The 48,303-nt window shown below is 44.7% G+C and carries 44 protein-coding genes and 5 tRNA genes (1 of these 49 cut by a window edge); 39 read left to right on the top strand and 10 right to left on the bottom strand.

Annotated features, from left to right (window positions below; genetic code table 11):
* The first annotated feature begins 130 nt into the window (after positions 1-130).
* From DSOL_RS10855 to DSOL_RS10810, 10 genes are all read left to right on the top strand, one after another.
* A complete protein-coding gene (locus tag DSOL_RS10855; RefSeq protein ID WP_075364873.1) occupies positions 131-2,137 on the top strand; it encodes a hydantoinase/oxoprolinase family protein in 2,007 nt (668 codons plus the stop codon).
* A 47-nt stretch (positions 2,138-2,184) separates the two neighbouring features.
* Complete coding sequence (locus tag DSOL_RS10850; protein WP_075364872.1) at positions 2,185-2,868, top strand: vitamin B12 dependent methionine synthase; 684 nt, start codon at positions 2,185-2,187, stop codon at positions 2,866-2,868.
* 709 nt (positions 2,869-3,577) lie between these two features.
* The gene (locus tag DSOL_RS10845) at positions 3,578-5,083 is read left to right on the top strand and encodes a glycine betaine uptake BCCT transporter (protein ID WP_075364871.1); all 1,506 of its coding nucleotides are present in this window, start codon (positions 3,578-3,580) and stop codon (positions 5,081-5,083) included.
* A gap of 421 nt (positions 5,084-5,504) precedes the next feature.
* Positions 5,505-6,425, top strand: coding sequence for a [methyl-Co(III) glycine betaine-specific corrinoid protein]--tetrahydrofolate methyltransferase MtgA (gene mtgA / locus DSOL_RS10840; RefSeq protein WP_075364870.1), 921 nt, complete (start codon positions 5,505-5,507; stop codon positions 6,423-6,425).
* A gap of 51 nt (positions 6,426-6,476) precedes the next feature.
* The gene (mtgB, locus tag DSOL_RS10835; protein ID WP_170871489.1) at positions 6,477-7,898 is read left to right on the top strand and encodes a glycine betaine--corrinoid protein methyltransferase; all 1,422 of its coding nucleotides are present in this window, start codon (positions 6,477-6,479) and stop codon (positions 7,896-7,898) included.
* A gap of 51 nt (positions 7,899-7,949) precedes the next feature.
* Complete coding sequence (mtgC, locus tag DSOL_RS10830) at positions 7,950-8,597, top strand: glycine betaine-specific corrinoid protein MtgC (RefSeq protein WP_075364868.1); 648 nt, start codon at positions 7,950-7,952, stop codon at positions 8,595-8,597.
* 189 nt (positions 8,598-8,786) lie between these two features.
* A complete protein-coding gene (locus tag DSOL_RS10825; protein ID WP_427854394.1) occupies positions 8,787-10,310 on the top strand; it encodes a glycine betaine uptake BCCT transporter in 1,524 nt (507 codons plus the stop codon).
* 131 nt (positions 10,311-10,441) lie between these two features.
* Entirely contained in the window at positions 10,442-11,140 is a 699-nt protein-coding gene (locus DSOL_RS10820; RefSeq protein WP_075364866.1) for a DUF1638 domain-containing protein, read from the top strand.
* A 37-nt stretch (positions 11,141-11,177) separates the two neighbouring features.
* Entirely contained in the window at positions 11,178-11,867 is a 690-nt protein-coding gene (locus DSOL_RS10815) for a DUF1638 domain-containing protein (RefSeq protein ID WP_235838771.1), read from the top strand.
* On the top strand, positions 11,845-13,683 hold the full coding sequence (locus DSOL_RS10810) for an ASKHA domain-containing protein (protein WP_075364864.1): 1,839 nt from the start codon (positions 11,845-11,847) through the stop codon (positions 13,681-13,683). The genes DSOL_RS10815 and DSOL_RS10810 overlap by 23 nt, the downstream gene beginning before the upstream one ends.
* Positions 13,684-13,820: 137 nt before the next feature.
* Here the strand turns inward: DSOL_RS10810 and DSOL_RS10805 are convergent, their stop codons facing one another.
* Both DSOL_RS10805 and DSOL_RS10800 read right to left on the bottom strand, forming a co-directional pair.
* A complete protein-coding gene (locus DSOL_RS10805) occupies positions 13,821-14,480 on the bottom strand; it encodes a corrinoid protein (protein ID WP_075364863.1) in 660 nt (219 codons plus the stop codon).
* Positions 14,481-14,493: 13 nt separating this feature from the next.
* Positions 14,494-15,771 (bottom strand): PocR ligand-binding domain-containing protein, encoded by a 1,278-nt coding sequence (locus DSOL_RS10800; protein ID WP_075364862.1) that lies wholly within the window; start codon positions 15,769-15,771, stop codon positions 14,494-14,496.
* A gap of 385 nt (positions 15,772-16,156) precedes the next feature.
* Here DSOL_RS10800 and DSOL_RS10795 point away from each other — a divergent pair, with 385 nt between their 5' ends.
* The 15 genes from DSOL_RS10795 (at position 16,157) to DSOL_RS10725 (ending at position 26,701) form a co-directional block, all read left to right on the top strand.
* Complete coding sequence (locus tag DSOL_RS10795) at positions 16,157-16,828, top strand: O-methyltransferase (RefSeq protein ID WP_075364861.1); 672 nt, start codon at positions 16,157-16,159, stop codon at positions 16,826-16,828.
* Positions 16,815-17,522: a heparan-alpha-glucosaminide N-acetyltransferase gene (locus DSOL_RS10790; protein ID WP_075364860.1), complete on the top strand. Its 708-nt coding sequence runs from the start codon at positions 16,815-16,817 to the stop codon at positions 17,520-17,522. The genes DSOL_RS10795 and DSOL_RS10790 overlap by 14 nt, the downstream gene beginning before the upstream one ends.
* 155 nt (positions 17,523-17,677) lie before the next feature.
* A complete protein-coding gene (locus DSOL_RS10785) occupies positions 17,678-18,610 on the top strand; it encodes a lantibiotic ABC transporter (protein ID WP_075364859.1) in 933 nt (310 codons plus the stop codon).
* A 98-nt stretch (positions 18,611-18,708) separates the two neighbouring features.
* Positions 18,709-19,434 carry a ribonuclease PH gene (gene rph / locus DSOL_RS10780; RefSeq protein ID WP_075364858.1) on the top strand — a complete coding sequence of 242 codons (726 nt, stop codon included), beginning with the start codon at positions 18,709-18,711 and terminating at the stop codon, positions 19,432-19,434.
* Positions 19,431-20,048, top strand: a complete 618-nt coding sequence (locus DSOL_RS10775; RefSeq protein WP_075364857.1) for an XTP/dITP diphosphatase — start codon at positions 19,431-19,433, stop codon at positions 20,046-20,048. Before rph ends, DSOL_RS10775 begins: the two co-directional genes overlap by 4 nt.
* Positions 20,049-20,120: 72 nt before the next feature.
* Positions 20,121-20,198, top strand: a tRNA-Pro gene (locus tag DSOL_RS10770).
* 62 nt (positions 20,199-20,260) lie between these two features.
* Positions 20,261-20,337, top strand: a tRNA-Arg gene (locus DSOL_RS10765).
* 17 nt (positions 20,338-20,354) lie between these two features.
* Positions 20,355-20,430: transfer RNA gene (locus tag DSOL_RS10760), tRNA-His, on the top strand.
* Between the two features lie 567 nt (positions 20,431-20,997).
* Entirely contained in the window at positions 20,998-21,693 is a 696-nt protein-coding gene (gene pxpB, locus DSOL_RS10755) for a 5-oxoprolinase subunit PxpB (RefSeq protein ID WP_075364856.1), read from the top strand.
* Positions 21,690-22,634, top strand: a complete 945-nt coding sequence (locus DSOL_RS10750) for a 5-oxoprolinase subunit C family protein (RefSeq protein WP_170871488.1) — start codon at positions 21,690-21,692, stop codon at positions 22,632-22,634. The genes pxpB and DSOL_RS10750 overlap by 4 nt, the downstream gene beginning before the upstream one ends.
* A gap of 46 nt (positions 22,635-22,680) precedes the next feature.
* On the top strand, positions 22,681-23,412 hold the full coding sequence (locus tag DSOL_RS10745; protein WP_207649624.1) for a DUF969 domain-containing protein: 732 nt from the start codon (positions 22,681-22,683) through the stop codon (positions 23,410-23,412).
* On the top strand, positions 23,412-24,374 hold the full coding sequence (locus tag DSOL_RS10740) for a DUF979 domain-containing protein (RefSeq protein ID WP_075364855.1): 963 nt from the start codon (positions 23,412-23,414) through the stop codon (positions 24,372-24,374). Before DSOL_RS10745 ends, DSOL_RS10740 begins: the two co-directional genes overlap by 1 nt.
* 2 nt (positions 24,375-24,376) lie before the next feature.
* Positions 24,377-25,135, top strand: a complete 759-nt coding sequence (locus tag DSOL_RS10735) for a 5-oxoprolinase subunit PxpA (RefSeq protein WP_075364854.1) — start codon at positions 24,377-24,379, stop codon at positions 25,133-25,135.
* A 47-nt stretch (positions 25,136-25,182) separates the two neighbouring features.
* Positions 25,183-25,803, top strand: coding sequence for a pyroglutamyl-peptidase I (gene pcp, locus DSOL_RS10730; RefSeq protein ID WP_075364853.1), 621 nt, complete (start codon positions 25,183-25,185; stop codon positions 25,801-25,803).
* A gap of 208 nt (positions 25,804-26,011) precedes the next feature.
* A complete protein-coding gene (locus DSOL_RS10725; RefSeq protein ID WP_427854393.1) occupies positions 26,012-26,701 on the top strand; it encodes a TVP38/TMEM64 family protein in 690 nt (229 codons plus the stop codon).
* A gap of 73 nt (positions 26,702-26,774) precedes the next feature.
* Here DSOL_RS10725 and DSOL_RS10720 read toward each other — a convergent pair whose 3' ends face one another.
* The gene (locus DSOL_RS10720; protein WP_075364852.1) at positions 26,775-27,725 is read right to left on the bottom strand and encodes a polysaccharide deacetylase family protein; all 951 of its coding nucleotides are present in this window, start codon (positions 27,723-27,725) and stop codon (positions 26,775-26,777) included.
* Positions 27,726-27,949: 224 nt separating this feature from the next.
* Here DSOL_RS10720 and DSOL_RS10715 point away from each other — a divergent pair, with 224 nt between their 5' ends.
* The 3 genes from DSOL_RS10715 (at position 27,950) to DSOL_RS10705 (ending at position 30,134) form a co-directional block, all read left to right on the top strand.
* On the top strand, positions 27,950-29,080 hold the full coding sequence (locus tag DSOL_RS10715; protein ID WP_075364851.1) for a DUF5667 domain-containing protein: 1,131 nt from the start codon (positions 27,950-27,952) through the stop codon (positions 29,078-29,080).
* Positions 29,081-29,654: 574 nt separating this feature from the next.
* Positions 29,655-29,957 (top strand): hypothetical protein, encoded by a 303-nt coding sequence (locus tag DSOL_RS10710; protein WP_235838773.1) that lies wholly within the window; start codon positions 29,655-29,657, stop codon positions 29,955-29,957.
* Between the two features lie 102 nt (positions 29,958-30,059).
* Positions 30,060-30,134, top strand: a tRNA-Gln gene (locus DSOL_RS10705).
* A gap of 151 nt (positions 30,135-30,285) precedes the next feature.
* Here DSOL_RS10705 and DSOL_RS10700 read toward each other — a convergent pair.
* From DSOL_RS10700 to DSOL_RS10690, 3 genes are all read right to left on the bottom strand, one after another.
* Positions 30,286-30,368 (bottom strand) — tRNA-Leu (locus DSOL_RS10700).
* 172 nt (positions 30,369-30,540) lie between these two features.
* The gene (locus DSOL_RS10695; protein ID WP_075364849.1) at positions 30,541-30,921 is read right to left on the bottom strand and encodes a DUF4363 family protein; all 381 of its coding nucleotides are present in this window, start codon (positions 30,919-30,921) and stop codon (positions 30,541-30,543) included.
* Between the two features lie 11 nt (positions 30,922-30,932).
* Positions 30,933-31,622: a DUF421 domain-containing protein gene (locus tag DSOL_RS10690; RefSeq protein WP_075364848.1), complete on the bottom strand. Its 690-nt coding sequence runs from the start codon at positions 31,620-31,622 to the stop codon at positions 30,933-30,935.
* A gap of 289 nt (positions 31,623-31,911) precedes the next feature.
* Here DSOL_RS10690 and DSOL_RS10685 point away from each other — a divergent pair, with 289 nt between their 5' ends.
* The 8 genes from DSOL_RS10685 (at position 31,912) to DSOL_RS10650 (ending at position 42,663) form a co-directional block, all read left to right on the top strand.
* Positions 31,912-33,063 (top strand): MGDG synthase family glycosyltransferase, encoded by a 1,152-nt coding sequence (locus tag DSOL_RS10685; RefSeq protein WP_075364847.1) that lies wholly within the window; start codon positions 31,912-31,914, stop codon positions 33,061-33,063.
* A 17-nt stretch (positions 33,064-33,080) separates the two neighbouring features.
* Complete coding sequence (locus DSOL_RS10680; protein WP_075364846.1) at positions 33,081-34,325, top strand: polysaccharide deacetylase family protein; 1,245 nt, start codon at positions 33,081-33,083, stop codon at positions 34,323-34,325.
* Positions 34,326-34,624: 299 nt separating this feature from the next.
* A complete protein-coding gene (tig, locus tag DSOL_RS10675) occupies positions 34,625-35,908 on the top strand; it encodes a trigger factor (protein WP_075364845.1) in 1,284 nt (427 codons plus the stop codon).
* A gap of 42 nt (positions 35,909-35,950) precedes the next feature.
* The gene (gene clpX, locus DSOL_RS10670) at positions 35,951-37,216 is read left to right on the top strand and encodes an ATP-dependent Clp protease ATP-binding subunit ClpX (RefSeq protein ID WP_075364844.1); all 1,266 of its coding nucleotides are present in this window, start codon (positions 35,951-35,953) and stop codon (positions 37,214-37,216) included.
* Between the two features lie 217 nt (positions 37,217-37,433).
* Positions 37,434-39,179, top strand: coding sequence for an ATP-dependent protease LonB (lonB, locus tag DSOL_RS10665; protein WP_075364843.1), 1,746 nt, complete (start codon positions 37,434-37,436; stop codon positions 39,177-39,179).
* Positions 39,180-39,266: 87 nt separating this feature from the next.
* Positions 39,267-41,687, top strand: coding sequence for an endopeptidase La (gene lon, locus DSOL_RS10660; protein WP_075364842.1), 2,421 nt, complete (start codon positions 39,267-39,269; stop codon positions 41,685-41,687).
* A gap of 27 nt (positions 41,688-41,714) precedes the next feature.
* Positions 41,715-42,308 carry a ribosome biogenesis GTP-binding protein YihA/YsxC gene (gene yihA / locus DSOL_RS10655; RefSeq protein ID WP_075364841.1) on the top strand — a complete coding sequence of 198 codons (594 nt, stop codon included), beginning with the start codon at positions 41,715-41,717 and terminating at the stop codon, positions 42,306-42,308.
* Positions 42,301-42,663, top strand: a complete 363-nt coding sequence (locus DSOL_RS10650) for a hypothetical protein (RefSeq protein WP_075364840.1) — start codon at positions 42,301-42,303, stop codon at positions 42,661-42,663. Before yihA ends, DSOL_RS10650 begins: the two co-directional genes overlap by 8 nt.
* A 69-nt stretch (positions 42,664-42,732) precedes the next feature.
* Here DSOL_RS10650 and DSOL_RS10645 read toward each other — a convergent pair whose 3' ends face one another.
* Entirely contained in the window at positions 42,733-43,275 is a 543-nt protein-coding gene (locus tag DSOL_RS10645; protein WP_075364839.1) for a DoxX family membrane protein, read from the bottom strand.
* A 234-nt stretch (positions 43,276-43,509) separates the two neighbouring features.
* On the opposite strand from DSOL_RS10645, the gene DSOL_RS10640 reads away from it, so the two are divergent.
* Positions 43,510-44,508: a sodium:calcium antiporter gene (locus DSOL_RS10640; protein ID WP_075364838.1), complete on the top strand. Its 999-nt coding sequence runs from the start codon at positions 43,510-43,512 to the stop codon at positions 44,506-44,508.
* Here DSOL_RS10640 and DSOL_RS10635 read toward each other — a convergent pair.
* Positions 44,474-45,352, bottom strand: coding sequence for a DMT family transporter (locus DSOL_RS10635; RefSeq protein ID WP_075364837.1), 879 nt, complete (start codon positions 45,350-45,352; stop codon positions 44,474-44,476). The two genes, DSOL_RS10640 and DSOL_RS10635, sit on opposite strands and share 35 nt — an antisense overlap.
* A gap of 162 nt (positions 45,353-45,514) precedes the next feature.
* Positions 45,515-46,261: a LysM peptidoglycan-binding domain-containing protein gene (locus DSOL_RS10630; protein WP_075364836.1), complete on the bottom strand. Its 747-nt coding sequence runs from the start codon at positions 46,259-46,261 to the stop codon at positions 45,515-45,517.
* A gap of 191 nt (positions 46,262-46,452) precedes the next feature.
* Here DSOL_RS10630 and DSOL_RS10625 point away from each other — a divergent pair, with 191 nt between their 5' ends.
* A complete protein-coding gene (locus tag DSOL_RS10625; protein WP_075364835.1) occupies positions 46,453-47,208 on the top strand; it encodes a TIGR04086 family membrane protein in 756 nt (251 codons plus the stop codon).
* 52 nt (positions 47,209-47,260) lie between these two features.
* Here DSOL_RS10625 and DSOL_RS27235 read toward each other — a convergent pair whose 3' ends face one another.
* On the bottom strand, positions 47,261-47,473 hold the full coding sequence (locus DSOL_RS27235; protein ID WP_139314442.1) for a hypothetical protein: 213 nt from the start codon (positions 47,471-47,473) through the stop codon (positions 47,261-47,263).
* Between the two features lie 308 nt (positions 47,474-47,781).
* Here DSOL_RS27235 and DSOL_RS10620 point away from each other — a divergent pair, with 308 nt between their 5' ends.
* Positions 47,782-48,303: the 5' end (the start) of an acetyl-CoA C-acetyltransferase gene (locus tag DSOL_RS10620; RefSeq protein ID WP_207649623.1), read on the top strand. The gene runs 666 nt beyond the window's last position; the window shows 522 of its 1,188 coding nt (coding positions 1-522); its start codon is at positions 47,782-47,784; its stop codon lies beyond the right edge, outside the window.

Genomic DNA, 48,303 nt, shown 5'->3' with positions numbered 1-48,303 from the left:
GGATGTAGCGGAAAAGATCCGAGGTATTGTAGAAAACGCTGTTGGTCATATGCCAGGAGAAGAGTAATAAAAATTTGGTAGGCTGCCTGCTTTAAGCAGGTAGCCACTAGTTATATAAGGAGGGAGAAAAATGTCACTGGTATTGGGAATCGATACCGGAGGGACATATACCGATGGTGTGGTCGTGGAGCTCAGGAGCAAGCAGATATTGAAGAAGGCCAAAGCCTTGACTACCCGCGAGGATCTATCAATTGGCATTCGGAATTGTATCTTGAATTTGGACTTTGAAGATTTTGAGAACATTAGTGCGGTTTCACTATCAACCACATTGGCAACTAATGCAATTGTGGAAGGGCGCGGCTGTGAGGTTGGCCTTTTGATGATTGGCTATACTCCCATAGATCCATTACCAGTCAAGCACTACTATGTTCTGCCGGGAGGACACAATCTTAAAGGGCTTCCTAACGAAGAACTTGATCTAGAAAAGACCCGTCGGGTTATTACAGACCTAAGAGGCAAAGTAGATGCTGTAGCAATTTCTGGATTTCTCAGTGTCAGGAATCCAGAACATGAGAATGCTGTAATGGGTATGGTAAAGGAAATCTTAGATCTTCCAGTGGTGTGTGCTCACCAGTTAACGACTTCATTAGGATTTCATGAAAGAACAGTCACAGCAGTTCTCAATGCTCGTTTGATTCCAATCATTACCGACTTAGTTGAATCTGTGAAGAAAGTACTCGATGAAAAGAAAATAAAAGCTCCAATCATGATTGTTAAAGGTGATGGGTGTATGATGGGCGAAGCTTTAGCACGTGAAAAACCCATCGAGACTATCCTCTCTGGACCAGCTTCTAGTATCATAGGAGGAACTTTCCTTACTAAAACCTCCAATGCTCTTGTACTCGATATGGGTGGAACTACGACTGATATTGCCATTCTCAAAAACGGAATACCCAGGATCAATCAAGAAGGGGCTACAGTTGGTGGCTGGCTTACACGTGTCCAGGCCGCACAAATCTATACTTATGGTCTAGGGGGAGATAGTTATATCCAAATCCACAAAGATGGCGAAATACAGGTAGGTCCTCAAAGGGTATGGCCGTTGTCCGTGGTTGCGTATAATCATCCCCATTTAGTTGATGAATTGAAGGTTAACTTTGAAAAAAACTACGATCTTATGTTTTCCCAGGCGGTGGATTGTTTTATGTTCCTCAAGCAAACTACCTCTGAGGTGTTAAATGACCTAGAAAATAAAGTCGTTGAAATTCTTCAGACTGGCCCAAGAAGTTTATATTATCTTACCCAAAGATTGAATATCGATCCTAATCTTCTAAATTTGCAACATCTCGTCAATGTAGGAGTTTTAGCCAGAATCTCTCTCACTCCCACAGATATCCTGCATGCCCAAGGGACTTATAATCAATGGAACAGGGAAGCGGCGGAAGTAGGAGTAGGGGTCTTAGCAAGTCGGGCGAGAATAAGCCCGGATGTGTTTATTCGACGTGCTTCAGAAAAAATAATTAATGATCTTTGTATTACCTGTCTTCAGAGCCTTGTAGGTTGTGATGAACAAAACATTAAGATAAAAAACACACCAGAAGTCATGTATTTCATCAAAAAAGCCTTATCGCCGGCTCAAGGTCAAGGATTTGACTGTTCTTTTAGATTGAATATGCCCATTGTTGGTATAGGAGCTCCGGTTAGGGCTTGGTTGCCAGAGGTCGCTGAGAAGTTGAATACTAGCTTGGTCATTCCAGAGCATGCTGAAGTAGCCAACGCTGTTGGGGCAGCAACCGGCAAGATCATGGAAATGGTAAAGGTATTAATTAAGCCAGGAGAAACAGATGGAACCTATTTGATGCATGCCCCTTGGGAACGCAAGATGTTCGAGAACCTGGAAGAAGCAGTATCCTATGCACTGAGCGAAGCAAAGAAACAGGCAGAACTAGCAGCAAGTAAAGCTGGAGCAAAAGAGTTTGAGTTAGTAGTAAACCATAAGGATCGCTATGCACATCCTGGTATGCTAGAAAACGATATCTACGTAGAATCACTAATCGAAGTAACTGCCGTAGAGCGTCCTGAGTGGGAAAGAGAAGAATTAAAAGAAAAATTCTTTGTCGACACTATTGGATGCTAGGGTTTGCTGGTATTTGCAATTCCTTTTCCAAAGGAAGGAGATGCTTGATGGATACGGTTGTCCTAAACAATATCCCGTGTGAAATAAAAATTGAAGAACTCCAAAAGAAGCTACACATTGGAGAAGATAGTATTTATTTTACTGAAATAGAAAAGTTGGCAGTTGAGGCTCAGTTACTTGCCAAACCTAAAATAGCATATAAGAAAGCAATTATTGATGCTAAAGGAGATAACTTTGTTGTTATCGACGGAATCCAATTTACTAGTCATGTTCTACGAGTTAACCTAGAAGAAAATTCAAATGTCTTTCCATATGTTATTACTTGTGGAACTGAGTTAGAGGTCTGGTCTAAGCAATTTAACGATTTTTTTATTAGTTTTTGTGCAGATACAATATTAGAAATAATACTACGTTCGGCTATTCAAATGTTTGAAGAGCATCTTGAAAAAGAGTTTGGACTAGGGCATGCCGTCAACATGAATCCTGGATCATTGGCTGACTGGCCTATCAACGAGCAAAGGCATCTATTTGAGCTAATAGGTAATGTACAAGAGTTGATTGGAGTTCAAATTTTAGATAGTTACCTCATGCTTCCGATGAAGACTGTTTCAGGTATTCGATTTGCAAAAGAAGGAACTTTTGAAAACTGCCAATTGTGTCCCCGTGAGAAGTGTCCTAGCAGAAAAGCACCCTATGATAAGGAGCATGCTGAAGGTTTTATAAAGCATTAACGTTTATTGAAATGACGTCTTAAATAAGTTCTAGAAATCACCGTTTTTGATTTATGGAAGGGACGTTTTAACTATTCACAGCATCCATGAAAATTTAATATTCTTCCCATGTTATCAAGATCGTAATAGAAGACAAATAATGCATACATTTGTTATCGATGCGCTTTGGGTCCATCGAAATAAAAAAGATTGAACCGACAACCTCTACTGATCTAAAACGGTAGAGGTTGTTTTTTGGCTAAAAAGAAAAAGAACTAACACAAATCGGACTACGAAGATAATTGAATCAGAATATGGAATAATATTAGGTGTTAAATCCAGTAAATTGTTTTGCTAAATTGGACGACTGCCCTACAGGAATTAACAACTAAGGGTGAAGGGAAAGCCTTCAATTTTAACATAAACTATTAGTTGGAATCCCAACCATTAAAAGTGTGATAAATGTACTGTAATGGACGGAGACATTGTAGATCCTCTAAGGAGGAAGTTCTAAGGAGAAATTACAGGATCAGGAGTAGTTAGAATCTTTGGAAAACATCATAAACGTAGCAAAACGAGCACTATTGTGGCATTTTTAGGATAATGAAAAGATGTTATGATGAAAAGGGTCTTCGATTGGGAAGATCATATACTACCCTGATGTATCTCTAAGTTATTGGAATCAGTTACTTACTTCGATTTAGGAGGATGATTAAGGAGGAGACTAAGAATGAGTACAAAAGGAAGTTTATTCGGCAAAATTGATCGTCCTATCTTTTCAATTTCTGCGATCATCATGGTTTTGTTTGTTCTCTGGGCACTACTTCAGCCTCAAGAAGCGGGTGACACGTTCAGTGCAGTGCAGAAATTTATTACGGACAATTTCGGCTGGAGTTATTTAATCGGCGTGACGTCTTTTTTATTTTTTGCCATATTTATAGCGTTAAGTAAATACGGAAGCATTACTCTAGGCAAAGATGGTGAGAAGCCTGAGCACAGTACTTGGAGCTGGTTTGCGATGCTCTTTGCGGCTGGTATGGGGATTGGCCTTGTCTTCTGGGGAGTAGCTGAACCAATAACGCACTATGCTATCCCTCCCTACGGTCAACCTTATACTATCCAATCAGCCCAAACTGCAATGCGCTATACCTTTTTTCATTGGGGTTTGCATCCTTGGAGTGTTTTTGGCATTGTGGGGTTGTGTATGGCATATTTTCAGTTCCGAAAAGGCTTACCTGCTTTAGTCAGTTCCACTCTTTACCCATTACTTGGAGAAAAGGGAATTAACGGGTGGATTGGCAAGTTAGTTGATATTCTGACAGTATTCGCAACGATATTTGGGGTTGCTACATCTCTAGGACTAGGGGCGATGCAGATTGCCACTGGGTTAAATTATGCCTATGGCCTACCTACTGGTACTACGACAACTGTCGTGATTATAGTTGTGATTACAATCTTATTTATTACATCTGCAGTAACTGGAATTGAAAAAGGAATTAAGTTCCTTAGCAACGCTAATATGCTATTACTCATTATAATTTTAGCTTTTATGCTAATCGTTGGACCCACTCGGTTTATTCTTAACGGTTTTACTGAAACGATCGGGTCTTACCTTCAAAACATTATTCAAATGAGTTTTTGGGCCGATACATTTAATACTAATCCTGGTTGGGTAGGGGGGTGGACTATTTTCTACTGGGCATGGTGGATTGCCTGGGGTCCATTTGTTGGTGCCTTTATTGCTCGAATTTCTAGAGGCCGATCCATAAGGGAGTTTATCTTGGGTGTGCTCATTGCTCCGACTTTGATGAGTTTTGTGTGGATGGGAGTCATGGGCAATAGTGCGCTGTATATCGATGTGGTTCGACATGGCGGTATTGCTGCTCAAGTAGCTAAAGATATAAGTACAGCCATTTTTGCCATGTACCAGTACTACCCGCTTACGGGTGTTTTAACGATCCTGACAACCTTAATCATCGCGATCTTCTTTATTACATCGGCGGATTCTGCGACTTTTGTTATGGCCATGTTCACTTCCGGTGGGGATTTAAACCCTAAAGCTGGGTTAAAGATTACTTGGGGTTTGATTGAGGGTGCTGTTGCTATTGCCTTGATGCTAGCCGGCGGACTGAGCGCGCTGCAAACGGCCTCCATCACTACAGCATTTCCGTTCATGTTTGTCATGTTTGCAATGGCGGTTTCGCTAATAAAGGCTTTCCGTGAAGAATCCGTATAAGAAGGTATCCTATCCGACTTCCGTTAAGGGGCCCATACTAAATGTAGTAGGGCCCCTTTTATTTATTTCCTTTAGCCAAGTGGTTTGAACAAATTAAAAATGTGAAAATTATCTCTAAGAATGAATAATCCGAATTTTCATTTCCTGACTCAAATGTAGTAAAACGAGCATAACTGTAGTGATAATGCGCAGAACTATGGTGTTATTATAAATGCAGGGGAAGTCAATCAAATAAATTGCATCATGTCATTAATATACAGGGGGTGAACTTCTCAGGATTGCGGAATGGACGTAGATAATGTATAGTTCCCAATGTTCCAGATAGTTTGTAGCAAAAGGGAATACTAGAGATGGATATGAAAAGCCGCATTCTCGACGATGAAATCGTTCCAAGCAATATAAAAGTATGGGGGAATCGATAATGGTTAAGTATACTTCAGAGCAGCATGTCTACGATATTAACGGAGTAAAGGTTGGCGGACAACCAGGTCAATACCCTACCGTGCTTATCGGTAGCATCTTCTATCGGGGTCACAAAATTGTCCAAGATGGTATGAAGGGGATCTTTGATGAAGGAGCTGCAAAAGCACTCCTAGATCAAGAAGCCGAGTTGAGTGCAGAAACGGGTAATCCTTGTATTATAGATGTTTTAGGTGAATCGGTAGAAGCATTAACCCGTTATGTAGAATTTGTAATGAAAAACTCAAAGGCTCCTTTTCTATTGGATAGTATTAGTCCTGAAGTCCGGATGGGTGCTTTGAAGAATTTTGCCAATGATCTGGAAGTACGCAAAAGACTAATCTATAACTCGATTGAAGAGCACTATTCAGAGGAAGAATTAGCGGTAATCAAAGAATGTGGGGTTAAAACTGCTGTCATTCTCGCCTTCAGTAATAAAGCACTCAAGCCTAAAGCTAGAATTAAACTCTTAACAGGGGATGAGAAGAAAGAGGGGTTAATCGACGTAGCAAAGAGAGCGGGAATCGAGCAGTTTCTGATTGATCCTGGTGTCTTAGATGTTGCTAGTGCTAGCTGGACAAGTGAGGCTATCAATGTAGTGAAGGAAGAATTCGGCTATCCGGGAGGCTGTGCTCCTTCAAACGCCGTTTATTTGTGGAAGAAAATGCGTTCTAAAGGGACTCCCTTCTTTCAAGTTGCCGGGGCCTCCGTCTTTACCTATCCGGTGACTCAAGGTGCCGACTTTATTCTTTACGGCCCGATGGTTAACGCTCCCTGGGTTTACAGGGCGGTTGCAACTACCGATGCTATGATGGCCTATAATAATAAACTAACAGGTATCAAATTAGGAACCAATGAGCATCCGTTATTAAAGATTTTTTAGAAAGCTTTGGTGGGGATTCGCCACGAGTAAATTTTAAAAACAGTTAAAGGGGTGTTAGCAATGTTACGTAAGTATGATGTTTTGACAGAGGAACAAGTAACGGCGATTCATGATGAAACCATGAAAATCCTCGAAGAGATCGGTATGGAGTTTGAATATGAACCGGCTTTAGAGGTATTTAGAGCTGAGGGACAAAAGGTTGAAGGAAACCGTGTTCATTTTACGAGAGAATTTATTGAGGCTAAGGTAAAATTGGCTCCTTCGAAATTCACCCTACATGCACGTAATCCAGAACACAATTTAGTCTGTGGTGGAGATAATATCATTTATATGCCTGGCTATGGGGCTCCCTTCATTCATGATGTTGATGGAAATCGTCGTAAAACCACGATGCAGGACTATGATAACTTTGTCAAATTAGCAGGGGCTAGTAATAACTTGCATATGACAGGTGGAACAGTGGCTGAACCGCAGGATATTCCGGATGAAGTTCGTCATCTAAAAATGCTCTATAGCTCCATAAAAAATTCGGACAAGTGTTTTATGGGTAGTGCCGAGGGTCGAGAACGGGCTGAAGATTCTATCGAAATAGCGTCCATCCTTTTTGGTGGTAAAGATGTTATTAAGGAAAAACCTGTGCTTATTTCCCTCATAAACTCGTTAACTCCTTTAAAATATGATGGAAGAATGTTAGGAGCCATGATGGCCTATGCGAAAGCTGGCCAAGCTGTTGTGATTGCTTCCTTGGTTATGGCTGGTTCAACTGGACCTGCGGCATTGGCAGGCACATTAGCACTGCAAAACGCTGAAGTATTGGCAGGAATTGCTCTTGCCCAATCTGTTAATCCTGGAACACCTGTTGTATACGGTTCAACCTCAGCGCTTAGTGACATGCATAGTGGGAGCCTTTCCATCGGTAGCCCTGAGTGCGCGTTATTTATTTCGGCCAGTGCTCAACTAGCTCGCTTTTATGGTGTCCCCAGTCGATCAGGCGGCGGCTTGAACGATTCTAAGATTGTCGATGCTCAAGCAGGCTATGAATCGATGATGACTCTGATGGCGGCCAGTGTCACAGGTATCAACTTTGTTCTTCATACTGCCGGAATTTTGCAATATTTTATGGCTATGTCTTATGAAAAGTTTATAATGGACGACGAAATGGCGGGTATGCTCTTGCATTATATGAAAGGGTTCACCTTTGATGAAGAGGGAATGGCTTTTGATGTGATCGCTAAAGTTGGACCGGGTGGGCATTACTTGACACAGAAGCATACACGGAAAAATCATAAACGGGAGTTCCGCACGGCTCAATTGAGTGACAGGACTGCTTTTGAATCCTGGTCTAAGGAAAAGTTGGATGCCAACCAAAGGGCCAATAGAAAATGGCAAGAGATTTTGGCTAATTATGTGCCACCGGCTCTAGACGAAACTATTGATAGAAAGCTATTGGAATTTATCGCTAAACGAGCTTAATCAATTATATTCTAATACGTCTCTATTTTATTAAAACTGGAGGAATTGAGAATGAGTGAACTATTTGCAGAATTAAAACAAGCAGTAATTGATGGTGATGAAGATATCGTTAGTGAATCCTCGCAAAAAGTAATTGATGAAGGAATTAATCCTGTTGACGCTGTTCAACTTGGTTTGATCAAGGGAATTGAAGTTATAGGTGAGGCTTGGAAAGTTGGGGAAGCCTTCCTACCGGATGTTATGATGTCAGCTGAGGCCATGAAAGTCGGGTTAGCTCTTTTGGAGCCAGAAATCGCCAAATTAGGTATGAGTGAAGGGGAAAGCAAAGGTAAGATTGTCTTAGGTACAGTAGCAGGTGATATTCACGACATCGGCAAGAATATTACAGGTGCTATGTTTACAGCAGCAGGGTATAAAGTGTTTGATTTAGGTACGGATATAAAAGCCGAAGATTTTGTATCAAAGGCCCAAGAAGTCGGTGCAGATATTATCGGTGCAAGTGCCCTCCTGACGACAACTATGGTCGGGCAAAAGCAACTCGTTGATTATTTAAAAGAGCATAATCTTAGAGATAAGTTCAAAGTATTTGTCGGTGGTGGACCAACCAGCCAATTATGGGCCGATGAAATCGGAGCAGACGGGTGGGCAGAAACTGCTGACGAAGCGGTCGAACTTGCCGGACGTCTTCTCGCTAAATAAGTTGTTCAACTAATGCTGATATAGGCTGTTGCTTAAAGAAGTTGAATCCTAGGGACCTTATAATTATTGATCTTTCCTTTTAAAGTCCCTAGGATTTCTTTCTGCAATTAATCTTTATCAGTGGTAGTTCTAAAGTTTGCTGACTTCACGCACCAGGCTTAGAATACAATCGAATTTATAAGTAAAGTTATGAAAGGAGTAATGCTATCCATGAGCAAGGGTAAGGATTCAACAACAAATCGTAGCGTTATGTATATCTCTTCGGTCATCATTGTTTTGTTTGTAATTTTCGGAATGTTCCTTCCTAAGGAAATGGGAAAAGTTGCCAATGATACGTTTGCATTTTTAACGACTGATTTCGGCTGGCTATACCTTTTATCGGTTGCCTTTTTTGTGGTTTTCATTTTCGGAATTGCGTTTAGTCGTTTTGGTAATATCAAGCTAGGAAAAGACGACGACAAGCCTGAGTTCAGTAATTTTCAGTGGTTTTCGATGTTGTTCGGTGGAGGTATGGGTATCGGCCTCGTGTTCTGGTCGGTTGCTGAGCCGATGATGCATTACCTGACTCCGCCGATGGGTAAGGGTGCTACTCCCGAATCCATGCGTACTGCCATGCGAATTGTATTTTTTCACTGGGGTATCCACCCTTGGGTAATCTTCGCAATTGCAGGCCTAGCTCTGGCCTACTTTCAATTCCGCAAGGATCTGCCCTTCCTAATTAGTTCTGCTTTTTATCCACTGCTTGGCGACCGAATTTACGGACCGATCGGCAAAGCGATTGACATCTTGGCAGTGTTTGCCACAGTGTTCGGGGTAGCCACGAGCTTGGGTCTCGGCTCTAGCCAGATAGCCACAGGGATGCAATATATCTGGGGAATTCAGGCGACGCCCACGACCATCTCTATAGTCATTGCAGTAATGACGGTCCTCTTCACTCTAGCGACAATCTCCGGTCTGCATAAGGCTATGCAGTTTGCTGCCAACATTAAGGTATGGCTTTCAATCGGCTTCATGGTGTTCATCTTCTTGTTTGGAGGTATGGTCTTAATCCTGAATAACTTCACAGATACTCTTGGCGCCTACTTGCAAAACTTTGTCCAACAGACCTTGTGGATGGGTAATATCGACTGGCTGAAGGGGTGGACTGTGTTCTACTGGGCATGGTGGATTGCCTGGGCTCCGTTCGTTGGACAATTTGTGGCCCGGGTCTCCAAGGGTCGTACTATTCGTCAATTCATCTTGGCAGTTACGTTATTGCCTTCTGGATTCTCCATGATATGGTTATCGATTTACGGCGGTGCTGCTTTCAACCTGGATAAGCTCGCTAATGGAGCCATCCAGGCCGCTGTTAAAACAGAGTACACTACTGCCTTTTTCGCCTTACTGAAACAGTTACCGTTGTATTCAATCACCGCTCCTTTAGCAATCTTGCTCATCATTGCCTCTTTTATAGGTGCTGCGAATTCCGCAACCTATGTACTAGCGATGCTGACTTCCAATGGCGACATGGACCCTGGCAAGAATCTGCGTAGCTTCTGGGGTATCATACAGGGTGCTTTCACCATCATCTTGATTCTAGTCGGCGGCGGCACCGCAGTATTATCGATCTTGCAAACAGTTTCTATTGTCGCAGCATTCCCCTTCATGTTGATTATGATAGCTATGTGTTTCAGCATTTACAAAGCACTTGCGCAAGAGAAGCCTTTAGGCTAGAAAGATTGTGGGATTTCAATAACAATAATAATCCCAATCCCAATCCATAGAAAGAGAGAACGCCCAGGTTTGTGAAACTTGGGTGTTCTTTCCTACAATTAGAATTCAGCAAGAGCCGGGAGGAAGATTCGGTGGATAAAAGCATTAAACTCATTATCGCTTGTGAGGTATTCAAGGGTGAGCTAGAAGCCTTCAAAGATTCAATAACGGTTAATATTCTATGGATTGAGCAAGCTTTGCATAACGTCCCAGATACACTACATCAAAGAGTTCTGGAAAAGATTCGAGATGCTGAAACATATTTGAAACCTGGGGAAATTGTCCTCTTATTCTTAGGGAACTGTGGAGGGGCCCTAAAGGGAATCTCTTCCCAAACTCTAACTCTTATTTATCCGGATGTTGATGATTGTATCCCGGTCATATTAGGATCAATGGAAAGGTTTAAGGCTATTCAGACTGAAAAAATAGGAACTTTTTACTTGAACAAGAACTGGATTGATGCAGGCGAAGATCCGTTGAGTTCGAGTAAGAAATACATTGAGACGTATGGAGAGAAAAAGGGCTGGAAAGTTTCTAAGCTTATGTATAAGAACTATACTCATTTCACTTTAATTGATAATGGTTGTTATGAACTTGACAAGTACCGGCGACATGTTCATGAGGCTTGTGAAAAATTCGATAAAATATATTCCGAGGAAAAAGGGAACCTTAAATTTGTAGAGGTACTTCTCAATAGACAGTGTGAAATGGTGACCGTACTTCCAAACTCTCAAAGCGATGAATCTAAACAGACATATCAGAGCCGGAAAGCCTTTTTCCCAGAAATTTAACAATTGAGAGAAATTTTTCATAGTGTTATGGAGGATAATGCCGTTGAGAATCAAGCTAATTGGTTGTCATTCCACAATGAATGAAGTCCATGCCCAAGGGCTCGATCAAGGAATGGACTGCGAATTTCTAGATTACAGCTTCCACGCTAGACCAGATAAGTTGCATGATAAAATTCAAGAGATAATCAATGAGAGTCAGGATTATAATTTGATCATCCTCACTTATGGCCGATGCTCTAATTCAATGCTTGGTTTGCTGTCAACGCACGTGCCGCTTTTATTTCCGGCGACACACGATTGTATTGGCCTAATGTTAGGGTCCAAGGCTAGGCATATGGAATTGTTCAGCGAGAATTCCCTTACTTATTATTTTAGTCAGGGTTGGTTGGATTATGGGCGCACTCCTTTGGAAGAATACTACGAATATGAAGCAAAATATGGTGAGAAAAAAGCTCGTAAGTTGATTAAAATCTTGTATGGAAGTTATAAAAAAGCAATCTTTATTATCACACCAGGGATCAAGGACCTTGAACGATATCGACAGAAGGTTCAAGAAATAGCTGATTTTTTTGGCTGGGAAGTGGGAGAGATCGAGGGAGATTTAAGTCTCCTTACCTCGGTTGTCAAAGGGATCAGGGCTCCAGAATCAATTTTTGTCGAGGCAGGTCAAGAAATTACTTTGGAAATATTAGCAGGAGGGAAACATGAAAATAACGATCAGACCTAATCGAGTTGTTGAGGGCTTCGAGGGCGAGTCCATAATGGAGGTCCTAGTTCGTAATCAAATCCCCGTACAAAATATTTGTAGTGGAAAAGGTTCATGCGGCAAATGTAAAGTGTGGTTCCATTCTGGGATGCCGGAGCCAACACAGTCGGATCTTAAACATTTGACAAGCCAGGAAATTGACGCTGGATTTCGCCTTTCTTGCAGAGTGAAAGCGGAAGAAGGAATGGAGATAGAGCCAGTTGTTGTTGAGATCTATGATCGCAAAGAGGCTGCGTTCCGTGATATGATTCAAATAAACCTCGATCATGGAGTGCAGAAAGTGAAGGTTCAAATACCTAAACCTTCACTTGAAGATGAACGGGGGGATTGGAACCGTTTACAAGATGAATTATTAAAAATCCTCGATGTTGAGACAGTGAATATTAAGATGTTCGCTCTTGAAAAGTTACCCAGTATTTTGCGGGCTGGGGATTTTGTCGTGACGACCACATTGTGGGACAATCAGGTTTTAGACGTCGAAGTGGGGGATACCACTTTAACACTTTATGGGGTGGCAGTGGATATTGGGACAACAAGTGTGGCGGTTAGTTTAGTCGATCTCAATAGTGCCCAACTTATTAAGGTTCTTTCTCATGAAAATGAACAAACGGCTTATGGCGCTGATGTCATCTCACGAATATCTTATGCGAGTGAGAGTGGGGAAAAACGACTCCGTCTTAAACATGCTGTCAAACAGACTATTAATAATTTAATAAATCAACTTATTGAAGAAAGTGGAATCCCAGCACATAGTATCTACAAAATGACGGTCGTATCTAATACCACTATGAATCACTTATTTTTAGGTCTAGACACCGCTAATCTTGCAGTGGCACCCTACGTTTCTGTACTGAATAATTTTATTGAGTTAAGCGCTTCAGAACTTGGCATCGAAATAAATCCAGAGGGTAGAATCTTAACGTTTCCGAATATCGGCAGCTTTGTAGGTGGCGACACAGTTGGCGCAGTAATAGGAGCACCTGAAGTATTAGAAGATGGGAATCATCTTCTAATAGATTTAGGAACTAACTGTGAATTATTTCTAAAGACCTCACAGGGAATGATGGCCTGTTCTACGGCAGCTGGGCCGGCGTTTGAGGGAGCTCGCATCACGCACGGAATGAGGGCCAAACCAGGAGCTATTGAGGCAGTAACGATCACAGAGGACGGAGTTGAGATTAAGGTTATTGGTCGTCAAAAAGCAAGCGGGATTTGTGGGTCGGGTCTTGTCGAGGGGATTGAACAAATGAAGTTAGCGGGAATTATTAATAAGAAGGGAAAAATAATTGATCCGGAAAAAGAAGGGAGTTCTCTTTCGCCGCGACTCAGGGATCGGATAAGATCCGGCGGAAAATCTGGTCGAGAATTCGTACTTTCCTATGGAGGGAAAGAAGGAAGCGACGTCTTTTTGAATCAGGAGGATATTGGCGAATTGCAACTGGCTAAGGGTGCTGTTTGTGCAGGTATCAAAACTCTTGTAGGGATGGTAGGAATTTCGATCCAAGACCTTGATTCCATTGTTTTAGCGGGCACCTTTGCTTCCTATTTAAAAGCACGTAGTATTTTGGAAATTGGCCTAGTTCCCAACATTAATCCTGAAAAAGTAAAGACCGCGGGTAATGCAGCCCACGTGGGAGCGATGAGAGCGTTACTAAATCGAACTGTGTTCAAGGATGCGGTAGAACTAGCGACAAAGGTGAAGCATATCGAGCTTGGAGGTAATAAGGTCTTTACTAGTAATTTGATGAAAAGCATGTACTTGGAAAGAACAAATTAATCATAGATGGGTCATGAGAGGAAATTGCCTCTTAAAAAACAAAGAGCCCTTCGCATTAATGAACTGAGTTCATAAGTGTGAAGGGCTCTTGAAATTTATAATAGTTATAGTTAAATGAGATCTCTGTAGAAAGGTCTTTATTGGCTGACTCGTTTGGAAGCTAGTAGTTTGCTTATGTTTTCCTTTAAGAAATCTCGAAGTTGGAAAGCATCTTCAAACGTATAATCTGCGCCTATTTCCTTGGCAAAAGCATCAGTTATCGGTGCTCCTCCTACGAAAATTTTAACATCGTTACGTAATTCCTGAGCTTTTAGTTCAAGTATCACATCTTTCATAACGGACATGGTTGTGGTTAACAAGGCTGAGATCATTAAGATATCAGGTTTTTCCTTGCGCACTGCACGGGCAAATTTCTTTGGAGATACATTGACGCCAAGATCTATAACGCGGGCACCGGCTGACATCGCCATGGCTTTTACAATGCTAAGGCCAATATCATGTAAATCGCCCGCAACTGTACCCACGACAATTTTTCCAAGCCCCTTTTTAGTGGGTGCAGTCAAGATCGGTTCAATGACGGATAGCCCCGCGTGCATTGAATGGGTAGCCATTAGAACCTCCGGAACATTAACTTTCTCATTGCGGTATTTTTCAGCTATGATGTTAATTCCTGTAATGAGTCCTTTTTCTAGAATGGAATTGGCAGAATATCCTTGTGCCAAAGCTTGTTTGGTTAATTCAAGCGTTTCTTCGGATTCACCTTCTGCTATTGAATGGATTATATCGTCAAATATCAAACCAAATCACCCCCTAAAATAAGCTATTCTTGTAGATCAGAGGAGTTACTCCAATGTATTTCCGGAATATCTCGGCAAAATAGCTTTGACTTTTAAAACCTACGGCTTTAGAAACCTGTTCAACGCTAAACTCGGGTTTCTTTAAAAGTTCGACTGCTTTTTCGACGCGTACTCTCGTCAGATAATCGTTAAAGGTACAATCTAATTCTAACCTGAATAAACGAGAAAGGTGGGAAGGGCTAATAAAAAGATGATCAGCGGTGGCTTTAATTGTAATGGGCTTATGGTAATTTTCGATAATAAAATTACGGGCATTTGTAACTAGGCTAAGATGCTTCTTATCTGCAAGCTTAAAGATTCCATCGAGGAATGTTGCTATGACCTTATGGACTTTAACAAAAAACTCTTCTACTCGATCAATGCGGTCGACCTCGTCATTAAAATCTTTAAGTATGGACATGGCTTGTTCCGCATCAGCTCCCCCTTCCACAGCGGCCCTTGATGATAGCGAAGCCAATTCAAGAATCCGTATTTTTATAGTGGCTATATCACCGGCCGTCTTGGTTAAGAGGTCTGTTAATAAGATCATTAGATAATTTTCAGCTCTAGTTTTATCACCAAGACGGATATAACTCAAAAAACGTCGTTCCTTCTTTAAATACGTTCCGTAATCAGTAAACTCAAGGTTGCTTTTCTTTTTCTTTCTATTCTCTAAATCAGCCTTTATTTTCAGGCTCTCTAAACGGTAAGCATTCTCCTCCTCTAGTTTATGGATATTTCTTTTAACAATATGGTTTACTACAACAAAAAGCATATCGGCCGCAGCTTGGGACTGCTCAGGAGAGCATATGGAGACGCTTTTGACCTTTTCTTGTAAAATATCATAGTCAAGATCTTTGGCATTGCTTTTTTTTAAATCGCGAAGAAAGAATTCATCGGGTTTCCATAATAATATTTGTCCACAGATAATGCTGCCTAAAAACACATTATCTAATATTATAGGGACTGCCCATATAACGATTCCAGCATGGCAACGGAAGAAATAGGGCTCATTCCATTTTGCGGCTTCTAAAGTCGCTTCTTTATAAGAAGCTAAACATTTCTTTTCTCCTTTACTATTACTACGGATAAACTGACAAAAATCATTTCGCTTTTTATTGCCTAGTATGGCAAGTGTTTCGCCTTTTCTATTAACGGCTTCAATGTGCAAACCGGTAGCCTTGGAGAAACTACCGAGGACTTCCTCTAAGTAGCTAGGATCAATGAAACTTTCAATACTTTTATTAGACATGCTGTGCCCTCGCAATTTATGATTTAGGAAAAAGTTCTTGCTAAGTATTTCCACGATAACGTGAATAATACCTTTTATTTAGATCAAAAAAATGAGTTTCTCTAGATGTTTTCATACGCTTGGTTTAAGTATACTACTTCATCAGGAGGAGAAACGGAAAATTAGAAGAATAGGCTTATTAAATTGTGATTCTTCCTTGTTATCGGGTGCAAATAATTTCTCACTGATATGCTATAATTATTAAGAGTAAAGCTTTTTATAATTAGATTGGTTTTGAAATTGATATGAGGGCATGCTTTTTTGGGGAGGCTATGATTTTGGTCTTTCTTGTTTCCACCTAAGAAGCATATGAACTATCCTCGTGAATTTGGAAAGGGAGATGACTTTGTTTTACCCTTTTGAAATGGAACGCTATCTTGAGACCTTGTTGGGAGAAAGAGATTCCCTACTCCAAGAAATGGAAGAGCAGGCCTTGAAGGAAACGATTCCGGTGGTGACACCTACAGTTGGGAATTTCCTCAATTTACTGGTGGATATGAGCAAGGCGCAGGCGATTTTGGAGATTGGGACAGCGATCGGGTATTCGACGATCTGGTTGGCGCGTGCGGCAGAGAAGACCGAAGGGCATGTCACGACGATTGATATGAACAAAGATCGGCTTGCGCGGGCCCAAGGTTATTTTCAACGGGCTGATCTTCAAAACTGCATTACGGCGTTGGAGGGCGATGCTCGGAAGATTATACCGAAGCTTGATTCAACCTTTGATTTTGTGTTTATCGATGCTGCTAAAGGAGAATACTTGGACTATCTGAACCTCATCTACCCCTTAATTGCACCGGGAGGGGTACTGGTGGTAGACAATGTGCTATTCCGTGGCTGGGTGGTTCCGGAAAGTACGTACGCACCTAAATATGATCGGATGGTGGGTGGATTGCGTCAGTTTTTGCAAGAGCTTTGCCAGAATCCGGACTTTTCCACTACGGTATTGCCGTTTGGAGATGGGGTCTCAGTGAGCCGGCGTGTGGGAGTGGGATTAGATCAAGATGAACATAGATAGACAAGCGGAGCAACGCCATGGAGAGATTGATGTTCTAAGGGCGGTTGCGATTGTGTTGATGGTCTTGTTTCATCTTGTATATGATCTCAAAGAGTTTGCTGGCGTCGATATTGACTATCAGGCCCCGTTCTGGTTTTTTATTGGCAAAGCATCGGCACTGACCTTTATCTTTATTTCTGGACTTTCGAGTGGGTTTAGCAGATTCCCTGTTAAGCGGGGATTTAAAGTACTGCTCTATGGCATGGGTATCACGGTTGTGACGTATATAGTCATGAAGGAAGAGTATGTTCGCTTTGGTATTCTGCACTTTTTGGGTGTGAGCATGATTTTGTCCCCTATTTTCTTCCGATTGCCGAAATGGACGCTCTGGAGCCTTGCCGGCTCGTCTGTACTGCTGGGGTTTTGGTTTAAAGAACTAGTGTTAAAAACTAGTCTCCTGCTACCGTTTGGTCTTATGTACGAGGGGTTCCAATCCATAGACTATTATCCCCTTTTTCCGTATCTTGGTGCCACTTTTATGGGTATTCTAGCTTACAAGCAGTTTTATGCCCAGCGGTTGAAGGGGAAAGCCCGATTTTCTTTTCAGTTAAATTCCAAGGTGATTCAATGGGTGAGCCGGAAATCCTTGGGTATCTACTTAGTCCATCAGCCCATACTCTTGCTCATCATTTTAATTGTTAATCGTAAATTGTAAATAACTCAGAGAGTTGGTTTGCCAAAAGAATCCATGATTCACCTGGGACATGTCAGCAAGACGGTCATAGGGGATCTCGGGAATCAGACAGAAGAACCGTCCCCCTGTCTGGGAGTGACGCTGTCTGGGAAACTTAAGGGGGGTAAAGGGTTTTGATGACTATGTTTGTTCATGAGCATTTGATGCAGGCGGTTTATTTTGCTCCACGTGGGAAGAAACGCCTTCTTTTTTTGGGCACGAATATTCAACAACGGTATTTAAGCCCGGAGGACAAGCTGATTGGGTTTGTGGGTGATGCAGGGGCCGGTAAGTCGTTGCTTATTCGAGGAATGTTTCCGGGATTGGAACTAACGAACGATGACGATGGAATTAATATTCGACCGTTGCCTTTAATGGAGGATGCCGATCGCGGGCACTTTCGCTATCATACCTACCATTTGGATGTTCGATTTGAGTCCGCGTTTACGCAATCTTGGAAAATTGCTGAAGCGATTCAGAAAGCAATTTCAAAGGGACATCGCGTGGTAGTTGAGCATTTTGACCTTGTCTATTCGCAGCTTGGGGTTAATGCTGAGGTCTTGATCGGGGTAGGGGAAGAAGTGATAGTAACTCGTCCAACGGTTTTCGGGCCAGAACCACAAAGCATTGCCGATATCGTTTTTGAATCGATCAAGTATCGACGTATGGCGCACAGTGCCGAGGACATTACCTCAATGATTCTGGAGGAAATGGGTTTAGAAAAACCTGAAGTACATAGTGACATTAAACATGGTTTCGTCTTGGAACTGCCTGAGAAACCAGATATTGATTTAGACTTGGTGGAACAACGAGTTTTGGATTTGATTAACGCGGATCTGCCCATATGTTTTGGAGATGATCAACACATTCGAGTTGGGCAGATGCTTTATCCCTGCACAGGCCCGCGTATTCATATTCGACGTACTAGCGAAATTAAAGGTTTTCACTTGCTAAAGGAATTCCGGTTCGACCCTATTGCCCAGCTCTATACTATAGCGGGTATTGTGGGCGAGGAAACGACACCAAGCCGCTCCGTTGATTTGTTCGCCGGGGGGAATCGGACTATTTAGCCCCAGTACATACTGGAAACGATTGGCTTTTCTCAGCCTATTCTGGTAAACTAAAATTAATAAATAGATTTGCACAAAAGAAAGGTTAGGTTTTCAATATGCAACGTTCCTACGGTCGGGCTTTCGATGGATTACGTCCTGTTAAAATTTCTCGGCAGTTTACCAACATACCTGAAGGTTCAGTTCTCATCGAAATCGGGGAAACTCGGGTCTTATGTACTGCCAGCGTTGAGGAAAAAGTGCCTCCCTTTCAGAAAGGATCAGGCAAGGGGTGGGTTACTGCAGAATATGCCATGATTCCGAGGGCAACGCAGTCTCGGACACAAAGAGAGGCAACCAAAGGAAAACTTACCGGCCGAACGATGGAAATTCAGCGCTTAATCGGACGTGCACTTCGCTCTGTGGTGGATTTAAAAAAGCTCGGTGAACGCACAATTTGGTTGGATTGCGATGTGCTTCAAGCGGATGGAGGCACACGAACCGCGGCCATTACCGGAGCTTACGTTGCCTTAGTCGATGCTGTTCAGTATTTATTGGAGAAGAAACTGATTAGAACTAATCCAATCCAAGATACTTTGGCAGCCATCTCCGTAGGGAAGGTCCAAGGCCAGGCAGTTCTTGATCTGGCGTACGAAGAGGATTCACAAGCGGAAGTGGACATGAATGTGGTTATGACTGGTGCAGGAAAGTTTGTGGAAATCCAAGGAACAGCGGAGGAAACTCCTTTTGATCGTGCAGATTTGGATGCTTTTTTGCAACTGGCTGAAAAGGGGATCCGCACACTGATGGAAGTGCAGAAGTCTGCAGTGGAAACGACCGCATGAAGATAATACTGGCAACTCAGAACCAGGGAAAAATTCGAGAGTTTCAAGAACTGCTTGCAGATGAGGATATTGAAGTGCTCTCTTTACTTGATATCCCGAACTGGGAAGATGTAGAGGAAAACGGGGAAACCTTTGCTGACAATGCTGCACTTAAAGCAAGGGCAGCAGTCAGGAGAACAGGGCTAATCGCTCTGGCCGATGATTCCGGTTTGGAAGTGGATGCTCTAAATGGTGCACCGGGCGTATATTCTGCACGCTTTGCGGGGGAACCTAAGGATGATGAACGTAATAATGATAAACTGCTACAGCTTTTAGAAACTGTCTCGGATGACAAGAGGATAGCACGTTTTCGCTGTGCATTGGTTATGGCAACCCCGGAAGGGGAAGAATATCTTACAGAAGGCACTGCTGAAGGGCTTATCTTGAGAGAACGTCGGGGATCGGATGGATTCGGCTATGACCCGCTCTTTTACGTTCCGGAGTTTGCTCGGACTATGGCCGAACTGACTTTGAATGAGAAAAATAAATTAAGCCATAGAGCCCAGGCTTTTCGTAAAGTGATCCCGATTCTGAAAGACCTAGGTAGTGGCACGATGCATCGTGCTACTACCTAAATGATGCAAAATTATTTGATGTTTTTCCTTGACGAATACACTGAGATGAGCTATACTAATCAAGTCACCAATCGGGGCATAGCGCAGCTTGGCTAGCGCGCCTGCCTTGGGAGCAGGAGGCCGGGGGTTCAAATCCCTCTGCCCCGACCATTATTCCCAACTTTTCTCCGCTGTAATGGGTAACCTGGGTTGACAACAGAATCCTTTGAACTGCGCCTGTAGCTCAGTTGGATAGAGCATCTGCCTTCTAAGCAGGTTGTCGGGGGTTCGAATCTCTCCAGGCGCACCAAAAAAATAGTCCCTATGGTGGGTGTGGCGAAGTGGTTAACGCACCGGGTTGTGGCTCCGGCATTCGTGGGTTCAAGCCCCATCACCCACCCCATAATGTAAAAGTCGCACCGGGAATTGTTTTTCCCGGTGCTTTTGTCTCAAGCAAAGGGTCTCGCACATTAATGCGAGACCCTTTGTTTTGCTGAAGACTGCGCAACAAAAAACCCTAAAATAGAGGAAGGTATTGTGCCCATTGAAAAAAGAACTCCAATTTATTCTTCCGCACTGTGACACCCAATTGGACACGAATTGCGACAAGCTGCAAAGTCCTGACTTTATACTTTGTATCATCCTTGTAATCACAACTAAGACGGCGTAGTTAGAGGCTTAGAGATGTTAAATCACTACTAATACTGTATTCTTTTAAAGTTTACCTTGTCAGTAGGCTGATAAAGTGATAATTTAAGTATAAATTCCAACTGAGCAATGACGCTCTTTGAAGATTCGAAACAATCTTCAAGGGGTGTCTTTTGTTAATTTCAAAGTATGAAAGGAGTAGCTGTTAAATGGATGAAAAATACTTATTAAAGTTAATTAGGATTATCTGTTAAATGATGTAATGTAAAATATTTGTAAATATTGAAAGTTAAGAAAGATCGTTGCGGAGGGAGTGATCTCGTTGTTTAAAGTTCTGCCTTATGGGGATGGGGCGCTCCATGTCCAGTTTCAAGAAACAATTAGTGAAGAAGGTTTTGAAAAGGTTCAGAATTTTTTCAATCATCTGAGTCATCTTCAAGATGAGCGCATTTTAGAACTGATTCCAACCTACCATTCCGTTACAGTCTTTTATCGTCCTGGGAGCAGTTATCTTGAAATGCTAAACCTTGTCGAAGAGGTTCATCACCGAAGTACAGAGATTGAAATGGATACTTCTCGGCCGGCTCTCCTCCGGAAAGTAGAAATTCCCGTATGTTACGGTGGTGAATTTGGGCCGGATCTGAAACATGTCGCAGATTACCACAAGCTCACGGTTGAGGAAGTGATCGCCAGGCACACAGCCTCAGAGTATTTAGTCTACATGATCGGGTTCATGCCAGGTTTCCCTTATATGGGCGGTCTGGATCCTGAGCTCGCTACACCCCGTCTCATCAGCCCTCGGTCGCTTGTCCCACAAGGTTCGGTGGGAATTGCTGGGCAACAGACAGGCCTCTATCCCTTAGCTTCACCCGGAGGTTGGCAACTGATTGGCCGGACGCCCCTCAGCCTATTTGATGCCAATTATAACCCACCGACTATGCTGCGTAGTGGGGACAGAGTTCGGTTTATGCCCATTAGTCGAAAAGATTACAACGAATTGGAAGGGAAACGCTCGTGAAGATTTTGAGAATTCTACGCGCCGGCCCCTTGTCCACCCTGCAGGATTTGGGCCGGGGAGGGTACGGACAATACGGTGTTCCCACGGCAGGGGCCATGGATCCTTGGGCTCTGCAGATCGGGAATCTACTCGTGGGTAACCCGCGCAATTCACCGGGGCTCGAGATGACAATCCAAGGAATCAAGGCTCAAATCTTATCCCGAACAGTCCTCACGATTACCGGAGGGACTGGTGTGTATACGCTGAACGGTCAAAGCGTGGAGAATTGGCGAACTTTTCCCGTCGAACCGGGAGATGTGCTGGATATCGGGGTTATCACTGAAGGCTGTCGCGCTTATCTGATCGCCTCAGGTGGGCTGGACGTCAACATGATTCTGGGAAGTGGGTCGACCTACCTTCCGGCCAGCCTGGGTGGTATGAATGGGAGAGCTTTAGTACGAGAAGATATTCTTTCTGCGGTCCCTAAGTCCACTCCCCAAAAACGGCCCATAACCCGGTTTTTAGTCCCGGAACTTGTACCCCATTACCCTGATGTTTGCACACTACGAGTGGTGCCCGGATTGCATGAGGAATTGTTTTCTCGGGAAACTTTGGATTTATTTTATTCGACGTTATACGTTGTCACTCCTCAAAGCAACCGAATGGGGTACCGCTTACAAGGCAGGGCGTTAAATCTTGCAAAAGGCGCAGCCCTGATTTCTGATGCTGTGGTCTTTGGGGTGGTCCAGGTACCCCCTGATGGACAACCGATTATTCTAGCGGCAGATCACCAGACGACAGGAGGCTACCCAGTCATCGGGGTCGTGGCCTCGGTGGATTTCAGCTCCCTGGCCCAGCTCCGACCCGGACAGAGCGTTCGCTTTCGGTCGATTGACTTGGAAGAGGCTCAGTCATTACGTCGTGAACAAGAGAGATTACTTAGCACGTTGGCACTTGCTTAAGTTCAAAACAAATTAAATCTGAACGTTAAAAGGAGAGGAAGATACAATGATGTGGTCTCTACTCGGTGTCCTCATTGTGATTGTGGGGTTTATCCTACGCTTTAACCCGCTCATTGTTGTTACCGTGGCTGGACTGGTCACGGGCATTGTTGCCCACTTACCCCTTACTAAAATTTTAGCCCAATTTGGCACCTCGTTTGTCACCAACCGCTACATGTCTCTCTTCATCTTGATCTTGCCGGTCATTGGGCTCATGGAACGGTATGGCCTAAAAGAACAGGCTGAAGCCCTGATTGGAAAGGTTAAAGCGGCGACGACCGGACGACTCCTGATTTTATATCTGTTATTGCGTGAACTTTCCTCCGCTTTGGGCTTAACAAGCCTTGGTGGACATGCGCAAATGGTACGTCCCTTGGTTGCCCCCATGGCGGAAGGCGCAGCTAAGGCCAAATTTGGCCCAATTTCTGACGCCACCCAGTATAAAATTCGGGCCCATTCTGCAGCCGTCGATAATATCGGTCTTTTTTTTGGTGAAGATATCTTTATTGCCATCGGAGCCATCCTTCTAATGAAGGGATTTTTTGATCAGCTCAATATTCCGGTCACGCCGATAGGGATGGCTATGTGGGGAATTCCCACCGCGATCACCGCTTTCCTCGTCCACTCGGTTCGGTTATTCCTTCTCGACCGGAGTTTAGCTAGGGAGTACCCGGCTACCCCGAAGATGGAGCCCAGTCTGGCCAGCACAAAAAATAGTGGTCAAGGAGGAGTAGATTGATGATTTTATCGTTAAATACGATTTATGTTCTGACTGGGATTATTCTGTTGGTCGTAAGTTTCTTGAGTTTTCGGGATCAGAAAAATCTCCGGCGCTGGACGACCGGGTCATTTTGGGGACTCTACGCACTCACGTTTCTCTTCGGGCAACAAATTCCTCCAGTTTACATGGGGGGAATTGTTCTTGTAATTGTCGCTTTAGCCGGTTTTGGTGGGGTTCGTTTGGGGCATTATGATGAGCGTTCACGCACAGAACGCCTGAAATATGCTTCAAAGCTTCGCAACTGGGTGTTTCTGCCGACTTTGTTGATCCCAACAATTACCATGATCGGAACTGTTGCCCTTAATAATACAAAAATTGGCGGCATTCCCTTGCTTGATCCGAAAAATGTGACCTTAGTGAGCTTGGGCTCTGCCGGAGTCATTGCTTTGATTGTGGCGCTTATTATTACCCGGGATACTCCACAGCGAGCTATCAATGAAGGTCGACGTCTCATGGATGCAATTGGCTGGGCCGCCATTTTGCCTCAGATGTTAGCCACTCTCGGAGCACTCTTTGCTGCAGGGGGCGTAGGTACAGCCATTTCCAAAATCGTTACAAATGTCATCCCGGTCCATAACACGTTTGCCGTAGTAGTTGCCTATTGCGTCGGCATGGCCCTATTTACCATGATCATGGGGAATGCTTTCGCCGCCTTTCCGGTGATGACCGCAGGAATTGCTGTCCCGCTGCTCATTCACATGCACGGAGCATCTGCGAATACCTTAGCCGCACTCGGAATGTTTTCCGGCTATTGTGGGACTTTAATGACTCCTATGGCGGCTAACTTCAATATTGTCCCCGCGGCTCTGCTGGATTTGCCGGATAAATACCAAGTGATCAAAGCTCAAATCCCGACCGCTTTAATTTTACTCACCGCCAATATCTTTTTTATGTATTTTCTCGCTCTAGGAGGGCATTAAGTATGCGACGAAGTGTGGATGTAAACTGTGATTTGGGAGAGAGTTACGGGATGTTTCAAGTGGGGTCGGACGAAGCAGTTCTTCGGCTTGTTTCTTCCGCCAATATCGCATGTGGGCTGCATGCCGGGGATTTCACCGTGATGCACAATACCGTAAAAAGGGCGATGGCTCATAACGTGGCGATCGGGGCCCATCCAGGATTACCAGATGTGCAAGGATTCGGAAGGCGTTGGATCCCCTATAGCCCAGGGGAAATCTATGACTTAGTCTTGTATCAGATTGGCGCTTTAGCTGCTTTTGTCCGGGCCGAAGGGGGCCGTTTGGTTCATGTTAAACCCCACGGAGCACTGTATAACAAAGCCGCCGTCGATCGCTCTGTTGCGGAGGCAATTGCCGGGGCGGTCCGGGATTTCGATCCAGAACTGAGGTTATTTGCGCTCTCGGGAAGTCTCCTGATCGTGGCTGGACAAGCCGCAGGACTCCGCACGGTTTCCGAAGTTTTTGCGGACAGGAATTACCAAACGGACGGAACCTTAGTTCCCCGCTCTCATCCGCAGGCCATGGTCCACTCCGGCACCATGATGGCTGAGCGCTTGTTGAACATGTTGGAGAAAGGGAGCGTACTCAGCTTGGACGGTCAGGAAGTCCCGCTGCTGGCTGAAACGGTTTGCCTCCACGGAGACGAGCCAGAAGCTTTAGTTCACGCTCAGACCTTGCGAGAGGCCCTGGAGAAGCGCGAGGTGGCCATTCGGCAGGTATAAGAAAGAAACGTTCGAACGTCCCTTAAGAGGACGTCAGAAGGAGATATATGAAGAAAGTTTTACTGACAGGGTTTGATCCCTTCGGTGGAGAAACCACCAACCCCTCCTGGGAAGCAGTGCTCCAGCTGGCTGAACGGGAGATCTACGGTTATAGAGTGGCTGCCAAACAATTACCCACGGCTTTTGGGCATTCTGTCGACCTTTTAAAACAGTTCATCCAACAGGAGGAGCCCCAAGCTGTTCTTTGCATCGGGCAGGCCGGAGGAAGACCGGACATCACCATTGAGCGTGTCGCAATCAATGTGGATGACGCAAGGATTAAGGACAATCTGGGGCAACAACCTGTGGATCAACCGATTGCGGAAGGCGGACCTGCGGCATACTGGTCAAGCCTGCCGATTAAGGAGATTGTCGCTCGTCTTCGTGCTGCTGGAATCCCGGCCTCGGTCTCTGACAGCGCAGGGACCTTTGTGTGCAACCATCTCTTCTATGGACTGCAGCATTTCTTAACAGAAACCGGATCGAAGCTTCCAGGGGGTTTTATCCATATCCCTTACCTACCCGAACAGGGGATCGCTCAGGCAGGTCAGCCGACCATGAGCAAAGAAACCGTGGTAAGAGCTCTGGAAATTGCAATTGCTACGACCGTGGAAACGTTGGTCAGTTAGCAAAGGACGCTTTGTTAACTGACTTCCTAATGTGTGTTGGACGGCGATTTAGAATTTCTCTTTTGAGGGACATCTAAACCGCTATTTTTTTAGTTATCACTTTTTTCCTCTAGGCACATGGAGTACAGCACAACCGCTATAGGTTATAATGAGATCATCAATAAATAACCCAACGTAAGTTGGGGGACGATACACTGAAGGTGTATTAATGATGTTGATGAAAAGGGGAGAAAGACCGATGGCTCAGACGGTTGGAGACAAACACAAACATAATTTGCTCAAGTATGGATGGACAGGGGTTATTATCGCTGCCTTTGTTATCCTTATCGCAGCGTTTTTCTATTTTGACCGACGGAATGAGATTTCCGTGATCATTCAGGCCTGGGGAGCGATGGGAGTCGTTTTTGCCATTTTACTGATGACAGCACTCTGTATGACGCCTATACCCTCTGAAGGGCTAGTGGTAATGTTTTTAAAAATCTATGGCATCTATGAAGGGATTTTCTTAGCGTGGTTGGGTTCTACGCTTAGTGCACTGGTTATCTTTTTTATTGTACGATTCTATGGGAAAACGTTGATGCAAAAGCTGATCACACCAGAACGGTTTAATACCGTTGATCATTGGGTTAAGGGCAAGGGGTCAATCGGGTTATTAGTAGCCCGTTTACTCCCCATTCCAGCATTTGCCGTCAATTACATAGCAGGTGCAATGCCATCCATGAAACTCTGGACGTATCTTTGGACAGCCGCCTTATCCATGATCCCTTATTATGTTGGAACTGCGCTCGTATTTTTGGGGGTCGCCCGGGAAACTTGGATCTGGCTGGTTTTGGGTGCTGTTGCCCTCATTGTTTTCTGGAGTACGGGATATCTTCTCAACAAACGCCGAGTGCAATAATAAACAGTGGTGATCACCCATAGAAAATCCTTCCCAATCGTTCTTTCATAGAATGGACAGGGAAGGATTTTTTCTAAAATCGCGGTGAGAAGTCAAAGAGAATTTGATTGTACTTAACCTTAAGCCAAAAAATACCGTGTAGTGGGCCGGAAGAAGTCAGTCCTTTAAGGAGGAGAGAGAGCCTGCTGGTATCTGTGATCCGATTTCCTACATCGAGGCGGAAGATGTGAGTGGGATCCACTTTGTGATAATTGGCTTGGGTTCGATCTTGGGTCAGTACGTAGGAATAACCGGATTCTTGGGCGAGAGAAATGAACGACTTTGCAGCATGACCATACGGTAGAGCGATGACGTTGTCGTTTCTGCCTAGGTACTTTTGGAAAAGATCTTGTTCTTGTTTGAAATCATGAAGAATCCGGCGCTGGTAGTCTGATGGCGATTCCATTTGATGCTCTCTGGGTAAATATAAGGGATCTGTCGCAAAGTAGGTTTTCCCCTCTGCTTGTATGGTCGCATGAGCATTAAACGTATGGGAATGCAAGGTGATAAGCGGGTCTTTGGCAAGATCGCGGATTTCCGGCCACGAAAGATAGTCTTTTTTTGAGAATAAGGACGCTTTGCCTATGATAAATTCTGTGCTAGGATACTGAAAATCTCTCAAGATGGGTACGGCGTTTTCAGCATAAGTTCGGTCTCCGTCGTCGAAGGTAAGGACGACAGAGTTAGGCGTAATAGCTTTCTGAGGATCTTGCAAAGTCGTTAGAGCGTCATTAAGGGCCATGACATGGAAGCCGTGGTCTTTTAAAAATGCAAGATGTTCTCGAAATTGTTGCGGAGTGACGGTTTCACGGCTGTCCCAGGGATTGGGCATGTTATCGCTGACCCGGTGATAGGTTAGGATGACGATTTGTTGGGTGTATTTGAGGGGCATAACAAGCTGAATGACAGCGAGCAGAGCAATAAGCAAGGCAAACACGATCAGCTCAACAATAGAACGAAGCAAGAATTTACGTTTGAAAATCAAGACCACCTCCTCTGTACGTTCACTTTCTTACTTTAACATGACCTTGGGAAAAGTAAAGACGGGATTTCCTAATTTGCAGACGAAAAATAAACTTTCTGCAAACCCCCTCAAAAATAAGGCTAGGCTCGTAAAGATAGTATGTAAGGGTTAAACAACCCCAAAATAGTTCGCAAAATAAAGGTCGTTGCATCTAGTAAACGACTGGTAAAGGAAAGAGGAGAACAATGAATAAGATGAATAAGATGAAAAAAAGGCTTGCGATTGGTGTAACGGTTGCATTTTTGGCATTCCCTTTGAGTACGACATCAACGTTGGCGGATACGGTGACCTCATCTCCAACAACCACAGCACCCACTACGACGCCGGCTACAAGCGTGCCTACTACTGTTGCCTCAGCAACAACATCGACTCCGACCACAACCACAACCACCTCGGCTATTACGGCACCTGTTGTCGATTCCAGTGGTAGCACAGTTACTCCGGCCAACTGGTTTACCGATCTTATCGGAAAACTCCAGCTCATGCTGACGTTTGATCCAGCGCGAAAAGCTGAATTAAGTGAACGACACGCACTAGCTAACTTGGCTGAAGCCCAAAAGCTAATGAAAGAAGATAAAGCCGATGAGGCACAGGTTGCTTTAAACAAGTACGCAGATAAGATTACCATGGCGCAGGAATTTCTTACTCAAGTTAAAGATCCTAGCTCTGAAGCAGCTAAAAACCTCGTCATAGCTCTCTCTAATGTTAATACTAATAATATTCAGGTTCTGAGTAGTTTGTTGGATAAACTTCCTCCTCAAGCTGCCCAAAAGTTAGCCCTTAATGTTGTGCGCTCCATGGAGAAGGCTGTCGCCAAGATGGAGAAGGAGGGCGCAAAGGTCGCTCCTGTAACGACACCAACAAATACAACGACGACGCCAACGACAACAACAACTGTGACTACTCCAGGCACGACGCCAGCAACTTCGGGAACATCGGTAACAGATGCTAAAATGTTAGAAAATCAAGCCAAAATTGCTTTAAAAGAGTTCAAGAAGTCCTTGAAGAAAGAAAAGATCTCCGTTGAGGACCAAGGAGATCAAGACGAAAAACAACAAAACCAACAAAACCAACAAAACCAACAAGACCAAGGAGAACAAAACAATGAGGATAAAAATCTAAACCAAACTCCGACTCCACAAGCTCAATCCACGCCCCAAAGTCAGCCAACTCATGTAACAGTTGCTCCAGTTAATCCACCAACGGCGCCAACGGTCACCCGGTTATCTGAACAAAACAAAGACGGTATGCACAAACAGGCAGAGAACGGAAATGATAAGGGGAGAGAAAAAGAGGGCAATCAGCGGGATAAATAATTTGACGATAATCACCAGGCGGCTTTAATAAGCCGCCTTTTCCTATTTATACCACTCTCCCTGCTTATACATAACCATCAAAAGGTCGACAACAATAATTTGTCCAAGCGCAGTGCTATAGTGGTACCAAGTAAAAAAACATAAGACGAAAGAAGGAATTCAACATGTCAATTTCAAGAATCAGTTCTACTGGGGTAAACGTCAATCCAGAAACAAGGTCAATATGGACAACGCTCATCACTACGCTCTCATTATCCGTATTCATGCTCTCAGTACTTGACCTAATTGCAGTTTACATCAGGTATGCTTCTTTATCTAACTACACTATGTATGTTTTAACAAATGTAATGTTAACAGCGGTTGGCTTAATCACCTGTTCTGACCTAGTTGTCGCTAAAGGTAGCAAGTCAGTAAAATCTTTTCTAGGTTATATGTTATTATCCTGGACTTGTATTACTTTAATTAGGTTGTTCCAATCATGATATAACAATTCTGAAATCTAAATGAAAGAAGGGAGTACTCCCTAAAGGATAAAGCATGCTATAATTAAGTATAAAGAATCTGACTGGGGATGATGACTGTGGGCAAAGCCAAGCCAGATGCGAATGACATGCGCCGCATGATTGGATATAGCATGATTACATTTATGAGCGTCTTTTTGTACTTGCCTATTTTGTGGTTTATCCATTTATTTTCACAGGATGCGGGACTTTATTGGCGTTGGCTAATTTGCTCGATTTTTCTTGTCGCTTTTAACGTGCTGTTTTATTACTGGAAATACCCTAAGGATTGGTTGAAAAATTTATTGACTTTGGTGGCAATTAACCTGTTGATTTTACTGTTCGAGTATTTTTGGCTAATGCAAAGCATGAGTTAAGGGCTTTCTTCTCCAAACAGAAATCTGGTTGAGGGTAAATAAAAAAATGTTTTGTGGTTATATTAACTAGGTGGTACAATACAGTTATAGTAGTAATTGCATTGGGGTGTCGCCAAGCGGTAAGGCACCAGACTTTGACTCTGGCATTCGTTGGTTCGAATCCAGCCACCCCAGCCATCAATTCATGAAATAACAACGATCGTCAGAAGATCTCGTTTAACCAAAGGTTAGCGAGATTTTTTTCGGACTAAAATAGGTTTACAAATTCAATGCGTGTAAAAATATTAAAGGTAGTTCAACCTTTTACAAGTTGAACTACCTTTATAATTGGTGCGGGAGACAGGACTTGAACCTGCACGGTTACCCGCTGGAACCTAAATCCAGTGCGTCTGCCAGTTCCGCCACTCCCGCAAAAATATCGCTTAGAATTCCTCTTTCCAACACTGGAACCGTTGTTTTCCATTGTATTGGAACCGCTGTGTCGAAGAGAATTGTAACATAGATTCGATCATAAGACAAGCCCGTGGTTTAGCAATTTCATTTTCTAATCAAATCATAAACCGAAGCCATGGATTTGAAAAGCCTACAAGATATTTTTCAAATTAAGCTGGTCTGAATCGGCAATATGGGCAAAGAGAAGTTTCAAGGTCGATACTTCCCCTAGCGAGAGTGGACTGTCTTGGGTAGCCATGTATTTTTCCAAGCGCTCCATGCTGAGGTCGATGGTGTCGATCTCTTGATGGTGGAGGAGAATGGTCCACAAGGTTTTATTTATATCCCAGCGTCGATGGGTAGTGTTTAATTCCGTTTGAGCGACCTTCCAGTTTTGGGTGGAGATTGAGTGCTCGACTGTTTCAAGTTGGGTTACCAACGCATGAGTCGTTGTCTGTATATAGCCATGGGAAATGAAAGAGCCTCCTGCCAATAAGAAGACGATGACAAAAATAGTTGTAAGGGTGCGCAACGGATTTCACCTCACTTTAGCTGTGGTTTTTTTTCGAGCTTAGCCTGTACGTAAAGCGTGCCTGAAGAATCGAGGCTCGCTAAGAGGACATCTTCAATCTTAGTACCCTGTTTCTTTAGTTCATCTTTAAGCCAATTCAAGGTCTTGTTGGATTTTTCAAGGGTCTTACTATTGAGTTTACCGTCCATGATAATCGTGAGGGGTAGCCCCTCGAACTGGGGCATGATATGAAAGTCTTCAGGAATGGTGGGTCTTTTATGTGCTTTGGGAATAACGCTCAATTGTCCGTTGTTTTCCAGAATAGCAAATTCGACATCAGCAATGTTTGGGACGTTCTTGAGGCGAAGTTCTTCTAGCAGATCGGTGAGGTTATAACAGTTTTTCTTCATTTCCTCTTCAATAATTTGTCCTCGTTCGATCAGGATACTCGGCTTGCCGCAAATAATATCTCTAGCCTTTTCGCTTTTTAAGGAAATCCAAGCTAAGGTTAGGCTCGCTGAGAGGAGAACTAGGATGGGAATGATGCCGCTGAGAAGTGGAATGCCGACATTCTCGCTGGGTACGGCAGCAAGGTCGGAAATCATGAGAATAACGACGAGCTCAAAAGGTTGCAATTGACCAATTTCTCGTTTCCCCATCAGACGAAGGGCGACGATGACCAACGTGTATAGAATAAGAGTCCTGATTACAACAATGATCATTTCGTTCTCCTTTCTCATAAATACTGGTTGCATTTTTGAAGGTTATCTTACCCCGAATTTTAGGAGTTATCCGCCTAAGCGTGTGATGTTTTTTCGGGGAAACTCTATTCTTGTTCCCCCATAATTTGGTGATTTGGAGAATTCACGCTATAATAGTCAGTAAAAAGATTAGCAAAGAGGATTATGAACCGTATGGCGGTGCAAAATTGTGGAAAGCGTAGCAATTGAATTTGAATAATTCACTCTTTTTTATTGAAAGGGTAGGACTTTAATACAGGGAGGGTACATAGTGGAACAATTAAGTGTGCTGATTTTTTCAGCGACGTTTGGTGCGGGACATGTGCGCGCGGCAGACGCAATTATTGAAGCGTTGCGTGCTAAGGACCCGGATGTTAAAATTACGCATTTGGATTTTGGGGCATTTCTAAGTAAGACCTTCAACTCTGTGATCAAGAACACCTACATTGAGCTTATCAAGCATACACCGAAATTATGGGGTAAATTTTACTACCGCACATCGAAGATTCCCCCAGATTCTGTATTCCAACGTTTCTTGAATGGTTTGGGGCGACGGGAATTTGTGAAATTGATTCAGGCATTACAACCAGATCTCGTGATTTGTACCTATCCCACAGTGGCTGGGGTCTTGGCTCAACAGAGGTTAAAGGGAGTTTTGAATGTCCCTTTGGTTACTGTAGTGACCGATTATGCTGTTCACAGTCAGTGGATTCATCCTGGGGTTGACCTTTATATTGTAGGTTGTGAGGGTGTCAGCAAAGGGCTAGTGGCTCGAGGGATTGATTCACGCTCGATTCGGATTACGGGGATTCCCGTGAGCCCGAAATTCGACTTGGAATATGATCGGACTGAACTATTAAGGCAGCTGAATTTAGATCTTGATCGCCCGACGGTTCTAGTGATGGGTGGAGCTTATGGTGTCCTGGGCGGGGCAAGAGCAGTCTGCAAAATCTTGGCGGATGCTACATATCCAGTGCAAAGTATTATTGTTTGTGGACAAGACGAGAAACTGTACAAATCGCTCGATTCCATAATTGAAGAAGGGCAAAATCCGGTTGCACGTTTTGGATTTGTTAGAAATGTCGAAGAGTTGATGAGCGTTTCGGATATTATTATTACGAAATCAGGCGGCTTAACGGTTTCTGAAGCTCTGACAAAACGGGTGCCTATGGTTATTTTCAGGCCGATACCTGGACAGGAAGAGGAAAATGCCATCTATCTGGACGGGATTGGAGCAGGGCGGGTTGCTAAGGATGAAGACGGATTGGAAAAGGTTATCTTCGATCTGCTGAAAAATCCGAGGGACTTGGAAAGGATGCGCCGGGCAGCCGCGAAAGCAGTGCCGGGTCGGACGGCGGAGCACGCTGTTAACAGTATGTTGGAACTTCTGGAAAATCGTCAGAACACACAAAAGATCGGGTGATGCAGAGGAGAACAAGTATGGGTTGGGGATATGTGCTGTTAAGTTGCATTCTGGGAGGAGTGGCTGTCTATACAGTCATTCCTGATTTATTTTTACACCGTTTGGGGATCGGGAGTTGGAAACGTCAATACAGCCCGGGCGTTGCCCTAACATTTGATGACGGGCCTGATCCGGATTTTACCCCGCGTATTCTTGAGATTTTGAAAAGACATCAAGTTAAGGCTACCTTTTTTGTGGTTGCGGAAAAGGCAAAAAGGTATCCGGAGCTGATTCAACGGATACAAGAGGAGGGACATCAGATCGGGGTTCACTCGTTTAATCATCGGTATGCTTGGTTTGCTTCTCCAGGGCGGACGATAAAAGAATGGACGGAAAGTGTGCGTTGTTTGGAAATTCTCACTGGAAGTAAAATAACATGGTTGCGCCCTCCTTGGGGTACCTTTAACCTCACGACATGGTGGTGGCATAAGCAAAATAAGATGCGAGCTGTACTATGGAACGCCGAAGGGCATGACTGGGAGGTGCGGCGTACACCAGAAGAAATCACAGAGCGCATTCTAAAAAGAACAGATGAAGGAACGATTGTCGTCATGCATGACAGTGGTGGGGAACAGGGGGCTCAGGAAAATACTATTTTGGCCTTAGAACAGTTATGTGAACGAATCGTTAAGGAACGGAAGCTCCCCATAGTTCCTTTGGAATTCCCCGATTGGCCGCTTGAGAAACGCTTGGTGTTTCGAGTCTGGGAAATGTGGGAGCATTACTACGCCAGGAAACACCACGTCGAGCGAGTTGACGCGACGAATATTTTTCGCTTAGAAAAAACCAGATATGAAGGTCCCGATCTCTTTGCTGAGGATGGAATGCTGATGGCTACAAAGGGAGATTCTGTGGCGGAGATTCATTTAGATAATATTCGGCTTCAAGCAAAAGGTCAGGATATGCAGAAAACGGCGCTCAAGGTCTTGCGCCAATCCCGTGAATCGTTGCCGGGTTTGGTCCGATATATTGCGGAAGATCCGACGTATGATAATATTAAGGTCTTTGTGGCTCAGACGTTACTGTATCGAGGGGTTAAAGGATTTGGGTTTTCCATTCAGGATTTACCGGACACATGGAAAAGTCGAGGGGTTGCTTGGCTGCAGAAAATGGTGATGCGGGTATACCATCCTGCGGGGAAAGAGCGTGAAAATGGCCGACTTGGGAATAAGACGAGGTTGGTGTGGATTAGGCGGGAGAAACTTTTAGGGAATAGGGAGTAGAAAGGGACCATAAGGTGATTTGTTATTTGATTACCTTGAGCAAGTCTGGTATAATTGGCTAGTAAATTTGCTGGATTTGACCCTTATAGGTTGTCAATGAGACATTGACTAATAAAAGGGGGAACGAAATGTTCCCCCTTTAGGCAGATTTAAGGTTTTTAGGACGAAATTGCAAGGAATTTCTTTAATGTAGTTGGCTTAAGCTGGGGTTTGTAGTCTTGATAAATCGGCAAGACTATTGAAGTTTCCGCAGCTGCCTTGCACATAGAGCAAATCGTTATTTAAGGAGGAGAAATATATTGTCAGTCTCGGTTGAAAAAATAGAAAAAAATGTTGTAGCTTTGGAAGTGACGGTTGAATCCGAAAAGTTTGTTAGTGCGGTGAACCAAGCGGCAAAGGTTTTGGCTAAGAAGGTTAATGTTCCAGGGTTTCGTAAAGGTAAAGCGCCGCGGCGAATGGTGGAACTTCATGTGGGGAAGGAAGCCCTATATGATGAAGCATTGGATCATATCATTGGACCCGCTTACGCTGAGGCAGTTGTAGAAAGCGGCATCGAGCCCGTGGATCGTCCTGAAGTGGACTTGGTTCAAATCGAAGAGGGAAAAGACCTGATTTTCAAAGCAAAGGTCATCGTTAAGCCTGAGGTTGAACTAGGAGAGTATAAAGGGCTTCATCTTGAACAGGATGCAGCGACGGTTTCGGACGAAGAAGTGATGGAAGAACTGAAAAACAAGCAGCAACAACATGCCCGCCTTGCGACCCTGGAAACTGGCAAGGTTGAAAATGAGGATACTGTCACGATTGACTTTGAAGGATTTGCGGACGGGGTAGCTTTTGTTGGCGGTAAAGCAGAGAACTATGAACTAGTAATCGGCTCGGGAACCTTTATTCCTGGCTTTGAAGAAGGCTTAATTGGAGCCGAAATTGGACAACATGTTGATGTCAACGTTACCTTCCCGGATGAATATCATAGTGCAGAGCTAGCTGGAAAAGAAGCTGTTTTTAAAACAGATATCAAAAAAATTCAACGCCAAGAACTTTCTCCTTTAGATGACGAATTCGCCAAAGATGTTAGTGAATTTGAGACGCTTGATGAATTGAAAAATGACTTGCGGAATAAACTGATTAAGAGCGCCGAACAAAGGGTAAAAGAAGATTATGTTAAGGCGATCATCTCTAAAGCAGTCGACAATGCTAGCGTCGAAATCCCGGAAGCTATGGTTAATGAACGAGTCAAAGTCATGTTAGAGGATTTAAGTCGTAACTTTACTCAACAGGGAATAACAATGGAACAGTATTATCAGTTTACCAGTTCTTCAGAGGAAGCCATGCAGGAACGATTACGTCCTCAAGCTGCAGAAGGCGTCAAAATGGATTTAGTTATTGAAGCTATTGCCAAAGAAGAAGGAATTGAGGTCACGGAAGACGAAGTAAACGAAGAGTTCAAGAAACTGGGTGAGCGTTATAAACAAGACGCTGAATCACTCAAACAAACCCTCATGGCGCGCGGGGAATTCGGGTTCTATAAACAAAGCTTGATTAACGACAAGACGGTCAACTTTTTAGTAGAGCATAACGCATAAGACAACGACGTGAGGGAAATTCTGAGGTATAGAGGTGAGAGGATGGCAAAGTATACCGACGATAAAAATCAATTAAAATGTTCATTCTGCGGTAAGACTCAGGAGCAAGTCAAGAAATTGGTTGCTGGTCCAGGCGTTTACATTTGTGATGAATGTATTGAGCTATGCAATGAGATTATTGAAGAAGAACTGACGGATGATTTGGGTGTGGAAATTGGGGATATTCTGAAACCGAAAGAAATCCGGGCGATTATTGATCAATACGTCATCGGCCAAGAACAAGCGAAAAAGGCCCTTTCGGTGGCAGTCTACAACCATTACAAACGGATTAACCTGGGCATGAAAATTGATGATGTCGAATTGCAAAAGTCAAACATCATTATGCTGGGACCCACGGGTTCAGGAAAGACTTTACTGGCCTCAACTCTTGCTAAAGTTCTTAATGTTCCCTTTGCTATTGCGGATGCCACTTCACTTACAGAAGCAGGTTATGTTGGGGAAGACGTAGAGAACATTCTCCTTAAATTGATTCAAGCCGCGGATTATGATGTGGAAAAGGCGGAAAAGGGTATTGTTTATATCGATGAAATCGATAAAATTGCCCGTAAGTCGGAAAATCCCTCCATTACCCGTGATGTGTCAGGAGAAGGGGTTCAGCAGGCTTTGCTGAAGATTCTGGAAGGTACGGTTGCCAGTGTACCCCCTCAAGGTGGCCGCAAGCATCCCCATCAGGAATTTATTCAGTTGGATACCACCAATATCCTCTTTATTGTCGGCGGGGCCTTTGACGGGATCGAAAAAATTATCCAAAACCGGTCAGGTCAAAAGACGATGGGCTTTGGCGCCAATATTCAAAACAAAAAAGATATGAAAATTGGCGAAGTTTTAAAAGAGATCCTACCATCAGACCTTCAGAAATTTGGCTTAATCCCCGAATTTGTGGGACGGTTACCTGTAATTGTAACCCTTGAAGCGTTGGATGAAGCGGCGTTGGTTCGTATTCTGACGGAACCCAAGAATGCCCTAGTTAAGCAATATCAAAAGCTGATGGAGCTTGACGGTGTAACCCTGGAGTTCAAAGACGCGGCACTTTCTTCGATCGCGACGGAAGCGATTCGTCGGAATACTGGGGCACGGGGCTTGAGGGCCATTGTGGAGGAGCTCACGCTTAACGTGATGTATGATTTGCCTTCACGCAATGATGTTACGAAATGCGTCATCACCCAGGATGTGGTCTTGAAGAAAGAAGAGCCCCTTCTCGTTATGGCTGATAAGGTCAAAAAAGGCAAGAAGGAAGAATCCGCGTAAGCGAGGTCCGAAGTCCGAGGATCGAATATGGTAAAGTTCACTTTGCTTGAAGATTTATAAACACCGGAGTAGCTTTTGATGCTATTCCGGTGTTTTTTATCCGTCGATCAAAAAATCAGAATGTCTTTAATGGGGTAATATTATCCGTCGATGTTTTAATTTTCACGTTGTGGCAATACTATCACAAGAGTGATAGCCACAGGGAGGAAATGAGTGCATGAATGGACTCAACGGAATAGTTATGGTCGTTCAGTTGGTTTTTGCTGTTGTCATTGGACTTTATTTTTGGGGGATGCTCAAGTCGCAACAGGGAAATAAAGTATCAGTTGAACGAGAGTCGAGGAAGGAACTTGAAAAGTTACAAAAAATGCGCAAGATTGCCTTAACTACCCCTTTGTCCGAAAGAACTCGCCCGGTTCATTTTGCTGAGATTATCGGGCAAAAAGAGGGAATTAAAGCCTTGCGAGCAGCTTTGTGCGGCCCTAACCCACAACATGTCTTGATTTATGGCAGTCCTGGTGTGGGCAAAACAGCGGCAGCCCGCTTAATCCTAGAAGAAGCGAAGATCAATCCTCTTTCTCCCTTTAAAGAGAACGCTCATTTTACGGAAATCGACGGAGCGACAGCGCGTTTTGATGAACGGGGGATTGCTGACCCACTGATTGGTTCGGTGCATGATCCAATTTACCAAGGAGCTGGAGCCATGGGGTTGGCAGGAATTCCGCAGCCCAAACAAGGGGCGGTCACCAAAGCGCATGGGGGAATTTTATTTATCGATGAAATTGGAGAACTCCACCCGATTCAAATCAACAAACTTTTAAAAGTCTTAGAGGATCGCAAAGTGATTCTCGAAAGTGCCTATTATAGCTCGGAAGATCCCAATATTCCACAACATATTCACGATATTTTTCAAAATGGTCTTCCAGCAGATTTTCGTCTTGTCGGGGCGACGACACGCAGTCCGGAACAAATCCCGCCGGCAATTCGTTCACGGTGTATGGAGGTCTATTTCCGAGGTTTGCTCCCAGATGAAATTTCGGAAATCGCGCGTGTGGCTGCGGCCAAGATGGAAATGCCGTTTACCCCAGCTGCGCTTGATGTCATCAAACAATTTGCCTCCAACGGCCGAGAAGCTGTCAATATGGTACAATTAGCGGCTGGTGTCGCTTTGACCGATCAGTTAGACGAGGTTGACGTAGGAATTATGGAATGGGTCGTGACAACGGGGCAATATGCGCCTCGACCGGATAGAAAGGTGCCGGCTGAAGCCAGTGTTGGAGTAGTCAACGGTCTTGCGGTTTACGGACCCAATATGGGAATGCTGCTAGAGTTGGAAGTGACCGCTCTTCCCGTTGATCCGGGCACAGGGGTACTCTTAGTAACAGGAATTGTCGAGGAAGAGGAACAAGGGAACGATGGCAAGAAAATCCGTCGCAAGAGCATGGCTCGTAGTTCAGTCGAAAATGTCCTGACTGTCTTGAGACGGCAAATGGGGATTGAACCTCGGAATTTTGATATTCACGTCAACTTTCCTGGTGGAGTTCCTCTTGATGGACCCTCTGCCGGAATTGCAATTGCGACAGCAACAATTTCTGCCATTCGTCAGCAAAAGGTCGATAACTATCTTGCCATGACAGGGGAGCTTTCCATCCGTGGACGGGTTAAACCTGTGGGTGGTGTTGCGGCCAAGATTGAAGCGGCCAAGCAGGCCGGGTGCAAGCGAGTTTTAATTCCTAAAGAAAACTGGCAGGAACGCTTTGTGGAATTAAACGGTGAGATTGAGATTATTCCGGTTGAAGAGCTTACTCAAGTTTTAGATCTAGCTATGGCTCCGGAAATTAAACTTGAGAAAGTTGAGCTGCGTCCTCCGCTTGAAGAGGTCTTAAGCCGCTTGGACTTTGCAGTCAACAAAGTAGTTACCAACGCCGTGGCGAATTTGCCTGAACGGGGCAAAACATGTTAGAATAGTTTAAGATATATCTGACACACTAGTTCTAGTGTGTCTTTTTTTACTTAGGATTTTTGATTTTTTCAATTGGGGGGATATTAATTGATCAAAGAACGTGAATTACCCTTACTCCCATTACGAGGGATCTTAGTTTTTCCCTATATGGTGATTCATCTGGATGTCGGTAGAGAACGTTCCATGGCTGCCATTGAAGAGGCCATGCTTAGTGATCGGATTATTCTTTTGACGTCACAGAGAGAAACGGAAATTGATTCACCCAACCCGAGCGATCTCTACACAACGGGTACAGTAGCTGAAATCAAGCAACTCCTTAAGCTTCCTGGAGGTACCATGCGTGTTCTAGTTGAAGGTATTTCGCGTGGCAGGGTACTCGAATTCTTGGAGGAAGAACCGTATTTCAAGGTGCGCATTGAGGAATTGCCCGAGGAAAAGATACCACTTACTCCGGAAATAGAAACCTTAATCCGGAGCATGACGCATCAATTTGAAGATTATGCTAAACTTGGAAAACGAGTTCCTTTAGAAACCTTAGGAACGGTATTGGCGGTGGAGGAACCAGGCCAATTGGCGGATATCGTGGCTTCTCACTTAAACCTTAAGGTACCCGATAAGCAAACTATTTTAGAAGCCATGGAAGTTAACCTGCGTTTGGAACGCTTAACAGAACTGATCATGCGCGAGATTGAGATTTTGGAATTGGAACGACGCATTGGTCAACGAGTGCGTAAACAGATGGATAAAGCTCAAAAGGAATACTATCTGCGTGAACAGATGAAGGCGATCCAGAAGGAACTTGGAGATAAGGATGAGCGACTGGTTGAGGCGGAGGAATACCGCGAGAAAGTTTCTAAAGCAAAATGTCCCAAAGAAGTGGAGCAAAAAGCACTTAAAGAAATTGAGCGTTTAGAAAAAATGCCTCCTTCCTCAGCAGAAGGCACCGTCGTGCGTACTTATCTCGACTGGCTTTTAGTCCTTCCTTGGACAAAATCGTCTAAGGACAAAATCGATTTAAAAAAGGCCGAAGATATCTTAAATGAGGATCACTATGGATTGGAAAAGATCAAGGAGCGGATTCTGGAATTTTTGGCCATCCGCAAGCTGACGCCTAAAATGAAAAGTCCGATTCTGTGCTTAGTAGGTCCCCCGGGAGTTGGCAAGACCTCTTTGGCTAAATCTATTTCCAGGGCCTTAGACCGCAAGTTCGTGCGCATGTCCTTGGGTGGGTTACGGGATGAGGCCGAAATTAGAGGACACCGCCGCACCTATATTGGGGCTTTGCCGGGACGGATTATTCAGGGAGTTCGAACTGCTGGAACACGTAATTCAGTCTTTCTCTTGGATGAGATTGATAAGATGACCTCGGATTTTCGTGGGGACCCGGCTTCAGCTCTCTTAGAAGTCCTGGATCCAGAGCAAAATAGTACCTTTACGGATCATTATTTGGAAGTTCCCTTTGACTTATCTCAAACACTTTTTGTGTTGACGGCTAATACATTGCACACGATACCCCGTCCACTTTTAGATCGGATGGAGGTTATTACCCTCAGTGGGTATACAGAAGATGAAAAAGTCAATATTGCTAAGCGCTACCTCGTGCCTAAGCAGATGGAGGCACATGGGCTTAAGAAAGAAGTTTTAACTCTAGATGATGAGGTTTTGCTCAAACTGGTTCAGGGGTATACGCGAGAATCAGGAGTGCGGACACTCGAACGGCAGGTGGCCAATCTCTGCCGAAAAATAGCTGTACGTTGGGTTAAAAAGGAATGGGAACCCCATACCTTGACCGTGGAAGATTTAGAGTCCGCCTTGGGCGCACCACGCTATCATTTCCAAGTCGCGGCGAAGGCACCTGAAATCGGGGCAGTAACGGGACTGGCCTATACCGAAGTCGGAGGGGTCGTTTTAACCGTGGAAGTAACCCCGTTGCCAGGGAAAGGAAGGTTGACGTTAACTGGTCAATTGGGGGATGTCATGAAGGAATCAGCGCAAGCGGCTTGGACCTTTGTCCGGGCGCACGCTGTTCAACTAGGAATTGAAGAAGATTTTTATGATAGAACTGACCTCCACATTCACGTCCCAGAAGGTGCTACTCCCAAAGATGGCCCTTCAGCTGGAGTCACGATGGCCACGGCAATGGCCTCAGCCATAGCCCAGCGCTCGGTTCGTTCGGATCTCGCCATGACGGGTGAAATAACCCTGCGTGGGAATGTCTTGCCGATCGGAGGGGTCAAGGAGAAAGTATTGGCGGCCCATCGAGCAGGGATAAAAGTCGTCTTGCTCCCGGAAGAAAACCGCAAGGATCTTGAAGATGTTCCAGAGAACGTGCGCAAAATCATGGAATTTCACTTTGTGAGCCGGATTGAAGAAGTCTTGAACCTGGCCCTCTTGCCACTCGCCCATTCGGATGAAGTTCCTGGAGATGTTGCGGCGCATGCCGTTTATGGACAAAAGGGAATTCCAGTTGAGGAAACAAGGCCGGAGGAACGACCAGTGGTGTCTTAGGAAAATTATAAAAAGGTGGCTAAAACCTTGATAGTAATTCGGAAGGCTGAATATGTCGCCTCCGCAGTTAAATACGAACAGTACCCTACTGGAGGATTGCCAGAGATTGCGATGGCAGGGCGGTCAAATGTGGGTAAATCATCGTTGATTAACAAATTCTTGGGTCGACGTAACCTTGCGCGGACAGGGAATACACCGGGTAAAACACAGACTCTGAATTTTTACGGTGTCAATGATGCTTGGTTCCTTGTTGATTTGCCGGGCTATGGCTACGCTAAGGTCGCTAAGACGGTTAATGCTCAATGGGGTCCCATGATGGAGAACTATCTTAAGAAGCGAGAGTCGTTGCGTGCGGTGATTCAAATCGTGGATATCCGTCATGCTCCGAGTGTTGAAGATATTGAAATGCAGCAGTGGCTACGCGAAATGCAGGTACCTACTATGGTCGTGGCCACAAAAGTCGACAAAATTGCTCGTGGCCAGTGGCCTAAACACTTGAAGGTTATCGCTAAGTCGTTAGACATTCCAGATGTGTCCTTGATCCTTCCTTTTTCAGCTGAAACAGGGGTCGGTGGAAAAGAGCTAAATGAAGCGATCGAGGAGATACTGGGACTTGTGTGACACAGCGCTCGGTGTTACGACGCAGAGCAAACTAACCGTTCAAGCTCCTACTATGGGGAGCGGGGTCCCCGCATTTGGGGTCGGTCGATTTAACGGAAGTTTGCTAATCTGCTTACGTAAATACGTCGCGCTCGTGTCACACTGCGTCCCGGGCTCGGGTCGGGGGACGGAAGCGAAGGGACGGTTCTCTTGCTTCCTTGGCTTGGGTCGGAGAATGGAGAACGGGGAGATGGACCGTTTGGGGTGGACGGCACATTTCATGTGCATCGTCTGCATACAAGAGTCGGGGACGGTTCGTGCGCTTGGATGCAAGTCGGGGACGGTTCTTGACTTGCATAGATATAGACATGATTAAGGCCCAACAGCCAAGTTACTTGGTTGTTGGGCCTTTTTGCGCTTAAAACCTTCGATCGATCCTTTTACATTATTGTTCTATCGGGAAAGGAGTACGAAGCCATCCTTTGCCTAAGCGAGGACATTTAGCAATAAGTTTTTTCATAAAGAAGCGGTCTAGACCGATTTCATAGGAGGCTGCACCCATTGCGATGAGTATCAGAAATCCGATGGCCATCTGGGGATTGGTAGAAACAGTACCTGTGAGTAAAAAGGTGAAGTTCATTGCCAGTGCAAAAAATGAGGCTAGCGTTGTGAAGCAACCTAAAATGAGACCCAGTCCAATGAGGACTTCTCCGCTTTTAACCACAACGGAAAAGATTCCTGCGTTAGGAAGAAAGACATGGCTGATTAACCAACCCCAGGTATCAGTGACATTGGCATGAGCGGCTGCTGCAGCACCTTTACTGGCGAGTAAAGCATCATGCGTTTGCGCTAGACCACCCTTTAAGAATCCGCTTACCGCTTTGGCGTCGAATCCGCTCTTCCATTTTCCGATACCAGCCGTTAAAAAGTCGTACCCGAAATAGAGACGAAGTAGCAGGGCAATAATTGCCTTGATTGGATGTTTCATAAATAATTCCTCCTCTTTGTGAAAATTTTATCAAAATATAGTTCGTTATGTCAAGTCTAAATTAAATCTTGTCGAATTACTGTGCTTCTAGACATTGCTTTAGTGTGATAAAAGTCACACCCTAAATGCAAGTAGGGGACGGTTCCTGACTTGCACCCCTAGTTCCTATACATAAAAAAACCCACCCTCGTATAGTTATAGAGTGAGATATGCAGCAAGAAGGGAGAGTAATATTTGAAAGATATAGGGTTGTTATTGATCAGTTTAGGGGTCATTTTGCTGGGGGCTGAAGCGTTTACCAACGGGATTGAGTGGTTGGGACAGAAGCTAAAGCTTGGTGCCGGAGCCGTTGGGAGTATTCTGGCGGCAGTCGGGACGGCATTGCCCGAGACTATGGTTCCGATTATGGCCTTTTTGGATCAGGGTAAAGGAACAGAAGGATCAGATATTGGCATTGGTGCGATACTTGGGGCGCCCTTCATGTTAGCGACACTTGCTTTCTTTATTACAGGGCTTGCAGTGCTCTTGTTTCGCCGCAAGAATAACCCTCTTCTTTTGGATGCTAAAGTCGTAAAACATGATTTGGAATTCTTTCTTATTGTTTATTCAATGGCCATTCTGGCCTCCTTTTTACCGACTCAAGTGCTTAAGAACGGAGCGGCTTGGGCCTTGGTTGCCGCCTACGGGGTTTACGTCGTCCAAACACTGCGTGCCGGCAAGGATGAATGTGAATCTGAAAAGTTAGCTCCTCTCTATGTGGCACGACGATCCCATAATCCGAGGTTGTTCATGATTTTACTGCAAATTTCATTGGCTTTGGTAGCCATTGTGATTGGGGCGAGTGGCTTTGTCAACGCCGTAGAACCCATCGCCTTGTCTGCTGGGATTCCCGTCTTTGTGCTCGCTCTAATTATTACACCGATCGCGACGGAGTTACCGGAGAAGTTTAACAGTGTTCTTTGGGTCCGTCGTAGAAAGGACACCTTAGCTTTAGGAAATTTGACCGGAGCCATGGTGTTTCAGAGTTCGGTGATTCCGGCAATTGGGATTGTGATCACGCCTTGGAAATTAGATTCCTTGGCACTGTGGAGTGCGTTTCTTGCTTTGGGTGCTGCAATGGTTCCGTACATTTCTCTCCGCCGCAAAGGAGTTATCTTTCCGTCCAGTCTCCTGCTCGGAGGAGTCTTTTACCTCCTGTTTATGCTGACAGTTTTTCGCTTTCCGAGCCCGTGAACTCGGCAATGAGCATGCCCCCTAAAACCAACCCAGCTCCCAAAAATCCTTTAAGTGTTAAGAGTTCACCTGCAAGGAAGAAGGCTGCGACAGCGGAAAATACGGGTTCCATGGAAAAAATGAGGGCGGTATGGGTTGGAGTTGTGAATTGTTGCATTTTAGTTTGGACAAAGAAAGCGAGTGAGGTTGCAGGAACGGCGGTGATTAATAAACCCAGCCAAGCATTTGTGCTAAAGTGCATAGGAGGCTGAGGCAAGAGCAGCGAGAAAGCAGCGCTCAGAACGCTCACTGTAAGGATTTGTACACTGGCTAAAACTGTGGCATTCGTCTGAGGGGCATAACGTCCGACTAAGAAAATATGTAAGGCAAAGCTAAAGGCGCAAGCAAGAACCATAAGGTCACCCTTGTTGAGCTGAAAACCATCTCCAAGAGAAAGGAAAGCAAGGCCTACTAGAGCACTTAGAATTCCGAGGATTAGGTTGGGGCGTGGGAGTGTCCGTGTTGTTAAAGTGACTAAAGCTGGAACAATGACGACGGAGAGTCCGGTTATAAAACCAGCGTTGGAGGCAGTCGTATATTGCAGGCCGATTGTTTGCCAAGCATACCCAGAGAAAAGAAAGACCCCCAAAGCTGCTCCTTTGAGTAAAGTTCCTTTGGAGATATGCGCCTTCTGGAACCAGAGAAACGGTAAGAGACTAATAAATGCGAGGGCAAAGCGTATCGCCAGAAATGGAAACGGGGGAAGGTCTTCAATTGCCCACTTGACAATCACAAAGGTGGAGCCCCAAACTAAGGTCACCAGTAGTAACGAAAAATCAGCCCAAAGACTTTTAGTTTGATTCAATTTGTTTACTCCTCTTACTTAAATATTAAGGAAAGGTCGTTGCATGAACACGCAACGGCCTTTCTAATTGATCAGATGGTTGTGGCATTGTTGGCTACGCAGTTTCTAGTATAACGGAACAAATGTCTACTGAAAAGAGAAATTTTGGAAAAGTGGCAGTTGTTAACCTTTTCCTCCCTCATGGGGTCCTTGAAACTCTGGTGGAATTTCCGTACCTTCTGTTGGGGTATAAATTGGCGGTGGGGAGCAGGGCGGGGGAGGATATGGTGCGGCTTCGCAGCAAAATTGCTGCTTCGCTTGACAGAAGAGATGATAGTGACGTTCTTCGTCTGCCGCCAATTCGGTCAGGATGCATTGAATATCAGGAATGGGTATTTTTTGGGCGAGTTCAAGATAGTATCGATGGGCTTTGGCCTCGTCTTCGATATTGGCGTCAAGAAGTGCGCAAAGTTCGCTGGTATAGTTGATAAAACTGGAACGCCAATCGACCCAATGTCCATTACTTAATGATCCGTACCTGGGGTCTACACCTAGGTGGCGTAAGGCTAGGGCTAATTTTTCAAGATGGTGCATTTCGTCATAAGCAATGGGTCTTAATAGAGCATCGAATTCCGGACGGTCTAGAAGCACGGCTTGATAGAGGTAGGTTGTAATGGCAGTTAATTCCGAATCCTTACCTGCATAAGCCTCGTAAAGCCAGAGGGCATATGTAAAGTTTGGTTCGGGAATTTCCTCGCAAGTAGGTTCATGGGTTTCCAGGACGGGGAGTAGAAGAACTTGACCGGCATAAATGCGATCGGGATGTTTCAGATGATTGATTTGAATGATTTCTGCCATGTTAACGTTGTAGGCTTTGGCGATTTTGAAAATTGTATCGCCCGGTTGCACAACATATCGTGCATAATTCATTAGGACTCCTCCTTTTCGTGCGGGATAGTACACTATATTCTCGAACAACGAAACATGGTAATGGATAATAGTGGGTTGAGGGCGGAATGTTTGGACAGGTTCGACGTATTTATAGATAGAGGGATAAACAATGAGGTTTAAACTTTGGGGAAATTGAAGAAATAATAATTTTGAAGAAAGGGGAGTTAGGAATGGGGCCATTCGTCTTAAAGGGAATCACCACGGCCTTATTGGTTACGGTCTTGACCCTTTTTGCAGGCATAGTATGGGGTGCCATGGGCTTGGGGGGCTTGAGTGTTTCTAGGTTGTTAGATATCGGACTTTTGGCAAGTTGCCTAATAGGTGGGTACCGCACGGCCAAAGAAAGTGGAGTGTGGCTGCTGGGTGGGGCAACCGGAGCTGGCTATGTTACTGTGGGAACGCTCTTACTAGCTTTATTTTTACCGATTCGAGGACTAGGATTTGTCCAAATTTTAGCTGAAGGGGTGATCATCGGTTTAGTAGCAGGAGCTGTAGGGGCTGGAGGTACGAAAGGGGTAGTATCGGGCACACGGCGGGGAAGACGGAGTAATGCGCATTATACCCCTGCTTATGGAGGGTATGGCTCTGATACTGATGATCAGGATGGTAAGTTCGAATGGGATACGGAGGAGAAACTTCAGGTAGTGGAAAATGAGCCAATATCGAATTGGATTGACAGCGCGGAGGACGAGCGTCAAGAAACTCGAGGTGTTAAGCGGAATTTGGAAGAGAGTCAGGAGGTTGAGTGGTCTTGGGATAGGGAGGATAATAAGAACTTGCTATCTTCTGGAACGGGATTTTCAGAACCGCCTAGAATTAGAGAGCCAGACCCGGTTTGGGCCGATGTGTATGGGGGGAACCGAGCGAGTGCGAATAATTTAAGTGAGGGCAAAGTGGGGGGGAGGAAGCCCTGGTGGGAAGAATAGGGAACTTCGCAATACAACGCTCACCTCATGATGTCGTGGGCCAAACTAGGGCTCAAGCGGTCTGATGAAAGAGGGCGGGGTACCCGGCAAATCGGACATCCGTGTCCGGTTGCCGGCGGAACACGTCCTGTGTTCCGCCCCGCTGATGCAAGCACCGTTTGAGCCGAGTTTGGCGGGCCACTCGATCAAAGAGGATTCGCTTTTGTAAGGCGAAGTTCTGGTCTGGGGATATGGGAACGTAGGTGGTTAGGGGGCGAGGGAACACTTTGTGTTCCGCCTCGTTATGCAAGCACGGACCGAGTCAAGTTCGATTACTGCTCGATCAAAGAGGATCCGCTTTTGTAAGGCGAAGTTCTGGTCTGGGGACATGGGAACGTAGGTGGTTAGGGGGCGAGGGAACACTTTGTGTTCCGCCTCGTTAATGCAAGCACGGATCGAGTAAGATAATATTGTTTATGGAATAGTTTGAACATTATGAATTAAGGGAAGGATTTTGCGCTCAGGGCTAGAATATTAAAAGAGGGAAAGAGGGAAACACCAGAGATATTGAATTCAAGAGGAGGAGAAATGAAATTGTCTAGAGCAGTTATTGTGAGTGCCGCACGGACCCCTTTCGGCACGATGGGTGGAAGTCTCAAAGAGATTCCCGCTGTTGATCTTGGTGCACATGTGATTCGGGAAGCTCTTAAACGTGCAGATCTTCCCGGTGACGTTGTCGATAATGTTCTTATGGGGATGGTTATCCAGGGTGGAGCAGGACAGATCCCCTCGCGTCAAGCGAGTATCAAAGCCGGACTCCCAGTGGAAGTAACCTCTGAGACCATCAATAAAGTATGTGCTTCGGGAATGCGTGCTGTGACCATAGGAGAAACCATTATCCGTGCTGGGGATGCGGACGTTATTATTGCCGGTGGAATGGAGAGCATGTCTAATGCTCCATTTGCTTTGAAAAAGGCTCGATTTGGTTATCGCATGGGAAATGACAGTATTCTGGACTTGATGGTAAATGATGGACTGTGGTGTGCTTTTCACAATGTTCACATGGCCGTTCATGGTTCTACTGTGGCCAAGGAATATGGAATTTCGCGTGAGGAT

This window comes from Desulfosporosinus metallidurans (assembly GCF_001936615.1).
In the GTDB taxonomy this organism is placed as follows: domain Bacteria; phylum Bacillota; class Desulfitobacteriia; order Desulfitobacteriales; family Desulfitobacteriaceae; genus Desulfosporosinus; species Desulfosporosinus metallidurans.
Note: the sequence above shows the minus strand (reverse complement) of the source record. Positions and strands in the feature narration are given on the sequence as shown.

Excerpts from the sequence above, each read along its gene's own strand:
- DSOL_RS10710 (WP_235838773.1), top strand. The coding sequence starts at position 29,655 with ATGACTGTGGGCAAAGCCAAGCCAGATGCGAATGACATGCGCCGCATG.
- DSOL_RS10815 (WP_235838771.1), top strand. The coding sequence starts at position 11,178 with ATGCCGTTGAGAATCAAGCTAATTGGTTGTCATTCCACAATGAATGAA.
- DSOL_RS10785 (WP_075364859.1), top strand. The coding sequence starts at position 17,678 with ATGACTATGTTTGTTCATGAGCATTTGATGCAGGCGGTTTATTTTGCT.
- pcp (WP_075364853.1), top strand. The coding sequence starts at position 25,183 with ATGAAGAAAGTTTTACTGACAGGGTTTGATCCCTTCGGTGGAGAAACC.
- DSOL_RS10690 (WP_075364848.1), bottom strand. The coding sequence starts at position 31,622 with ATGATCATTGTTGTAATCAGGACTCTTATTCTATACACGTTGGTCATC.
- rph (WP_075364858.1), top strand. The coding sequence starts at position 18,709 with ATGCAACGTTCCTACGGTCGGGCTTTCGATGGATTACGTCCTGTTAAA.
- DSOL_RS10775 (WP_075364857.1), top strand. The coding sequence starts at position 19,431 with ATGAAGATAATACTGGCAACTCAGAACCAGGGAAAAATTCGAGAGTTT.
- mtgA (WP_075364870.1), top strand. The coding sequence starts at position 5,505 with ATGGTTAAGTATACTTCAGAGCAGCATGTCTACGATATTAACGGAGTA.
- DSOL_RS10825 (WP_427854394.1), top strand. The coding sequence starts at position 8,787 with ATGAAAGGAGTAATGCTATCCATGAGCAAGGGTAAGGATTCAACAACA.
- DSOL_RS10740 (WP_075364855.1), top strand. The coding sequence starts at position 23,412 with ATGATTTTATCGTTAAATACGATTTATGTTCTGACTGGGATTATTCTG.
- DSOL_RS10745 (WP_207649624.1), top strand. The coding sequence starts at position 22,681 with ATGATGTGGTCTCTACTCGGTGTCCTCATTGTGATTGTGGGGTTTATC.
- DSOL_RS10680 (WP_075364846.1), top strand. The coding sequence starts at position 33,081 with ATGGGTTGGGGATATGTGCTGTTAAGTTGCATTCTGGGAGGAGTGGCT.
- DSOL_RS10625 (WP_075364835.1), top strand. The coding sequence starts at position 46,453 with ATGGGGCCATTCGTCTTAAAGGGAATCACCACGGCCTTATTGGTTACG.
- DSOL_RS10735 (WP_075364854.1), top strand. The coding sequence starts at position 24,377 with ATGCGACGAAGTGTGGATGTAAACTGTGATTTGGGAGAGAGTTACGGG.
- DSOL_RS10855 (WP_075364873.1), top strand. The coding sequence starts at position 131 with ATGTCACTGGTATTGGGAATCGATACCGGAGGGACATATACCGATGGT.
- DSOL_RS10715 (WP_075364851.1), top strand. The coding sequence starts at position 27,950 with ATGAATAAGATGAATAAGATGAAAAAAAGGCTTGCGATTGGTGTAACG.
- DSOL_RS10845 (WP_075364871.1), top strand. The coding sequence starts at position 3,578 with ATGAGTACAAAAGGAAGTTTATTCGGCAAAATTGATCGTCCTATCTTT.
- DSOL_RS10800 (WP_075364862.1), bottom strand. The coding sequence starts at position 15,771 with ATGTCTAATAAAAGTATTGAAAGTTTCATTGATCCTAGCTACTTAGAG.
- DSOL_RS10850 (WP_075364872.1), top strand. The coding sequence starts at position 2,185 with ATGGATACGGTTGTCCTAAACAATATCCCGTGTGAAATAAAAATTGAA.
- DSOL_RS10790 (WP_075364860.1), top strand. The coding sequence starts at position 16,815 with ATGAACATAGATAGACAAGCGGAGCAACGCCATGGAGAGATTGATGTT.
- DSOL_RS10725 (WP_427854393.1), top strand. The coding sequence starts at position 26,012 with ATGATGTTGATGAAAAGGGGAGAAAGACCGATGGCTCAGACGGTTGGA.
- DSOL_RS10645 (WP_075364839.1), bottom strand. The coding sequence starts at position 43,275 with ATGAAACATCCAATCAAGGCAATTATTGCCCTGCTACTTCGTCTCTAT.
- clpX (WP_075364844.1), top strand. The coding sequence starts at position 35,951 with ATGGCAAAGTATACCGACGATAAAAATCAATTAAAATGTTCATTCTGC.
- lonB (WP_075364843.1), top strand. The coding sequence starts at position 37,434 with ATGAATGGACTCAACGGAATAGTTATGGTCGTTCAGTTGGTTTTTGCT.
- DSOL_RS10630 (WP_075364836.1), bottom strand. The coding sequence starts at position 46,261 with ATGAATTATGCACGATATGTTGTGCAACCGGGCGATACAATTTTCAAA.
- DSOL_RS10810 (WP_075364864.1), top strand. The coding sequence starts at position 11,845 with ATGAAAATAACGATCAGACCTAATCGAGTTGTTGAGGGCTTCGAGGGC.
- mtgC (WP_075364868.1), top strand. The coding sequence starts at position 7,950 with ATGAGTGAACTATTTGCAGAATTAAAACAAGCAGTAATTGATGGTGAT.